The organism is Paenibacillus sp. JDR-2 (assembly GCF_000023585.1).
In the GTDB taxonomy this organism is placed as follows: Bacteria; Bacillota; Bacilli; order Paenibacillales; family Paenibacillaceae; genus Pristimantibacillus.
The window spans coordinates 15,001-72,671 of record NC_012914.1 but is presented as its reverse complement, the minus strand read 5'-3'; the positions used below and the strand labels follow the sequence as shown (position 1 = coordinate 72,671).

The following is a 57,671-nucleotide window of genomic DNA, read 5'->3' as shown; positions in this document are numbered from 1 at the left end:
TCAAAGTCAATGGCCTATTTATGATTCTTTTGTTAAGGTTTAATTTACTCCAGGTGCAGGATGCTGTCAATGTATTTAGACAATAAAAAACCTCTTCTCCGCAGCAAATTTTGCATGAAGTGGAGAAGAGGGCATAAACAACTGCTGCAAAGGGATCCCGGCTACCTTTTCGCCGGATCATACGGCTCGCCAAGCGCGCCTGGCGCCGCCGAGCGTCCCACTGCGCCTGCAAGCACAATTAGCGTTAGCAGGTACGGCAGCATATAGAAAAATTCATTCGGAATATGATGCGACCATTCGAACAGCTGCGCCCAGTTCCGAAGCGCTTGCGCCATCCCGAAGAAGATCGCCGCGCCGGCTACGCCAAGCGGATTCCATTTGCCGAAAATAACGGCAGCAATCGCAATAAAGCCTTGCCCGGAAATCGTATTGTGGGCAAAGTTGCTTGTTGTTGTCAGCGCAATCGTTGCACCGCCAAGTCCGGCCAAAGCACCGCTCAGCATAACGCCGATATAACGGTACTTCGTTACGCTGATGCCAACCGTATCAGCCGAGCTTGGATGCTCGCCCACTGCACGAAGGCGGAGACCAAAGGTTGTACGGTACAGAACGATATAGCTGAGAATAACAACCCCGATCACAATATAAGTGGTTGGGTAAGCGGTGAAGATACCTTTGCCGAGCAAAGGAATATCGGATAGTCCCGGAATAGCGACCGGATTAAATACATATTCCAGCGTTGGTGTTTGTCCGGAGCCTTCATACAAGCTCTTCGTCAGATAAATGGCAAGACCCGCTGCCAAAATATTAATAACGACGCCTACAATGGTCTGGTCGGCTTTAAACGTTATCGTGGCAACCGCATGCAGCAGAGATACCACAAGTCCAAGAACCAGACCGGCAAGTAGTCCAATCCATGGCGCGCCATGCTTCATTCCGCCCTGAATGGCTTGGTCGGCAAATACGGCAGCCCCAAAAGCGCCTGCAATCATTAGTCCCTCAAGACCGATGTTCACGACACCGGATCGCTCCGAGAACACGCCGCCAAGTCCGGTGAAAATCAAAGCGGTTGAGAAGACAAGCGTAATACTAATTAATTGTCCGATTGTATCTAGTGCGTTCACAGGGCACTGCCTCCTTCCGACTTGCCTTTATTCGAACGGCGAGCCATAAACGGCTTCAGGAAGAACTTCACAAGACCATGCGAAGCGACAAAGAAGATGATGGATCCGATAACGATCCGTACAATCTCCGGCGGCACATTCGCTCCGAAGCTCATGCCCGCCGAGCCGTAGCTCAATCCGCCAAACAGCACAGCGCCAAGGAATACACCGATTGGCGTATTGCCGCCAAGAAGAGCAACCGCGATACCGTCAAAGCCATAACCCCATGATGCGGCCATGACCGTCTGATAGCCAAATACGCCAAGAATCTCGAATACGCCGCCAAGTCCGGCGAACACACCGCTAATAAACATCGACGTAATGATCGTACGGTTAACGTTCATCCCCGCATACAGAGCGGCATTCGGATTAAGTCCAACCGCGCGGAGCTCGTAGCCTTTTTTCGTGCGCCACAAGATAACATAAAAAACAATCAAGCCGATGATCGCAAACAGCGTCCCCCAATGCATACGGGCATTCCCCATGCTTTCGGATAGCCATTTGATTGATACAAGCGCCGACTCATGAATCGGCTTGGATTTCTGCTGGCCTTCCATTACGAGATAAGTACCTACGATGTAGTTGGACAGGAATAGGGCTATCCAGTTTAGCATAATGGAGGAGATAACCTCATTAACGCCTCGCGCTGCCTTCAGGTAACCGGCGAGCGCCGCCCACAGGCCGCCAAACAGTCCGCCTACGATAATGGCAAGCGGTGCATGGATGTACCATGGCAGATCCATCGTTACACCGATAATCGTTGCGCCAGTCATCCCCATCAAAAACTGACCGTCAGCACCGATATTGAAAAGGCCCGTACGGAAAGCAAAGGCTACCGAAATACCTGTGAAGATAAGCGGCGTAATCGCACGGATCGCTTCACCGATATCGTAAGGACTGCCGAACAGCTTCTTCACCAAAGCGGTATAAGCCATCCAAGGATCGTATCCGCCAGCAAGCATCGCAAGCGCGCCGCAGATGAGACCTAGAATGATCGCCACCAACGGCACAAGGAAGGAAGACTTGTCGAATATTTTTCTCATCGTGTTCATTTCGTTCTACTTCCCCCCTTCTGCTGTAGCGGCAGCGGATGCATCGCCTGCCATCATCAAACCAAGCTGTTGATCATCGCGATGATCGGCATCCACTTCACCCATCAAACGTCCTTCGTACATAACCGTGATCCGGTCGGACAAGGAATACAGCTCATCCAGCTCAAAGGAAACGAGCAGAATCGCTTTGCCTTCATTGCGTGCTTCAACAAGCCGCTTATGTACGTATTCTATCGCGCCGATATCGAGACCACGCGTTGGCTGAACAGCAATAAGCAAATCCGGGTTCTTCCACAGCTCACGGGCGATAATCGCCTTTTGCTGGTTACCGCCGGAGAGCGAGCGGGCTTTCGCATGAATACCGGAGCCGCGTACATCAAACTCGTTAACCAGCTTATCGGCCAGCGTGTCCATTGCCTTAAAGTCGATAAAGCCGTTCTTGCCGAACTGCGGGTCGAAATAACTGCCGAGAATCATGTTCTCGCTCAGCGTAAAATCAAGGACAAGACCATGCTTGTGCCGGTCCTCCGGAATATGGCTTACACCGGCTAGCGAGACTTCGCGCGGCGTTCGGTTCGTAATATCCTTGCCGTTTAAGTTAACGCTTCCGCCGTTTACGCCTCTCATACCCGTAATCGCGTAGATAAGCTCGCTTTGGCCATTGCCGTCAACCCCTGCGATACCAAGAATCTCACCGGCGCGAACGTCAAAACTGATACCATCGAGAACCTGCTTGCCTTGATCGCCTTTCATACGCAGCGAATCAACGGACAGCACAACATCACCCGGTTCCTTTTTCGATTTCTCGACCTCGAATGTGACGTCTCTGCCGACCATCAGCTCAGCCAAATGCCGTTCGTTTGTTTCCGACGTTGGAAGAGTGCGGATAACCTTACCCCTGCGGATAACCGTTACCGAATCTGCCAGCGCCATAACTTCCTTCAGCTTATGGGTAATCAGAATAATCGACTTGCCCTCCGCCGAGAGGTTGCGCAAAATTTCAATCAGCTCTTCAATTTCCTGAACCGTCAATACCGCTGTCGGCTCATCGAAGATCAGAATATCGGCGCCGCGATATAGGGTTTTTAGAATCTCAACCCGTTGCTGCATGCCGACTGTAATATCTTGAATCCGCATCTGCGGATCTACTTTCAATCCGTAACGTTCGGAGAGCTCCCGAACTCTCTGATTTGCTTGTCTATATTTCAGAAAACCAAATTTCGACGGCTCGTTGCCGAGCACGATATTCTCTGCAACCGTAAATGGCTGCACAAGCTTGAAATGCTGATGGACCATGCCGATCCCAAGTTCAATCGCTTTGCCTGCACCGTCAATGACGGTCTTGTTGCCGTTAACCCAAATCTCGCCTTCTTCAGGCTGATACAAGCCGAACAGAATGTTCATCAGCGTTGATTTGCCCGCCCCGTTTTCTCCGAGCAGTGCGTGAATCTCGCCTTTTTTCAGTTCAAAATTGATGTTGTCATTGGCCACTAACCCTGGAAAACGTTTCGTTATTCCTTTTAGTTCAACAGCCGTTGTGCTCCGGTCCATTCTTTCATCATCCCCCCGGGGTTTCTACCTGTATGGCAAAAAAGGACAAGACCGGCTTACTGCCGGCCTTGCCTTGACACAGCGACACCAAATCATTTTCGCAAGGAAAATTATTTGACTGGTACTGTAATCTCGCCGCTGATGATTTTTTGTTTGTACTCTTCGACTTTCGCAAGAACATCAGCTGGAACGTTCTTCGTCGAAGTCTCAGGCAAACCTACACCATTGTCTTTCAGACCAAGCGTAACAACTTGGCCGCCTTGCCATGTACCGTTGATCAGATCCGTCGAAACTTTATAAACAGCCGCTTCTACACCCTTCATCATCGAAGTCAGTGTAATTGCGTCGCCGAATTCAAGCGATTGGTCTTTGTCTACGCCGATTACCCAAACGTCTTTACCAGCGTCTTTACGGGATTTAGCTTCGTTGAATACGCCGTTACCGGATGCGCCGGAAGCGTGGAAAATGATGTCGACGCCAGCGTCATACATCGTCGCAGCCGCTTGTTTACCAAGGTCAGGCTTGGAGAAGTCGCCTACATAGTTAATTTTCATGCTTTTTGCAGCTTCAGGGTTAACCGCTTCTACACCAGCTTTAAAGCCAGCTTCGAACTTTTTGATAACCGGAATTTCCATGCCGCCTACGAAACCGATTTTGTTTGTTTTCGTCATCAGGCCAGCAACAACGCCAACGAGGAAGGAGCCTTCATTCTCCGCAAAAGATACGGATTCAACGTTAGGCAGATCAACTTCAGCATCGATAAGCGCGAATTTGGAGTTTGGATTCTCTGTTGCGACTTTAGTCATCGCATCCGTAAACAGGAAGCCGATGCCCCAAGTCAGATCATATTTCTCCGATACGAAAGCCTTCAGGTTCGGCTCCATGTCGGCATCGCCTTTGGATTCAAGGTATTTCGTTTCTGCGCCGGTATCAGCCGTTACTTTCTTCAGTGCTTCCCATGCGCTTTGGTTAAAGGATTTGTCGTTAACGCCACCAACGTCTGTTGCCATACCAATCTTAAGTTTGGAGGCTGCTCCAGAAGTTCCCGGGGATGCAGCACCCTCGTTGCTGCCTTTGTTAGAGTTATTGGAGTTGTCATGGCTCTTGCTGCCGCATGCGGACAAGACAAATGTCAACGCCAGGATGATCATAAGCATTAAACCAACTTGTTTCTTCATACCTGTTCTCTCCCCTGCTTTATATTTTTGTTTAGGGCAATTGCACTATCTTTATTATTCTTGATGTCCAGCGCCACTATTCTCCTTAATTATAATTACAATCTAACAGCCGTCAATCACATTATGTCAACTAATTTGACACAGAAATTTTGTTCACCATCTACTGTTCCATTTATGTAACATTTGTGCGGTTAATGTTCGGAATTTTCGAACAAATAGCTTACATACTCCGGATAAGCCTCTTAGTTAATACCCTCAAAACCCGAACGGCAAACAAAAAACAGCTGTCCGATGTTTGCTATCAGGCAAACATCGGACAGCTGCTTTCTAATTAAGATCCTTTGTTTGGATCTTCGTCATCTGGTTTTTGTTCATCCAGTTCAGGAGGCGTAATCTCACCCGCGTCGCGAGTTTGAATGCGGACCTTCACGCCGCCGATCGTATCCACGATTGGCTCGGAAGAGGATTCCGCTGCTCCGCTGCCTTCTCCTGCAGGCTCATCTCCGCCTTCAAGAGCGCCGGATTCAATCAATTTCTTGATTTGCTCAAGCTCGAGCGTTTCTTCTTTAAGAAGCGTTTGAGCGATCAGATGCACTTCTCTGCTCTTCTCTGTAAGCAACTGCTTCGCACGAGTATAGCAATCATTGATAAAGTTTTGCATCTCTTGGTCAATCTCATAAGCAATCTTATCCGAGTAGTTCTGCTCGTGACCAAGATCTCTGCCGAGGAATACTTGGCCTTGCGATTGGCCGAACTGCATCGGGCCAAGCTTATCGCTCATACCGTATTCCATGATCATGCTGCGGACGATACCTGTCGCTTGCTTGAAGTCGCTGTATGCGCCAGTACCAATCTCGCCGATAAACAATTCTTCTGCAACGCGTCCGCCAAGCAGACCCGTTACTTTATCAAGCAGCTCTTGCTTCGTTACGAGCATACGGTCTTCCTTCGGAAGCATAATGACGTAACCGCCGGCACGGCCGCGCGGAATAATCGTTACCTTGTGTACCATGTCCGCATGCTCCAAGAAGTAGCCGACAATGGTATGGCCAGCTTCGTGGTAAGCGACAATACGTTTCTCGCGGTCGCTGATGACACGGCTCTTCTTCTCCGTACCAACGATTACGCGGTCAATCGCCTCGTCAACCTCTTGCATGGCAATGTCTTTCTTGTTGCGGCGGGCTGCTAGGAGCGCTGCTTCGTTCAGCAGGTTCTCGAGATCCGCGCCTGTAAAGCCTGTCGTACGTTTTGCAATCACATCAAGCTTCACATCTTTGTTAAGCGGCTTGTTGCGCGCATGGACTTTCAGTACCGCTTCGCGGCCTTTCACGTCTGGACGGTCAACCGTGATTTGACGGTCAAAGCGTCCCGGACGAAGAAGCGCCGGGTCAAGAATATCCGGACGGTTCGTCGCAGCGACGATAATAATGCCTTCGTTGGCACCAAAGCCGTCCATCTCAACGAGCAATTGGTTGAGCGTTTGCTCGCGTTCGTCGTGTCCGCCGCCAAGTCCGGCGCCGCGCTGACGACCAACCGCATCGATCTCGTCGATAAAGATGATACATGGAGCGTTTTTCTTCGCATTCTCGAACAAGTCGCGGACACGGGATGCGCCGACACCGACGAACATTTCCACGAAGTCCGAACCGGAGATGCTGAAGAATGGCACGCCTGCCTCGCCGGCTACCGCACGGGCAAGGAGCGTTTTACCTGTACCCGGAGGACCCACAAGCAATACGCCCTTCGGAATACGCGCGCCTACCAAGTTGAATTTGCGCGGATCCTTCAGGAAGTCAACGACTTCGACAAGCTCTTGCTTCTCTTCGTCGGCACCTGCCACGTCCTCAAAGGTAATGCGCTTCTTCTCTTCGTTGTACAGCCTTGCGCGGCTTTTGCCAAAGTTCATTACTTTGCCGCCGCCGCCCTGAGCTTGATTCATCAGGAAGAAGAACAAAATAAATATGATCACAAACGGAATTATGGAAGTAAGGAACGTAAGCCAGATGCTGGGTGTATCCATTGGCTTGTAGTTCAGCTTAAATCCGTATTGCTTCTCTGCATCAAGAATATCCTGCCCCGCTTCAAGACCTATACGCGAGGAGAAGTTCTTTTCTCCGTTTTTGGAGTCCGCAGGCGGTTCTTTATATTTACCTGAAACCAAATAAGTATAACCATCGTACTTCACGCTCAGCTCTTCCACGTTATTGGAACTGATCGCTTGGCGAAGCTGATCGTAACGAATTCCGACGGTAGTATTATTTTGGCTGCTGATAAACTGAATAATCCCAACCGTTACTAAAAAGATGATCAAATAAAATCCAGTATTACGGATGATCCGATTCATCCCCTACCTCCTCTCAAGACGCTTTTAATATTTTAACATAGCATGACTTTCCATCTCAATAGAACCAAAAGTGAGGGAAGACATGCCGGTTTAACCGCAAATTCTATTTCTCGTAAACTTCCGGCTTCAGAATGCCGATGAACGGAAGGTTGCGGTATTTCTCTGCGTAATCGAGGCCGTAGCCGACAACAAACTCATCCGGCAGCGAGAACCCGGTGTAGTCTGCCTCGAGATCAACCGAACGGCGTGCAGGCTTATCGAACAGCGTGGCAACCGTTACCGACTTGGCATTGCGGCGCTCCAGCACATCGATCAAATAGCTCAGAGTCAGACCGCTGTCAATAATATCTTCGACGATCAGGACGTCACGCCCTTCTACGGAAGCATCAAGATCTTTAATAATCTTTACGACACCCGACGATTTGGTCGAAGCCCCGTAGCTCGATACCGCCATAAAATCGATCTCAAGTTTAATCGGCATCTCTTTGACCAGGTCGGACATGAAAATAAACGCACCTTTGAGGACGCAAATAACGAGCGGATTACGCCCGTCGAAGTCGCGGCTTAAAGTTTCCCCAAGCTCCTTCACCTTCGCCTTGATTTGCCCTTCGTCGTAGAGTACCTCTTTAATATCGTTCAACAAAATGTAAATCCTCCTATATCTTTCACTTTATAATTATGAATACAGCAGTGCTTCTTATTCGTTCTCCATTCGAATGAACAGGAAGTCCGTTGTCTCATGACCGGTTTGCGCATGGCTTGAACGTCGTATCCCCGGAATCCAGAGCAGGCGGTTATTCGCATCCACCAGCAGCGGATATCGCTCTCGCTCGGATGGCGCGATCTTTTCGTCAACGAACATATCTTGCACTTTTTTGGACCCATTTAATCCTAAAACCTGAATTCGGTCGCCAGGCTGCCGATTACGCACCATAAGCGGAAAAACAAGCCGGTCTGCATCAAAGCATACCTCGCTCCGTCCCGCAGGTTTTACCGCTTCACCCCGCTTTAGCCGCTCAATATGCAGCGCTCTTCCGCCGGCTGTGATAAACGCCGACTTCGAATCCCCGGAAATGGAAAAGGCATAGCTATCTTCGGACGTTCCCGATGCATTCAGCACTCGCACCCATCGGATGCTGCTATACTCGCGGATGCACCGAACACCCGAGCCGGCATCGTATCGCCAGGTACTCGGGGCTGCAGGGGCTGCCGCAAGCCGCATCGTCTCAATCGCGTCAAAGGAGGCAATTTCTGCATCCTTCGAAAGATAATTTAATATTAGTTTAATCAATCTTCTTTGTAAAGCGACATGAAGACCGATCAGTTCACCGGCATTAAGCTTGCATTCATCCGGCGACAACGTTACAAGCGATGTAAAGAGCCGCTGTCCTTCCAGCTCCATCCAGTCATCCTCCGCCCCCGCTACATCGGCGATCCGCCTTAGCGAGTGATTAAGCTGAGGATTAAATTGTGAAAGATAAGGGATAACATCCAGCCGAACGACATTCCTGAAATAATATCGCTCATTGTTGCTGCTGTCGAGGCAATAAGGAACATCCCTCTCGGAGCAGTAGCGCACAATGTCTGACTTGTTCATACGAAGTAATGGTCGAATAAGTTCCACGTTTTTTTCTTTCCGTTTGGGAGCCATTCCCGCAAGGCCTGTCAGGCCCGCTCCGCGAATGACTCGCATCAGCACCGTCTCCGCCTGGTCATCGGCATGATGGGCAAGCGCGATGGCAGATGCGCCATATTTTACAGCGGTCTCATGTAAAAAAGCGTAACGCTTCTCCCGCGCAGCGGATTGCGCGTTTATTCCTGTTTCTTCTATGTATGCGGGCATATCGAGCTCAATCATCTCGAATGGTACGCCCAGCTTCTCCGCATATTGGCGGACAACCTCCGCCTCCTGCCGGGAAGCATCCTTGCGGAAGCCATGATTAACATGTGCCGCAATAACTGTAAGCTGCTCCTGCCGGGCTGCCTGCCAGAGCAGATGCAGCAGAGCCATTGAATCGGGACCGCCGGATACGGCGGCCACGATCCGGTCGCCCTTTGACCATAGCTGTTCGGTTGCTCTGTATTTCATCATGTCGGTCAGCAGCTTATGGTCTCCCGTTTCCATATGCGTATGTATCTCCTCATTCCCCTTAGTATTATGTTTCTTCTATATATCAGCTATATACCACTACGAAGCAGCCAGTAAACCGAAATACCAAGCACAACAGCCGAAACGGCGGCAAGACCTTTCAGCCATCCGGGCGTCTTCGCGCTTTTTACCCGCGTATCCCTGCGGTGCAGCAGTCTCCGCCAGGCCTCTGCGCCTTCAGAAGCGTCAAAGAATTGCCCGCCGAGCGCTTGCTTCAGCCATCCCGCTACAGGAGCAAGTCCCTTGCACTCGCTAATTAAACGTTCCAGTTCTTCAGTTGAACGGATTTGCGGCAACCCTCCCGTCAGCGCGTGAAGCTTCTTCGGTTCATGGAGCATGATGCATAGCACGGCGAAGGAGAATAGATCGTATCTGGCATCCGCCGAGCGCGATCCTGCATTCCAGAAGCCGCGGTCATAGATTTCGGTGAACTGGCGGATCCCTTTGCCCATCGCCGTAACGCCGCCGTAATCGACAAGCTCCACATACCCGTAATCGGCAACCAGCACGTTATCGATCTTCAGATCGCCAAATACCCAGCCCCTACGGTGAAGCTCGGCCAGCTTGCCAAGCAGGTTAAGACCAATAAGCGGGAACCACTCGGGCCCGTTTTTCTCCAGGAATTCGGAAATCGTTACGCCACGCACGTATCTCATAATATAGAAAGGATACTCTTTGCCACCCTCTCCAAGCAGGTCATCCACTTCATAGAGGTAGGTCTGCTTCCGGTCTTGCTTCTCGAGAGTCTGCAGAACATTGATCTCCGACTGCAGATCAATGGCGTCCATCCCTACCTTTAATGCGCACCAGCCGCGGTCAGCATGAACGAGATAAACCTTGCCGTTCGCTCCCTCTCCAAGCAACCGCTCGACTCGATAACGGGATTGCTTCCATTTCCCCGTTACAACGGCACCGCGGCGGAGATTTAACTTAAACGACGTAGTCACTCATCATCCCATCCGTTTCATCGTTTCTGCTCTTCTTACCATAATCCCCCTGCCGGTAAAAATCAATGACTTGCATCATTGCCGGACCCGTTGGCGTTGTTCCGCTCATAGGGAATTTCGTAAATATAGAAGAAATGCCTTTCAGATTATCGGTCCAGTCCAGATCCAGCTTACAGTCCTCGCCGTGCTTGCTGCTTGGAAAATGGAACACGGCAATCTCGCTCTTCCCCTGGCGCGCCTGCAGGCTTAGCATAAGATCATGAATCGCTTCTTCCACCGCGCGAAGCTTCGGCTTCATGCTGGCGCTTGCGTCAATCAGCAGGGCAACCTGCAGCTTGGATGTCTCGCCAAGCTCATCAATAACACGGACGACCTCGCTCCGCTTCTCAGGCGGGAGCGCTTCGATCGAGCCGTTGCCAAGCACCTGCTTCAATTCCTTTTGGACTGCCAGCTGTATCGTTTGAACCGCGGTTTTTCTCGTCATCATTTGAACCGTCTGCGACAGCTGCCGCATATTCACAAGCCTGCTCAGGCCCCCCCCGGCACGAGCAATCTCTTCTATTTCGGATGCACCGAGCTCTCCTACATCGCCATAATCAAGAATACCTACCACGTTGACCGCAATACCCTCCGCCTTCGCATGCGCCGCAGCTACAACCGGACTCATTCCCACGTTGGAGCAGCCATCCGTCACCAGCAATATTTGTTTCATTATTCCTTGCCTCCTCTTCAAAACAAGCATAACCTCTCTATTAGTTTTGCCGTTTGAAGCGAGGGATAAACCGCTAGATTGCCCTATTTCCCGAGAAATTATGCAGCCTTTTCAAAGAAAAGTTTATATTCAGGCTTAAGTCATGCAAATAGGCTCTTGGGCCAAAGCGCAAACTGCCGCGCTTTAGCCTAAGAGCCTGCATCCGCCCATTTGTCATCTGCCTCCTTCAGCTAACCGTCCGCGGCCGCTCCAGCCGGTTAATTCCCGGCCATCGGAATGACGCCCATTCCGGCAAATGCTTATCGATCCTTGCGACAAGCACCGTCATATCGTCTTTAATATCGCCCTCATGATACCTCACCACGGTCTCCAGCAGGGCATCGGCCATTTCCTGCGGCTCATCGGTCTTCAGCTCCTGAATCATCCTCTTCATCCACATCTCCTTATTGACAGCATGGCCCGGCGCATCATAAATTCCGTCGCTCATCATAACGATCGTGTCGCCCGGCTGCAGCGGCATGGAGATCAGGTCAAATTCGATATCCTGCAAAATACCGACAGGCAAGTTATTTGCCGTTACCGGAATCACCTCGTTTCCTCGTTTAATAAAGCTTGGCGTCGAGCCAATCTTCATAAAGGTCGTCCTCGCCGTATATAAATCGATCATTGCCAGATCGATAGTCGCGAACACCTCATCCGGCGATCGCAAGAGAAGAATCGAATTAACCGATTTGATGGCAAGCTTCTCGTCCATCCCGGACTTCAAAAGCTGCTGCAAAATCGACAGGGCTGCGCTGCTCTCCTGGCGCGCGCGTTCTCCATTGCCCATGCCGTCACTAATGGCCACGGCGAATTTGCCATTGCCAAGCTCGAGCATACTGAAGCTGTCTCCCGACAGCAGGTCGCCTCCTTTGGCGGCACCGGCAATGCCTGTCTCTACCTCAAATTCCTTGGCCGAACCAAACACAACAAGGGTTGGTTCGCCATTCTTCTCAGCCGGTCTCTCCGTTTTGACGGCCACATGCTCGCCCAGTATATCCGATAAGAGCGGAGCGATAATTTTGCGGCATTCGTCGTAGCCTCTGGCAAAATGATGGTACAGCTCGATTTCCACATTCCCCTCTTCCAGATTAATAACCTCAATCTCCTGTATGGATAAGCCTAGTCCCTCCAATGCTTCACGAATCTGTTCCTCCTGCAAATGCAGGGTCTGCCCCTCCCTTTTAATCTCGTGCGCCAGGTCCTCCATCACCTGCGATACGCCCGATAATTGATCCGCCACAAGCTGACGGGAATCGAATATTTGTTTTTTCCAGTGCATATCATTCTTATAAAGCTCGTACTCCTGCTCGATAATGCCAAGCACCTGTGCCGGCTTCGCGCAATGGGACGCCCATGTACGCGGCATATTATGCGTTGGAATGCGGTCCTCGTCCACCGCCGAGATCATGTCCTTCATCATTTGATAGGTTTGAAAATACTTGCCCTCCCAGCAAGCCTTATTCCGGTGGCAGTCTGCACAGCTTCGCGCCGATACCGCCTGCATGAAATGATTAAGCTCCTCCTCCTGCTTCACGGCCCCTGCCGTGTTATTGAGCTGGCCAAAGCTCTTCGAGAGCTGGCGGAACACCTCCGAATATTGGGATACCCGCTCCGCTGTTACATCGCGTACACGCTTGGCATACTCATGCTGCGACTTGGCATGCTCGTTTGTACCCGGAACATAGCGGGCGATGGTTCGAATCATAATTTTGGGGGTAAGCATAAGCAGGACAGCTGCGGTGACCGACTCCCATGTCGAGGTCATCACATCCGATCCGCTTCCCACATAGATGGCTAGGATCGAGGTGCCGAGCAGCATGCCGAAGGCAACCGCGGCTTTACCGCCTTCACGCAGAAGGCCGGCCAATAGCCCCGCGAAAGCAAGCAAGCTCATTTGCACAACCGCATTAAAGTCGGCGAGACTAAGAATAAGTCCGGCAACTACGCCGACACAGGCGCCAAGCGGAGCTCCGCCTGCAAGGGCAAACAATAGCAACAGGAAGCGCGACATAATATGTTCGACGGACAGACCGTAAATTTGCCAGCCTACCGCTCCGGTCATAACGGAGGCAAGCAGAATCATTAGGCAGATGATCTCTTCATTCTTGAGAGAGGCGGTTTTCTTTGCCATGGTCAGAACCGGTATGGCCTGAATAAAGACAAGCGTAAGCACAAAGCTGAGCGCTGCCTCCACCACTACCATCATGAACCCATACCAGCTCATCGTATCTCCTATGAAGAGTCCAAATAGCTGCACAAGTAAGGTGGAGATAAAGACGAGTAAGGGAGCAGTCCCGAGCTCCGCCTTCTCGTAAGCCTCCAGGCCTTTAAATAATAAGAATAGAACGGCGAGCTCCATCCCGATCCATAAGGGTGCGGGCGTAACCGCGAACCAGCTCCCGGCCACAAGCGATACGGCTGTCCAGGCGAACGCGTCTTTTCGAAGAAAGTAGACGACCGCAAAGTAAGCCGCAGCAAAGGGCATCAGGGATTCCAGAATCACCGCCCTTCCAAGGAGAAAGCCAAGCCCCACGAGCATGATTGTCCATTTCTTTGCCAGCACCAGCTGGACCAGCCTTCTTGAAGATAACCACCCACGGCTCTTTTCCATCATGGAATGTCCCCATCCCATTTGTTGCTCACCTGCAGGAAACATAATGACATTTTCTTTTTTCATTACGAACACCACCCATTTCGTTTATTGTGTTTCCCATTATAGGAGCATGTCCGTATGAAGTTTGTCAGTTTACCGTGGGCGTACCAAAGTTTTTTCCGACAAAACCCAAATCCATTACCCACAAATTGTCAACGCTTTCAAATCCGCACTGTTACTGGATTTAAACCTGACACGTGACTATTGGCACTACTGCCGCTTCAACAAAAACCGTCGCGCCGCGCCGCGGGCTGTCCGCGAAATCTTTGTTTTCTGCTGTCGGGATTGCAGGGAGTATCGGGGAAACAAGCTAAAACTTTTTTTGAAATGAGGTATATTTTTAGAAAAAAGCGCATAGCGGGGGTTGAAAAACGATAATCAGGCCTCTTTTTCATGCGTTTGGGGCCAATAAAGGCGTAGGGAAACTCCATCAGCAGCTTCATGAAGGCTGTTGGAGTCTTCTTTTATGAGGAAGTTTGTCGCTCTGTACGGGATGATCTTTATTACCCTGCTTGAGATATTTATAAACATAAAGTTTGAGGGGGGCGTGCTGCGGTGAGAAAACCTGATCGATGCAATTCGAAGATGAGCGACCGCGTTTAGCGGTTGGTTTTATCGCCGAATGAATGCGGTGAGAAAACCCTGATCGATGCAATTCGAAGATGAGCGACCGCGTTTAGCGGTTGGTTTTATCGCCGAATGAATGCGGTGAGAAAACCTGATCGATGCAATTCGAGGAGGAGCGACCGCGTTTAGCGGTTGGTTTTATCGCCAAAAAGACCTTATGAATTCCGACTCCCGGAATTTATAAGGTCTTTTGTGGTAAAAAAGGCAGAACCGTTTAGGTTCTGCCCTCATATGATTGTATAAAATCCAGCTTAGACCCGTTTAGCACCGCGGCCGCCGCGTTTGCCTTCGGTATTTTTCTTCAGGGAGGAAATACGTTCTTCGCTATCTTTCAGGAAGCGAGACATTTTATCCTCGAATGACGGTTTGTTGTAAGACGGTCTGCCAGCCGACTGCTTGTTGAAAGGACGTCCACCGCGATCTTGACCGCCGCCTCCACGGTTAAAACCTCCGCCACCGCCTGCGCGTGGTTCACGTTGTGGTGCTGCTTGCTGGCCCTCAGGCCGGTCAACTGCCTGTTTAATGGAAAGTCCGATCTTACCGTCTTTATCAACGTTGATCACTTTGACTTTAACAACATCGTCAATTTTCAGGTGATCCTTCACGTCTTTGACGTAGTTATCGGCAATTTCCGAGATGTGAACGAGCCCTGTGACACCCCCGGACAAATCAACGAATGCTCCGAAATGCGTTATGCCTGTCACTTTGCCTTCTAACTTGGCTCCTACTTCAATTGCCATAAAATAAAATGTTCCTCCCTAAGCTAAATAGCGTTACTATCGTGATTATAACCGAATCGTCAAAGTAAGGTCAACAGACGTTCACCCGTTCTAGCGTCTATTTAATGACCTGAATCTGCTGTTCTCCAGGTGTTACCATTCCTTGTTCCTTCGTTGCAAGTTGTCTGATATATTCCGGATCGTTAAGCCGATCTATCTGTTGTTGAAGCTGCTTGGACTGCAGAGTGGAATCATCTACCTGCTTCTTGATCTCCGTCAATTGCGCTTGTGTGGCACGCGCATCCTTGATTTGACCTATAAAGGTATACGCCGCCCAGCACAAAAATAGAGTGATGCACATGGCCCATATGCGCAGACGGCGTTTGGATCCTGCGTTCCCTGTCGATGGATTGGCTGTGGCAGTCGTCATAAGGTAAACCTCCTAAAATGAATGATCACCCAGATGGCAATTTGCAAGCCATTGTGATGATTCATGCTGCGAAAGCATAAGCTCACTTAAAACAGGCGTTTCCATAATTTTATAACACCTGATAGGATCTTGTCCCATCTTTCTTTGAGCTGCAGGCTGGAAAGCTTTGGTCCAAGCCATCGCCATAGCGGGCGCGTAAGCGGACCGAGCATAAAACGCAGCAAAAGCCAGAACGGACGAACCAATTGTAGCACAATTTTTAACAGGAAAATAGTGAGCGCGGTCCCAAATCCGATTAAGACGCGGATCAACCGGTATAACAGGACGATCGGCTTCACGATTAGAAGGTCAAATGTCCGCAGAGTGAACCGGATGAGGGCTCGTACCGCATCAATCAGCCATTTTACCGTACGGATGACCGGTTTGCTCAGCAGCCAATAGTAACATAACACGCCAATAAGCAAGCCGAGGAATACATACGCCCGCACCTCGCCATAGTTGCTGGCGTACAGCACACGAAATACAAGGAGCGATGCGGCCAGCCAGTACGCCATATCGAGTACAGGCAGCGTCCACCGCGGAAAGCGCAATTCATTCGACACAACCCGGTATCCGTCGAAGATCACGCCCATCCCGATGCCCGACAGCAGCATCATCCCCATTGTGAGAAACTGTAGGCTTAAGGAGGTCACTTAAACAGCTTTCCGAATAAGCCTTTAGTTTTGGTAGAGGTATTGGCGTCCAAATAGGCGAGTGAATGGACATACCCCTCGATGGCAACTAGGTTTTGCTCCAGATTGAGATGCTTGATATGCAGGTTTTGCCCTTTTATCATCAGGAAGCCAAGTTCGGTATCGAGCAGAAACTCTTCGCTGTCGAAACTTTCCACATTTAGTACGCCGGTAATTTCGAGCAGCTTGCGGTTCAGCATTTTGACTTCCTGCCGCTTCTGCCCTTTGCTTTGTTCAACCATTGACCCGTCCCTCCACTTCGAAAGCATAGCTTGAGACTAGCTTATGGGGGTTGGACGAACTTTAGAACATCCGCGCGAGGGCAATTCTACTCTTTCATTTTCGGTTTCGCTAGAGCGCCGGATTGCCTCCGTCCCTTGCGCTTTTTACGCGCTTCAGCTGCGCCACGATAATGACGCTGATGACAACAAGCAGGAACCAGGAGCTGATTTTCCCCAGGTGGACAATACGCCAGGTATGCTCCTGATCCGGATAGGCCCATGCTCCCATAAACGTCGATATATTTTCAGCCAGCCAGATGAAGAAGCCGATAAGAAGGAAGGACAGCACAACATGCATGCGGTATTCCCGGCCCCCCACCTTGTAGGCAAAGGACGTCCGGTAAAAGACGATAATCAACAGAAGCGTCAACAACCACCGCAAATCCCACATATAGTGATGGGTAAAAAAGTTCAGGTAAATAGCCGCGCAGACCATTACGGCATAACGCTGCCGCGGCCATCCGTATACGGAAATCGACAGCCTCCTCCATGCCTGGCAGATGTAGCTCGCTACGCTGGCATACATAAATCCGCTGTAGAGCGGTACCCCAAACAGCTTCGACCACCCTTCGCCCGGATAAGACCAGGAGCCCATATGCACTTTATACAGCTCGAGCATCAGTCCAATAATATGGAACATGCAGATCACTTTTAACTCGTCGATGGTCTCCAGCTTAAATACCACCATCCCAACCTGGGCAAACAGGCAGATCAGCAGAAGCAAATCGTAACGATGAACGTAGGGTACGGATATTACCTTTGTTAAAGCGAGCGACGCGAATATAATAACCGGAAAAATACAGGACATGGCCTGCTGATAACCAAAAATAAAAAGCTGCCAAATTCGGCGGATCCAGACGACATTCAATAAGGGCTGCAATTCCAAAGGTATGCCCCTCCTCTGCATAATGGAAATCACCATTAAGGTAACATAATGATTTATCGTTTTACAATAAATATTTAATGATATCATTGATATGTTTGTTTTCATAGAAACAAAAAGAGCATTTCTCTCTAGAGAGAAATGCTCTTTTCCTTAACCAGTTATGCCGTTACGGCAGCTTCTTCAGCCGCCTGGGCAGCCGCCGCATATTGCTCTGTTCTAATCTTGAGATAGAGCACAAGAGACAGAATAACTCCAATCAGCGATACCCAGTCTATGAACAGGTAATAAAGCGTAACCGTAATCCCGTTGATAACCCCCGACTCTAGCAGCAATTTGCTTGCACCCAAGCCTAGGAGAAAACTAAATAGATTGATGACAACGCCAAGCCCGAGAAAACGCCAGAATTGTCCTTCGGCCATATTGCGGCTGCTCTCGAGCGGATTCGTCACGGAAGTATTCTCGATAGAGACCACTGCGGGAAGCAGCAGAAGCCTTACGTACATGAACAAACCCGGAATGACGAACAGCAGGAGCCCCGCCGAAAAAATGACGCATTGCAGAAAATTATACATGATCATCCGCAGCCACTTGCGGAGCCCCCACCGGTAAGCATCGGTTACGCGGCCCTTGCCGCCCCGAAGTCTCTCAATCAAGTAGTAAACGACAACGGGGGTCAGCAAGGTTAGGAATAGCTGAGAGATAATGATGTCCTTAAGAATATTATCGATAGACAGGTTGGAAAAACCGTAACAGATTATGAGCTCAACCGGCACGATCGTAATTGCCGTTATGAGCATCAGCACTGCCGCATTTTTAATAAAGAGAGAAAAGGTCAGTCCCAATACACCTCCGCCCTTTGATGGACGGATTTCAGGCAAATTCGTCATGGCTGGAATCAAGGCTTGTCTACCTCCCGGGCATCAAGGTGAAACGTTTATGAGAAACGAATATAAACTCTTAGAATTGAAAAAAAGAGCTGCCACTAAAGGTGACAGCTCTTTTTTGTTTACCAGCCGAGGTTATCCTCGCGCGGGCGTTGTTCTTCCTTGATCAAAGTGTAAAGCTCACCGGCTTCATCCTTACGGGTCGTTTCGGCAATTCGTTCGACACGAACGGTCACCGTCTTCTGTCCGTATTGGATCGTAAGCTCATCCCCTGCTTTTACCGTGCTGCTAGCTTTCGCTTCACGGCCGTTGATCCATACGCGTCCTTGCTCGGACACGTCCTTTGCTACCGTACGGCGCTTGATCAACCGGGATACTTTGAGGAATTTATCCAGACGCATGAATTACTTGATAGCGTCTTTCAGTTTGTTGCCTGCTTTGAATGCAGGAACTTTGGATTCTGGGATGGAGATTTCTTTACCCGTTTGCGGGTTGCGGCCAACGCGGCCGGAACGTTTACGAGTTTCGAAAGTACCGAAGCCGATCAGTTGTACTTTATCTCCGCCTGCAAGCGCGTCAGTAACTTCGCCGAGGAAGCCGTTCAATACGGCTTCTACGTCACGTTTAGTCAAACCGCTTTTTGTTGCAATGTTGTTGATCAGATCTGTTTTGTTCATTATTAATATCCTCCTAAATTCAATTCGCCTGTTTTGTTCGGTCAGCGCTGCTACTGGGCGCTGCCGTTTGTTTGGTAATTTTAAGCATAGACACAAACACGTTGATACTTATTCTGCTTGTCAGTAAAAAAATCCTGCTGCACGAGTAAAAAAATTTACCGAAAGATGCAGAAATGTTGCGATTCGTGGCGAATCCGAGGCTCTATTGTCGCTTCGCTTCTTCCCACCAACGATCCATTTCTATTAAATCAGTCTGGTCAAAAGTTTTGCCGTTTATACGAAGCTGCTCCTCAATATAAGAGAATCGGCTCTTAAATTTTGCATTGGTGCGAGAGAGTGCTTCCTCAGGATCCGCGTGGATAAAGCGAGAAGCGTTCACTACAGCAAACAGCAAATCTCCCAGCTCTCCTGCCTGCTCTTCCGAATCCTTCGAATCTATCGCCTCGCGCAGCTCGCGAAGCTCCTCTTCTATTTTGGTCAGAACCGGTCCTAGCTCCTCCCAATCAAAGCCAACCTTCGCCGCTTTCTTCTGAAGCTGGTAGGCCTTCATAAGCGCCGGAAGATCCTTCGGAATGCCGTCCAGCTGCGATTTGCGTGCATCGGCTTCGCCTTTGCGCTTCTTCTCCTCCGCCTTCATCTGCTCCCAGTTGCCAAGCGCTTCGCTGGCATCCCCGGCGCTGCGGTCGCCAAACACATGCGGATGGCGGAAGATCAGCTTCTCGTTTAAGCCCTCGATAACGTCATAGACAGAGAAGGCTCCCGTCTCCTCTTCCATCTGGCTATGCAGCATGACCTGCAGAATCACATCGCCAAATTCCTCCCGCATATTGTCGGGATCATCGTTATCAATGGCTTCAAGCGCTTCATACAGCTCTTCAATGAAATTCTTGCGGATGGACTGATGCGTCTGCTCGCGGTCCCATGGACAGCCTTCAGGACTGCGCAGAATAGCAACGATCTCATGCAGACGGTCGAACGTACGGTTAAGTACAGCATCCTCCTCCGTACGAGGTACCCAGATCAGCGACAAATTGCCGAAGCCAGGCGTCCGGTCAAGCTCATACAGCGGAACCTTAAGGATCTGTTCTTCGCCCGTTACTCCAAGCGCGTGACCAACAACAACCTCATAGTCATCCGGATAACGCTCCATCAGCGCAAGCTTTACATCCGATGCCGTATAAGCATCATAGACCTGCCCAATAATCGTATGTACGCGCGGCTGCACGTGAGCCGCCTTCAGCTCGGCCGCATCAAGCAGCGCAAAGCCTTCGATCGGGTCAATGCCAAGACGGATAAAGGCTTGGTCAAGGAAGCTCTCACCGCCAATAATTTCGAGCCTGATATCAGCCGGCGAACAGCGCTCGCGCAGCAGCTGCACCGTGCGCTCCGCTACCATCGGATGCCCCGGCACGGCATACAGGACTGGCGCGGATGCCTCCTGCGCCTTGCGGACAAGCGTATCCGCTATTGTATCATAAACCTCCGGAAAGGTGTCATGCTGTTCATAAACGCTGTCAAAGGACGTGTAAGCCAGCTGATGCTCCCGCAGCAGTGACATCACCGGATGCTGCTCCGTCCGGACATAAATCGCCTCCGCCTCCTGCAGCCTCCGCCACACGCCAAGCGTTAATTGATCGGGATCGCCCGATCCCAGGCCAACTACCGTTATCGTTTGTGCCATTTTCGCAATGCTCCTCCCTGCCACATGCAGATTCTACACGTAGTATACCATTTCTTGCGCGGGGATTAATAATCGGGTGCCGGATACGGCAATTAGCGCGGCAGGGATGCGGCGCAGCGACCGTGGAATCAGGTATACTAAATGCAATAAGGAACGGAGAAGGAGAGGGCTGATCGTGAAAATCGTTATAGCACCGGATTCTTTCAAAGGCAGTTTGTCCGCTGCTGCAGCGGCTGAGGCCATTGCTCAAGGCATATCGCGGTGCGTGCCGGATGCCGACATCGTCAAGCTTCCAATTGCTGACGGAGGTGAGGGAACGCTCGACAGCCTGCTCGCCGCAGCGAGTGGTGAGCGCATAACCGTAAACGTAACCGGCCCGCTTGGGACAAGCGTTAGCGCTTCTTACGGAATAATCGGACAGACGGCCGTTGTTGAGATGGCGGAAGCCTCCGGCCTGTGCTTACTGACGGAGGAGCAGCGTAACCCAGCCCTGACGACAACCTACGGGACAGGCGAGCTTATTCGCCACGCGCTCGACCATGGGTGCCGGCGGTTTCTGCTCACCGTAGGCGGCAGTTCCACCAATGACGGCGGAACCGGCATGCTGCAGGCATTAGGGATGCGTCTGCTGGATCAGCAGGGCAATTCCGTCCCGCCCGGCGGAAGAGCTTTGGCTGATATAGCGACGATAGACGATAGTCTTTGGCATCCGCGCATTGCGGATTCTTCTTTTGTTATTGCCACTGACGTGCAAAATCCTCTTATCGGGGAACAAGGGGCGTCACGCGTCTTTGGACCGCAAAAAGGCGCGTCTCACGAAATGGTAGACCAGCTTGAGCAAGGGATGACGGTATGGGCTGATCTAATCGAAGCGAAGACGGGAATCCGACTCCACGAATACCCCGGCGCAGGTGCAGCTGGCGGCCTGTGCGGAGCCTATCTGGCCTTCTTCCCCGCTTCCATTCGCCGCGGAATTGATGTGGTTCTGGAGCATGTGCATCTGGAGGAGCATATAGACGGGGCTGATCTCGTTATAACCGGAGAGGGCCGTATCGATCACCAGACGGCCTCCGGCAAAGCGCCGATGGGCGTCGCCCAACTAGCCAAGAAGCACGGAATATCTGCGATTGCGTTGGCGGGATCCGTCGGCTCCGGCATTGATGTCCTGCATGCGGAGGGCATCAGCAGCGTGCATAGCATCATGAATACGCCAATGACCTTGCAGGAAGCGATGGAGCATGCCCCCATCCTGCTTGAGCAGACGGCCGAGCAAGTTTTCCGTACTTTCCTGGCAGGACGCGTAAGCAAACGATAAGGGACCGGAGGTATATTCGAAATGAAATATGAGTGGAAAAAGAACGACAAGTCCCTCTATCTGCCCAAAAATGTCCCAACCGTCATTGAAGTCCCTCCAATGAACTATTTCACGCTTAAAGGCAAAGGCAATCCCAATTACCCGGAATTCGCAGAGGCTGTCGGAGTCCTCTATTCCTTGTCCTACACCGTAAAAATGCTGCCTAAAAAAGGAGCTGCGCCGGAGGGATATTACGATTACGCCGTTTTTCCGCTCGAGGGTATATGGGATCTGGATGAAGAAGCCAGGCAAGCTGCCGTTCTGGATAAAGATAAGCTTATTTACTCCCTTATGATCAGACAGCCCGACTTTATAACGGAGACATTGGCACAAGAAGTCATAGAGACCGTATGCAAGAAGAAGCCCCACCCGCTCCTAAGCAACGTAACGTTCGGGAAGCTGGATGAAGGTCTCTGCGTACAGATGATGCATCACGGTCCTTACGATGATGAACCGGCCAGCTTCGACAAGATGGAGCAATATTGCGAGGAACAGGGGCTCAAGCGACTCTCCAAGCTGCATAAAGAAATTTACATATCCGATGCCAGAAAAACGCAGCCGGAGAAACTAAAAACCGTCCTCCGTTTCCAGGCGGGGCGCAATTGATCTACAGTACGTGACTCTACTGATTGACGCATATGCAATCTCAGTCCAGGATTGTATCTCTTTCGGTTGCTGTTGCCGTCTTAAAGCTTGAACAAGCTCGTAAACGAGGCTTTTAGACGGCAAAGGCAAGCGCTCCGCTCCTTAAAGAGTTACAATCCCTCCCCTCCATCAATTGCTTTATAAACCACAATAGGCTACCCAATAACCCGGGCAGCCACATTATTGTTATGGCGGCCTGAGTCCACCAGGCCTGCAATTAAAAAAATTAGGCCGCCCAATTGGAGTGGGCGGCCTTAATTTGCCTACAAAAACCGCGCTGTGTGCGGTTTTTGATCGCGATGCGATCGATAGATAGGGTAAAGGAAATATACTTACTGGAAGAGCGTAGCGCTTGCCTTTGTACCCATGAAATCTCGCCTGAGCGAGTTAATTCAAAATTTCATGGGTACAACAGCAACTGGAAGAAAGTATATTTTCTGCCCCCGCCCACCATCGATCACCTCGCATCACTTATATGCAGGCAGCCAATCACCATGAGCCTCGATCAAATCGTCGCACAAAGCCACAATATCATCCATGGACAGCTCCGCCGAAGTATGAGGATCCAGCATAGCGGCATGGTAGATATGCTCTTTCTTCTGCGTCAGCGCTGCTTCAATCGTCAACAGCTGCGTATTGATGTTCGTGCGGTTGAGCGCAGCCAGCTGCGGCGGCAGATCGCCGACATACGTCGGATTGATGCCCGAGCGGTCAACAAGGCACGGAACCTCTACGCAAGCTTCCTTCGGCAAGTTGGTAATCAGGCCGGTGTTCATGACGTTGCCGCCGATTTTGAACGTTTTGCCCGTTTCAATCGCTTCCATGATATGCGATGCGTACTCATGGCTGCGCTTATGCTCGATATTGCTGTTCGCGAGCAGCGATTCCCGCATGCTGTTCCAGCCTTTGATCTGCTCGATGCAGCGGCGCGGGTATTCGTCCAGCGGAATGTTGAAGCGGTCAACCAGCTCCGGATAATTGCGTTTAATGAAATACGGATGGTACTCTGCATTATGCTCCGACGATTCCGTAATGTAGTAGCCGAACTTCAGCATCATTTCGAAGCGTACCATGTCATGATGCTTCTCCTTCTGCTTTTCCGCCGCACGGCGCTTGATCTCCGGATACAGATCCACGCCATCCTTCTTCACTTCAAGCAGCCAGGCCATATGGTTGATGCCCGCAATCTTGGATTCCACGCCCGTAGCGTCCATCTCCAGGCTTTTGAACAGATCGGACACGCAGGCCTGTACGCTGTGGCACAAGCCAACCGTTCTAACGCCGCCCGCCGTCGACAGCACATTCGTCAGAACCGCCATCGGATTCGTATAGTTCATGAATAGGGCGTCCGGACAAACCTCGCGCATATCCTTTGCAAAATCAAGCACAACCGGAATCGTGCGCAGGTTACGGAAAATACCGCCGATGCCAACCGTATCGGCAATCGTCTGGCGCAGCCCGTATTTTTTCGGAATTTCAAAATCCGTGATCGTACAAGGATCGTAGCCGCCAACTTGAATAGCGTTGATTACATATTTCGCTCCGCGGAGCGCTTCTTTGCGGTCAGAATAAGCTTTAACCACACAGTTGCTGCCAAGCGATTGTTTCATATTCAACAGCAGCTGCTCGGAATCGCGCAGACGCCCTGCATCAATATCGAATAAGGCAAGCTCAAAGCCTTGCAGCGGCTCCGTTAACATTACGTCACCCAGTACATTTTTCGCGAACACCGTGCTTCCCGCACCTAGAAAAGTAATTTTAGACATCTTAGCTTCCGCCTCCATTTTCGTAAAAGGAATTGACTCCTCCACTATATATCCGAAGCGGATAGGCGAACATGGCAAAGCCTCTTATTTATTTGTCATAATCCCATTTCCTTATGACGAGCAGGCCATCGGGCTTTATAATGATGATATAAGCTGTGTACCATCCAAACTGGAGGGAACCGCCCTATGCCGTTATCCGAAATTTATCTGCCCAGTCCGGCAACAGAGCGTTATATGGACTTAAGCTTGTTATTTTGGGGCAAACAGGATTGCGATCCCGGGCACTATTGGGGTCCCGGTCTGCGCGATATGTATATTATTCATTACGTCCACAGCGGCACCGGCCAATTCCGGCTAGGCGAGCTCAGCTATGAGCTGCATGCCGGACAAGGCTTTCTAATCATTCCGGGTTCGCTTGTGTACTACAAAGCAGATGAGGACAACCCCTGGACTTACTCCTGGGTAGGACTTAAAGGACTTCATGCGAAATCACTGCTGCAGCGTGCCGGGCTTAGCCCTGCAAATCCGATATTTGACGCGACGGAGCAGAAGGACTTTTTCGAATCCGTCTATGAACAATGCCATCAAGCCCTAGAGGATCATCCCGGCAGCGGGGATCTATTCAGTCAAAGTCTTCTGTACCAATACATGGCCCGGCTAGTCGCCTGCAATAAGCAGCCCTCTGCTCCGGCGCATGCCGTGAATACGAAAGAAGCCTACATCAATAAAGCAGTTGCCTTTATCGAGAACAGCTACAGCCTTCCGATCTCCGTTCAGGACATCGCGAATTTCGTGGGACTCGACCGTACTTACCTGTCCGGCTTATTCAAGGCGCAGCTAGGTGTCTCCCTGCAGGCCTTCCTGCTCCGTTTTCGGATGAACCGGGCCGTTGAGCTTCTGCATCATCAAGAGCTTACCATTGGCGACATCGCCCGCTCCGTCGGCTATACCGACCCTTTCCTGTTCTCGAAAATGTTCAAGAGAGTGATCGGCAGCTCCCCCCGGACATCCCGGGATCATATCAACCGCACCGCCACATGAAAAGGCTTGGTTTCCGTTACGATGCAACCTGCAGTCGGTTAACGGGAACCAAGCCTTTAATTTTCGCCCTTATTATTGTTCCATTTGTTTCGCCAGGAAGCCTGCCGCCGTCTCCACCATTTTGGTTTCCATCTGCGACATTTTAACCGCATCGTCTTTGCTGAGCAGGACTACGGTACCGATTGGATCTCCTCCTGCAACGATTGGTGCTGCTACATAAGCGGAGTATGTGTCATGCAAATCCTTAACGATCTCGTATGTGCCGGAAGCGCCTTCAGTCGTCTTGCGGTTATCCATACATCCTTCCAGAATGGAGCCGATCTGCTTCTCCAGCAGTTCTTTTTTCGAAGCGCCGGCTACGGCAATAACCGTATCGCGGTCTGTAATAAGGGTAACGTGGTTGGTGCTCTCGAATAAGGATTCGGCATACTCTTTGGCAAAGTCGCCAAGTTCACCGATTGGAGAGTATTTCTTCAGGATCACTTCACCATCGCGGTCAACAAATATTTCGAGCGGATCTCCTTCACGGATACGTAAAGTACGGCGGATCTCCTTCGGAATCACCACACGCCCGAGATCATCGATGCGACGTACAATTCCAGTTGCTTTCATTTCTTGTTGCCCCACTTTCCTAGAGGATTTTAAGTCACTGGATACGATTAGCCTTCATAACAAGCGATTGCCGCCCTCCTCTTTATAAACCAAGGATTAAAGCGTTCTCGCGGAAAGAATGATTCAGCTAGCGGAGCGCCTATTCTAAAGCTGCCGTTATGCTGGTTGTGATTCGGCGGCTCTTATGTCTAGCGCGTTCGATAACGAATTCTTTTGTGAATCTGACCATAGTATTCATCGGCTCCCAATTTCTTATGCACGGCTATCCGCCGCTTCCTGCGGGTTTCCTGCTGAAGCCAGGCAATCTCGGACAGATGTGGTAAGACAATCCGTAAAGCACCATTTAAAGCATTCCCTTCTATGCCAAAAACCTTGCTTCATTTCCTTCTTTTTAATAATTAACCCCGCTAATTGTTCCACGTGAAAAAATCCATTCAAAAAAAATCCGCCGTTCCACCCCTTAAAGGATGGAACGGCGGCTGTCAAACATCACTCATTATTAACCGGATTATTGGGCGCTGGTTTAGGCAGCCTTCCGGCTTTGCCAAGCGCCTCCCGGAGCAAAAACTCGATATGCCCGTTTACGCTGCGGAACTCATCATTCGCCCATTGCTCGATGGCACGGTGTAAATCTGGATCGAGCCGGAGCGCAAAAGCTTTCTTTTCTTTCCCCATTGGACTGTCCTCTTAGGAGTACAGCGTGCCCGTATTAATAACCGGCGTTGCTCCCCGGTCGGATACAATGGCAACCATCAGATTGTTGACCATTGCCGCGCGACGCTCCTCATCCAACTCGATTCCGTTCTCCGCCAGCTGCTTCAAAGCGGAATCCACCATGCCAACCGCGCCTTCTACAATTCTTTGACGAGCCGATACGATTGCAATCGCCTGCTGGCGCTGCAGCATCGCATTTGCGATCTCCGGAGCGTAAGCCAAATGCGTCAGGCGGGTCTCCAGAACTTCTACGCCGGCTACGGCCAGACGATTCTGCAGCTCATTCATCATCTCCGCCGCTACTTCATCCGCATTGCCGCGCAGCGACTGTTGGACGGTATCGGAGAAGGTATCGTAAGGATATTGGGCAGCGATATGGCGCACAGCCGTCTCGCTCTGAATTTCCACGAAGCGTTCGTAGTTATCCACGTCAAAGGAGGCCTTAGCTGTCTCCGTCACTTTAAACACAACAACGGCGCCAATCTCAACCGGATTGCCTTCCGCGTCATTCACCTTCAGGGTCTGGCTGTTGAAGTTGCGGACCTTCATCGATACCCTCTTCTTGTTCGTGAACGGTACGACAATCCACAAGCCGCTCAAGCGGACAGTACCTACATACGTACCGAAGAATGTAATAACCTTCGCTTCATTCGGCTGAACGATTGTAAGCGAGGATACCGCTACGATAAAGACTACCTCAAGCAATATCCCAAGAACAATCAGAAACACATTCGGATCCAGCTGATCGGAGCCAAATATAATAAGTGCGATACCTCCGGCAAAAGAAACAATCGCGGCGAGCAATGCGAGGAATCCGTTTACGTGCCAAGCTTTATATTCCTTCATAAGAACACCCCTCATATTGTTTTGATATAATTATGATATCACTTTTTACAAAAACAAGAAAGTCTTTCATAAAAAAAAGCTGATCCATCATTTGCATGATGAGATCAGCTTCCTTTAAAGGCTTTTATTTAGCTGCCGGAGATTCCGATGCAGCCGGGGATTCGGACGCCGCTGGCGACTCCGAGGCACCTGGCGATGCAGATGCGTCTGGCGAAGTGGATGCTTCAGGAAGCGTGATTTTCACGTCTTGCTTCGGCATTTCATCCGTCATGAACGTATTCATGTGGTTGTAAGCCACCACGCTTTGTACTTCTTGCTTCTGCTCGTCCGTAATTTTGTCATAAGTCACTTGGTCGCGTTTCTCGACCAGGATCACGTGATAGCCGTATTCGGTCTCAACCGGATCACCGATTTTGCCTACAGGTTGAGTCAGGGCCGCATTTTTGAAGCCCTCTACCCAATCCGAAGCTTTCGCGTCTTTGTATTCGCCGCCGCTATCCTTCGAACCTGTATCGTCGGAATACTCTTTAGCAAGGGCTGTCCAGTCGCCGCCTGCATCAAGCTTCGCTTTCGCTTCTTTTGCACGGGCCAGAGCTTCCTCTTTCGTGCGAAGCGTCTTCGTCGAATCGGCAGGATCCGTTGTTGCTACGAGAATATGACGAACGGTTACCGGGTTGTAGTTGCCGATGTTTTTCTCGTACTCGGCTTTCATCTCGTCGTCCGTTACTTTCGAATTCATATGCTCAACCACAACCAGCATCAGGTTGAGGTAGGTTCTTACGTCAGCTGTAGATACTTTTTTGTCGTCCAGCGTCTTTTTCACGTCGGCATTCGTTTTGAGCGTATCTTCAAAGCTCTTCATCTGGTCATTCGTTTCATCGTCCGCTTTTTTGAGCGTTGCTTCCGTAGCTTGTTTAGCCAGGATCTTATACGAAACGAATTGCTGGAGCAATTGCTCTTTGAACTGCGGGATTGCAATCACTTGCTCGTAGCCCGGCTGCATGATGTTGAAGATATCCAGGTACTTGTTGAACTCCGCTTCTGTGACGGTGCCGTCTTTGTAGGTTGCAACGACAGTACCTTTGCCCGCCCCTGCGAAAGTGAGGCCCGTGGAGCCGCCCTCATTCTCTTTCTTGCCACCGCAAGCCGCCATGATCGTCATGACCAGCACTGCCGCGATTACGAGCAGTGCGCTTCTGCGCCATGTCGATTTGCGTTTTGTGTGCAACATGTTGAATCCCCTTTCAATTTGAGAAGTTTATTGTATTGTAACAGAAAACGACAAGGCTTGACCACAAGCTTGTAACAGCTGCCCCTTGCAAGGAGGAGCAGCCTGTTATTTTTATAAGCGGCGCAAGCTCGTTATATGGAAAATCATACGTTCACCTATCCTTAGCCTTTTGCGTCCTGCAGCGCTTCCTCGCCTTTTCTTGCATCCTTGAATTTCTTCAGGAAGCCTTCAAGAAGCTGGACTTTCTGATCCATCTCAAGCCCTTTGCCCCGCAGCAGAAGCGTTGGATATTCATCTTGAATCGCACCTTGGCGGAACCGGTTCTCGTACTGCACGCACAGCTGATCCACAAGCTTGCGGTCGATTCGTTTCTTCTCGCGTTCGCCGAAGCGGACAATAAGATCATCGCTCTTCTGGCTGATCTGTTCAATGCCGTATTGCGTGCCGTATACCTTAAGCCGCGCAACCGACAGCAGATTGTCCACGGCCTGCGGCAAGTTGCCGAAACGGTCGATCAGCTCCTCGGCCAGATCCTCCGCTTCGTCAATAGACGTGACGGTGGCTACTTTCTTGTAGATCTCGATCTTCTGGATGCTGTCGTAAATATAATCGGAAGGCAAGTAAGCGTCGATGCTGACATCGATCAGCGTGCTGACGCGGCGCTCTTCCTTCACTTCCACGCCTTCCATTTCCGCCTTGCGTTTCGCAATCTCGTCAGCCAGCATCTGCGAATACAGATCGAAGCCAACGGAAGCAATAAAGCCATGCTGCTCCGCCCCAAGCAGATTACCCGCTCCGCGGATGGAAAGGTCTCGCATCGCAATCTTGAAGCCGGAGCCCAGCTCCGTAAATTCCTTGATCGACTGCAGTCGCTTCTCCGCTACCTCGGTCAGAACCTTGTCCCGTTGGTAGGTGAAGTAGGCGTAAGCAATCCGGTTCGAACGGCCAACCCTCCCCCGCAGCTGGTACAGCTGGGAAAGGCCCATTTTGTCCGCATCGTGCACGATTAGCGTATTTACGTTCGGAATATCGACGCCGGTCTCGATAATGCTCGTGCTGACAAGCACATCGGACTCGCCGTCCAGGAAGTCCAGAATCGTCTTCTCAAGTTCCTGCTCCGACATTTGGCCATGACCGACCGCAACCTTGGCATCCGGCACAAGCGCATTGATCTGCTCGGCCATTTGATAAATCCCCTGCACACGGTTGTACAGGTAATAAACCTGCCCGCCGCGCGCAAGCTCCCGCTCAATCGCTTCGCGCACGAGCGAGGTGCTGTATTCGACGACGTAAGTCTGCACCGGGAAACGGTTCTCCGGCGGCGTCTCGATGACCGACAAATCGCGAACGCCCAGCATAGACATATGCAAGGTCCGCGGAATAGGCGTTGCGGTCAGCGTCAGCACGTCGACATTGGTCTTCAGCTTCTTGAGCTTTTCCTTATGCGATACGCCAAACCGCTGCTCTTCGTCGACGATAAGCAGACCCAGGTCTTTAAAGATAACATCCTGCGACAGTAAGCGGTGCGTGCCGATCACTACATCGACCGTCCCCGCCTTCAGGCCTTTCATCGTATCATTCTGCTCCTTGCGGGAACGGAACCGGCTTAATACCTGAATGTTGAACGGATATCCGGAGAATCGTTCCCGGAAGGTTTCGTAATGCTGCTGGGCAAGAATGGTCGTTGGCACTAGAATAGCTACCTGCTTCCCTTCGATCGCAGCCTTGAAAGCGGCGCGAACCGCCACTTCGGTCTTGCCGTAGCCTACATCGCCGCACAGGAGACGATCCATCGGCTGCGGCTTCTGCATATCCTTCTTGATCTCTTCGATCGCCCGCAGCTGATCGCGCGTCTCATCATAAGGGAATATTGCTTCGAATTCGTTCTGATAGGCCGTATCCTGACCAAAAGCAAATCCGGGCGCTGATTGACGTTCCGCATACAGCTTGATCAGGTCATCGGCAATGTCCTGGACAGATGCGCGAACTTTATTTTTCGCCCGTATCCATTCGCTGCCGCCCAGCTTATTAATCTTCGGCTCCTTCTCTTCGGAACCGACATACTTCTGAATCATGTCGACCTGCTCGACCGGTACGGACAGCTTATCGCCGCCGGCATACAAGATATGCAGGTAGTCCTTGTGAATGCCGCCGATCTCCAGCGTGCCGATACCGACGTATTTACCGATACCGTGATTCTGGTGAACGACATAATCGCCGACTTTCAGCTCGGTATAGCTCTTGATTCGCTCGGCGTTGTCGATCTTCTTATCCATCCGGCGCGCCTTGCGCTGCTTCTGCGAGAACATCTCGCCTTCCGTAATAATGACAAGATGGGAGGAAGGCAGCTCAAAGCCGGATTGAAGATTGCCTTCAATCAAGATAGGAGGCTCAATATGATAATCCTGCAGCACGCGGCGGATCCGGTCGAGCCGCTCGGCGTTGCCGCCCAGCATCATCACCTTCGCGCCTGTCTTTTTCCACCGCTCCATCTCCGCCTTGAGCACATTCATCTGCCCATGGAAGTTCTGCATCGCGCGGCTCGTCATATTTAGGATGTTTTGAGGCTGCGAATGCGGAATTTGGCGCAGGAAGAGCGACATAAACAGCGTTTGGAACTTCCGGTGATGCAGGATCTCATCCGATTCCCGGGCAAGCATAAAGCTTGGCAGCGATTTGCCGTTGGAGAGCAGATGGGTCGACCATTCCGCTTCATCCCGCTCCAGCTGGCGCCCCGTCTCGATCAGCCTTGTCGGCTCATCCAGGATAAGAACCGTATCGTCTGGCATATAGTCCAGAATGGTCTGTCTTTCCGGGTACAGCAAGGATATATATTTATAGATTTCAGGAAAATAGACATGCTCCCGCAGCTTCTCGATCTCACCGCCGATTTCCTGGCGGAGACGGTCCTTCGCCATTCGGTCCGTCATCTTGTCGAGCTGCTGGGCAAGGAGTGTTGCTGCATGCTCCGCTGCAGCGCTAAAGCGCCGCTGATCGGCAACAATCTCCTGACAAGGCGTTACGGTAAACGTCTGCAGGTTATCAAGCGAACGCTGGTCGGAAGGGTCGAAGGTACGGATCGAATCCACCTCGTCCCCAAACCATTCAATCCGGTACGCAAGCTCCGCCGTGAGCGGATAAAAGTCCACGATACCGCCCCGTACGCTCATCTCTCCTTTGGACTCCACGCGGTCCGCGCGGATGTAGCCAAGACCGGTCATTTGGCGCAGGAAACCATCCAGCTCGATCGTGTCGCCAACTTTAATCAAGATCTTCGCATCCGACATAACCCCTTTAATCGGCTGATAGCGCCGAATACCGGAGAACGGAACGACAACAATCCCGCGGAAGCCTTCGGACAGCTTGATCAGCACATCCATGCGCTGCGCCAGCGTCTCAGGACTTGAGATCGCCGCTTCGGCAGCTACCAGCTCGTTCGCGGGATATAACAATACATCATCGGCAGAGATGCATTCCTGCAAATCCTCTGCAATTTTCTGTGCGGCATACATATTATGCGTGACAACAAGCAGCGGACGGTCTAAATCATCCTTCACCGCCGCAACGAGTACTTGCCTGGAAGAGCCCGCAAGTCCCGATATCATCTGTTCGCGCATTCCTTTGCGGACGCCGGCTATAATCGATTGTACATCCGGATCCGCGGCAAAAGCCTGTACTAACGCTTTCAATCGTGAAGGCACCCCGTTTCTATACACAAGACAAAAGGCAAAGAAATAGAAGCATTATTTTACAATAAGAATCATCGAAAAGAAGCCTCAGCCAGATGCCAAGGCTACGAACACTATTGTGTTACGCTACTGCAGCGGATTTACGACGAGCAATAGCTCCGGGTTTGCTTCCAGCGCCTCGCGGCAGTAATCGCAAACAACCTTAACCGTAATATCGCCGTTCGAGTTATACGCTATTATATCGCTGCGCTCTTCGGGGGTCAAGAAATGGAAACCGAGCCTTGACTCGGAAATTTCCTTCTCCTCTATCGTCCCCATCGGCGTCCGGCAGTGCCGGCAAATATAGTTCACAGCCATATGTATGCCTCCTGAAGAATAGTTATACCCTTCAGTATGCCCGTTTTACCCGAGCTTAGGCGGTTACTTGTTAAACTTGGCCATCGTATTATCGAAGCTCGCCTTCAGACTATACTCCACCGCGTCGCAAGCCTGCTCAATCATGCTCTTCAAAGCTTCCTGCTCGCTCTTCGGGAAGTTATCCAGCACGTAGTCTGCAATGTTGCGGCCCGGCTGCGGGCGCGAGACGCCCATTCGAATCCGGTTGAACTGCTGCGTGCCCAAATGCTGAATAAGCGACTTGATGCCGTTATGGCCTCCTGCGCTTCCTTGATAACGAAGCCGGACTTTACCGACCTCCGTATCCATATCATCGTAAACAATAAGTCCGTCTTCCAGATCAGCCTTGAAGTAATCCATGAAGCCCCGGACAGATTCCCCGGACAGATTCATATAAGTCATCGGTTTGATAAGAACAACTTTCGTGCCCTGTACATTTCCTTCGCCAATCAAGGCCTTGCACTTGCTCTGCGTCACTTGAATGTTCCAGCGCCGAGCCAATTCGTCAATGACCATAAAGCCTACATTATGCCTCGTGCTTTGATAGGTTGTGCCGGGATTCCCCAGCCCTACAATCCACTTCATGCTATCCTGCTCTCCAATCTCATTTTGCGTATGTCTATATTCATTCTACACGATGGGCAATATTCCCTGCACGAAAGGAAGAAACGGTATCTTCCCGCGAAGGGCAGATACCGTTTATCCGTTGCTTTATTTTGCAAAATCGACTTCGTGCATTTGCGCTTCCGTGGAACGCGATACCGCTTCCTTCGCTTCTATTTCCTGCGCCTCTGCTTCCTCCGCCGTCAGGTCCTTCTGAGGTACCAGGACCGTCACAAGCACAGCCGAAGGATCGGTTACGATCGTTACGCCAGCCGGTGCCTGAACATCGCCAACCAGATAGCTGCTTCCCATCAGAAGGCCCGTTACGTCAACCGGAATCGAATCCGGAATGCTGCCCGGCAGACAACGCACCTCCAGTTCATGCAGCAAAGCCTGCACGATGCCGCCCTCACGCTCGCCCTGCGAGTCCCCGACCAGATCGATACGGACATGCGTCGTTACTTCCTCATTCATATTGATTTGCTGGAAATCAACATGTATCAGCTTACGCGACAGCTTCTCGCGCTGTATTTCCGCAATCATGACCGACTGTTTGCCCGCGCCCGGAATATCAAGATCGATAACCGCATTCGGGTGAGTGCGCAGCAGAGCGAGCAGCTCCTTCTCCTGAATGGCAACGGAAGCCGGGGAAGCAAGCTGTTTGCCGTAGACAATGCCAGGCACTCTGCCGCTTTCCCTCAAGCTGCGGAGCTCGCTTTTCATGGTTGTTGTTCTTTGTTCTGCCATCATCGGTATGGACATCGGGATAGGAACCTCCTAAAAGTCAATTTCCATATCACTTTGCCCAACCATTGGAAAACCTATTCTTTCTTGCTTCTTTCTTTCTTCGCTTTCGCGCGGGCGCGGATCTTATCCGCATAGCCGGCTTTGTTCTCCTGACGCTGGCGCGCAATCGCCAGATCCCCGGAAGGAACGTCATGAGTGATGGTCGATCCGGCTACGACATAAGCGCCCTCGCCAAGCTTCACCGGCGCGATCAGATTGACGTTGCTGCCTACAAAAGCGTTGTCGCCGATTTCCGTAATCGCTTTGTTGAAGCCGTCGTAATTGACCGTAATCGCTCCGCAGCCGATGTTAACGTCTTTACCGACTACGGCATCGCCCACATAGCTCAAGTGCGATACTTTGCTGCCGTCGCCGAGCGTAGCGTTTTTCAGTTCGACGAAATCGCCGACTTTACAGCCTTCGCCAAGCTTCGAACCCGGACGCAGGTTCGCGTAAGGACCAACCGTGCTATCCTTGCCCACAACGGAATCGGCAATCGTCGAATATTTAACGGCAGCGCCATTCTGAATCTCGGAATCGGTAATATCGGCCTGAGGCCCGATAACGCAGTCCTCTCCGATAACCGTTTTGCCGCGCAGAACGGTACCCGGATATATAATCGTATCTGCTCCAATGCGCACATCGGCTTCAATGTACGTATTCGCAGGATCAATAATCGTTACTCCTTCGATTAGATGCTTGCGGTTGATGCGTTCACGCATGAATCGTTCAGCATCCGCCAGCGCTACGCGATCATTTACCCCAATCGCTTCCGCCAAGTCCGGCGTGCAGTAGGCTTGAACCGTATCGCCCGCACCACGGAAAATACCAATGACATCGGTCAAATAGTACTCGCCTTGCGCGTTCTCATTCTTCACTTCTGCCAGGGCAGCAAACAGCTTCTTGTTGTCGAAGCAATACGTACCCGTGTTGATCTCCTTCACGGCCGCTTCTTCAGCCGAGCAGTCCTTCTGCTCGACAATGCGCAGTACAGCGCCGTCCGCGCCGCGAATAACGCGACCATAACCGGCAGGGTTATCGAAAGATGCCGTCAGAACCGTTGCAGCCGCGCCGCTGGATGTATGAAGAGCCAGCATCGATTGGATTGTCTCCGCACGTACAAGCGGTGTATCGCCGCAAATGACGATCGTTGTGCCTTCCTCCGAACCGAGAAGCGCCTCTGCCTGGCGGACAGCATGGCCGGTGCCAAGCTGCTGCTCCTGCAGCACGTATTCCGCGCGGTCGCCGAGGAAGCCTTTTACCATCTCCGCCCCGTGGCCAACGATAACAACCGTCCGCTCGCTCTTTGCTTCATTAACCGTATCGAGCACATGGCCAACCATCGGTTTGCCGCTTACTTGATGAAGAACCTTATATAGTTTCGATTTCATCCGCTTGCCTTGACCGGCAGCCAATACAATCGTCATAACCTTCAATTGTAATTCCTCCTACACTACCTATTTTAGATGATTGATATTTATAAGTTTTGTTGTCCTATGAATAAAATACGCAAAAATACGCATCCCGCCACCAAAGGGCGGCAACCGCCGTCCTACCTGACGCGACCGTTTCACCTTGAATTCTAAGCGTATATAGGCTGTGCCATATAAAAAATGGGCTTTGAATTCTCCGGATTGAAACGCGTCCAGCTACCTGATTGACGTGACCGTTTCACCTTGTTAAAGATAATATCCCATTATACAAAAAAAGAAAAGAGAGCCTCACGGCCCTCTTTTCTATTATCCCTTTGCTGGAACGGCCTCTGCCGTCCCGACAAAGGGACGCAATTCCGTTACTTAAAGGATAGGCTTAAGCTCCTTCTTCAATTGCCACTTCTTCCACTGCCGCACGCTCGTATTCAGCGAGTACAGCAGCTTGGATTTTCTCCCGGGTCGTCGAAGAAATTGGGTGAGCGATATCCCGGAATTCTCCATCTGGCGTACGTTTGCTAGGCATAGCCACAAACATGCCATTGTTACCATCGATGACGCGAATATCGTGAACAACGAATTCATTGTCAATGGTGATGGAAGCAATAGCTTTCATACGCCCTTCCGAATTTACACGGCGGAGTCTGACATCAGTAATTTGCACTTGTGTTCACCACCTTTGCCTATCTGAGACTTGGTGTATACTTCCACATTTTTGTGCAAATTCCTTCTATTTTTTTGGAAAAATATGCGATATTTAAAATATTTTTTTACAGATAATTTTTTTTCGTTTCTATTCGACAACAGTCGATGCAATGAGCTCGATTTCGACAAGTACATCCTTCGGAAGCCGCGCCACTTCAACCGCGGAGCGTGCTGGCTTATGTTCGCCAAAGTAGGAAGAATAGATGCCGTTAACAATTGCAAATTGATTCATATCTTTCATAAATACTGTTGCTTTTACAACATTATTTAATGTTACTCCTGCTTCTTCTAATACTGCCTGTAAATTACGGAAAACCTGGTGAGTTTGTTCTTCAATTCCGCCCTCTACCAATTGACCCGAAGCATCCAGCGGAATTTGACCGGAGGTGAACAGCAGGTCCCCTACCTTAATAGCCTGCGAATACGGCCCGATTGCAGCAGGCGCTTTATCTGTAGCAATTACTTGCAGCTTCTTGTCTGTCATTTCCAATTCCAACCTTTCTATTCATGTAATTCCAGCATATACGGATGCGCCGTAACGCTTTCTTATTTGAAATAGTTGCCCGGAATAACTTTCGTCTGCTTCGTCTTCAGATCAACGGCCGTCAATGTCGCAAGCGATACGTAATCCTCAAGCAGGCGCTCTTCATGCTCCACCTCGCCTGATTCTACAAATACCCCAACGCCCGCTACGGTCGCCTTGAATTCATAAAGCAAATCCATCATCCCTTGAATCGTACCGCCGGCTTTCATGAAGTCATCAATAATAAGGACGCGGGACTGCTCCTTGAGGGCGCGTCTGGCAAGGGACATCGTCTGGATCCGCTTGTTGGAGCCGGAAACGTAGTTAATGCTTACCGCCGAACCTTCCGTCACTTTATTATCTCGTCTAACAATCACAACCGGCAGGTTGAGGCAGGCCGCGGTTGCATAAGCAAGCGGAATCCCTTTGGTCTCAACCGTCATAATCACGTCAATATTTCGGTCGGCAAAAGCTGTCGCAAACATTCGTCCAACATCGGCCAGCAGCTCCGGTTGCCCCAGCATATCGGTCATATACAAATAACCGCCCGGAAGTACCCTCTCAGGCTGTTCCAGTTGGCGGCAAATGTTGTCCATAATCGATAAAGCTGTAGAGGTATGCATCTTAGGCGTGTATTTCACGCCTCCTGCAGCACCGGCAAGCGTATTTAATTCGCCGAAGCCTTCTTCTTCGAAGACCTCTTTTATAATGGCCAAATCTTCGCTGATGGAAGATTTTGCAGACTGATAGCGATCAGCAAATGCTGTGAGCGAAATTAACGTGTGGGGACGACTCAGCAAATATTGCGTCATCTCTACCAGTCTTGCACTTCGCTTCAATTTTTTCAAAGCCATTCCCCCCACTAAATCCGAATAATATAAAGTCAATATAACATTTTTATACGGATTTAATCAAGAAAAACGTCAGCATTATGTCAGCATTCTTACCACGTAGACTTCTTTGCAAAATCCTCGAAGCCCATTATAGATACGTGGAAGCTTGGCTTCCTTCGAGACTAGACCAAACACCGTTGGTCCGCTGCCCGACATTAGGACGCCATCAGCACCTAGCTTTTGCATGCTTTCTTTCAGCTGCAGCACTTCCGGATATAAATCCAAGGTTACATTCTCCAGTACATTGCCAAGTCCGGCGCAGATATCCGAGAACGAGCCGCGTTCAATGGCCGATACCATATCCTTCGTTGAAGGATGGTTCTTCAGCTCATTGGCGCGCAGTTTGCCGTATACATCGGCCGTTGATACGTTAATCGGAGGCTTGGCCAATACGACCCAGCATTGCGGCGGATTACTGATCCGCTCCAGCTTCTCCCCGCGTCCGCGGGCAATCGCGGTACCGCCCGTTACGCAGAACGGTACGTCGGAGCCAAGCTCCGCGCCAAGGCGGCACAGCTCGTCCTCCGAAATATTCAGCTGCCACAGGCGGTTCAGCCCGCGCAGCGCAGCTGCAGCGTCGCTGCTGCCTCCGGCTAGCCCCGCGGCTACCGGTATCTTTTTGTCCAAATGTATATAAACGCCCTTACGGACGTCGTAACGCTCTTTGATCAAACGCGCAGCCTGAAAGGCGAGGTTCTTCTCGTCAAGCGGTATGTATCCAGCCTGGCTCGATATAATAATCGTATCCCTCGGCAGCTCCTCCAACTCTAGACGGTCAGCCAGATCGACCATCGTCATGATCATCTCGACTTCATGGAATCCGTCCTCCCGCTTCCGCAGGACATCAAGCAGCAGATTGATTTTCGCCGGAGCTTTTTCGTAAATTTTCATGGCAAGCTCTCCCGTTCGTTGTTAGCTAAGCAACATTATAACAAACGGGCACAAGAAAAGCTAAGAGGTCAACGCCGGCCTTAAACGCCCCGCTCTCTTAGCTTTTCCAACGGCTGAATTTCCTGTTTATTGCTGTCCGTGGTTTCTGGCTGCGGCTTGCTCTGCAAGCTGAATCGCGCGCTTCACCATGTTTCCGGCATCCTTTGTGCTAATACCGCCCCAGCCTTCTTGTTCCACCTTGTTGATGAAACCCAGATCCTTCGCCAGTTCGTATTTCAGCTGCTCGGACATGACACTTCTTCTGCGGCCCATATTCCGTGCACCTCCTGTCCTTAGAAAGGTATGTGATTGCGGTTTATTATGCGCTATGCAGACGGTCGCTTATACAGCCTCCTGACATTATGTAAAACCGAATATGAAAAAAAACGCGAATCCGTTTGATCCGCGTTTAAAGCATGCTGCATGCATCTATTGTTGAATATGGGTGATTCGGACTTGACCTTCATCATTGCACACGGTCACTTCAACCGACTCTGTCAGTATATCCGCATAACTGTAGGAAACGCGCTTAAACGCGTGAGACTCCTGGTCCAGTTTGACAATGAAAACAGAAGGGTAGATTTCTTCTAACGTGCCGGTGCGTTCGATGGTCTTTCGCCGGCCACCGTTAGCTCGAAGACGGATTTTGGAGCCTACGTGAGCTTCCAAATTGCGTTTAATTTCCAATAGCGCGTTTTTTGCCATTGTCCACTACCACCTCTTTCCTTGTCCATTATAACCAGAAAGAGGGGGTTTGTCAAATGAAGCAAAATATTATATCAGCGTTTTTATTTTCTTGTCAACGGTTTTTTCGCCCATTTTTTCGAATTTGATGCATATTCGCAAAAATATTGTACATATTAAGACGTTATCTTCATACTTGCCGTGGAATGAGTCACTTTTTTGGGCTTCGGCAGCCCCATCCGGTGCCGTCCCATCGTCTCAATTCCGCCTACCCCGTCAATCCCGCTGATGGTCCCGTGAATCACGTCCGAGAGGTTGATCGACTCCCTGACAGAGGTATAGCTTGCTTTAATTGCAATATAAACAGGATCCAGCGCGTGGATCAATATTCTTCCTGGGGAGCTCGCAAAGTTAGAGCCCGATTGCAGCAGCGCTTCGAAATGCGATTGGCATGCTCCGGCCACCACGACAAGCCCATCCATGTTTTTCTCGTATTGGCGCGCTACGCGTACGGCATTTACGAAATGCTGCGAATTCTTGTAGCTGCTTAGACTATACAAATCTTCACCCTCGCGATTCTTGAGGACCCCGTCATGACCGGTGATCACAACGATATCCGGCTTAACCTGCGGCAGCAAACGATACAGCAGCTGTGCCATTTGCGATTCATGAGCATGCACGCCATGTGCGGGAACCTTCATCGTTTGGTACAACTGCATGCTTTTCCGTAAGTAGTTGCCGTCCCCGTCCAGATGAAGCACCTTGCCCGGCAATTCAAAATAAGACTGGCTTTGCTGTTGCAAAGCAGCCCGGTCGGGGCTCGATAACACCGTAAGATGCGCTTTTTCTTGTCGCATCCGTTTAAGAGAGTCGTTTACTTTAATCTTCACTTGTTGCCGCGCGCTTGTCGATTCCGGGTCACGAACAACCGACAAGTCGGGAATTGGCGCATCCGCAAGCAATCGGTAATCCGTGCCTTTTAATAATGCTTGATCGGATCGCATCTCTTCAACTCGGAACAGCACGTCACCGCCATAGGAATTGCGGACGACCAGGTCCCCTTGTTTCATGGGTAAATCACCTCTTCGTCTATCGTATGGGTGGAGGGGGCGGAATGTGCGGAGAAAATTGTGCGGATGGGCTTGGGCAAGGACACATGGACTCCGGCTGCCGCATTGAGGGACGGGGTAACTCCCAACGGCCACTGTTGCCTGTACATTGCTTGAACTTATGCCACATGGGTGGCAATGTACAGACAACGGCGGACGTTCCGCTCCTTATGGGAGTTACCCCTTACCCTCTTTGCGGGTAGCCTGTGCCTCCCAATTGCCTCTCCACATTCCTTGTGGGAGGCCGTGGCTGCCGCGCTGCTGCGCCTGGCGCGGCGTAATGGTGGGCGGGCAGCGTTGCCTGCCCACTGTTGTATAACGCACGTGTGATGCCACAAATCCCTTGTGACACACACCGCTGCTCCACGCGCCTGCGATGGTAGCCTGCAGGTATCTCAAATGCGTGAATGACCCCAGCCGCCGCGTCTGTGGCCGTTAGGCAAGTTCCACACTTAAAGGACGATTATCTGGCTCTACAGCACTCTGTGCCGCCTTTGCGGCTCTTTGTACGAACTTCGCCCACCGAATTAGCCCACTGGTCGGTTGCTTCACTTCATATGAACGTCCTGAGGAACACAGATTGTTCCCCTAAAAGTAACGATTTGCGTTATTCGCTGCTCAAGCTACATACCCTTATTCCGTCTCTTATGTATTGCCCGGGTAATCATCAACGTCATTATTTCAATCAATGTTAGATAGTGAAATATAAATTGAGTTATTCGATGGTGGGTGGAGCGAAGGTGCTGCTAATGTAAGTCGGTTTTTCCGTGTTAGAAGAGCATCAAATAAGGTGTAGAGTGTTCTTTGCGGGCTGCAAGAGGAATTTTCCATGTTACAGAGGTAGTCGTAGGTGAATGAGATGCGAGTAAAGCCACATAAGTCGGTTTTTCCATGTTACAAGAGCATCAGATGGTTCACTTCGTGTTCTTGGTGGACTTTAAGAGGAAAATTGCGTGTTATAGAGGTGATGGCGGATGGAGACAGCGCGAGTGGAGCCGTGTAAGTCGGTTTTTCCGTGTTACAAGAGTATCAGGTAGTCAACGGAGTGCATTGGGGTGGTCTGAGGCGATGAGTGGGTTGTTTAGGGCTGCAAGGGGCGCTATAAGCGCCCGAGGACCCGCACGGCGCTTCGCAGCCGTGCCATAGCCCTCCCCGCCCGCCACTCCGGCGGCGGGCGGAGCCACAACAAAACCGGCGGCGCTAACCGCTCGCCGCCGGCTCAAACAAGGCTCGGCCGCCTTAGCAGGCCGAGCTAACCCCGCCAGCCCGCCGCCAGAAAGGCGCGGCTGATGCGGGCGAACTCGTCGAGGGACAAGGTCTCTCCTCGACGGACAGGATCAATCTCGCAGCTGATAAGCAGCTGCGTCATTTCCTCGCGGCGTTCCTTGCCCACGAACGCCGTCAGATTGTTCGCCAGCGTCTTGCGGCGCTGGGCGAAGCTCGCCTGGACGATGCGGAAGAAATGCGCCTCGTCCTCTACCTCCACCGGCGGCTTCTCGCGCACCGCCAGCTTGATGACAGCCGAGTCGACATTCGGCTGCGGGATAAACACCGTATGCGGCACGATGCAGACAAGCTGCGGCTCGCAGTAATACTGCACGGCCACGCTTAAGCTGCCGTATTCCTTGCCGCCCGGCTTCGCCGCCATGCGCTCCGCGACTTCCTTCTGAATCATAACGACGATGTTCTCGAGCGGCAGACGCTCTTCGAGCAGCTTCATCAGAATCGGAGTCGTCACGTAGTACGGCAGGTTCGCCACCACGCTCACGCCAGCCACGTCGGCGAAACGTTCTTCGAACAGTTTTTTCAGATCCAGCTTTAACACGTCGCCGTGTACAACCTTCACATGCTCTTCGCCCGCCAGAATGTCGCCTAGAATCGGAATCAGCCTATTGTCGATCTCGATAGCCGTTACCGTACCCGCCGCCGCAGCAAGATGCTGCGTGAGCGCGCCGATGCCCGGACCGATCTCAAGAGCACCCTTCGTTTTATCAAGTCCGGCCGCACTTACGATCTTGTGCAAAATATTTTGATCAATCAAGAAGTTCTGGCCCAAGCTTTTCTTAAACGAGAAGCCATACTTCGCGATAATTTCCTTGGTGCGTTTGGGCGTTGCCACTTCAATCGCCTTCATATCGTTTCCGCTCACATCGTTCACTCCTGTCCCTGTTCCATCGTGCGCAGAGCCTCCGCGAACTCTTCTCGGGAGATACGGAAGCTTGTACACCGTTTGAAGAACTGCTTGCCGTTCGCATACCCGATCCCAAGCAGCTTACCCATCTGAAGACGGCGGTTCGCCGCGTCCGGATGGACGATAAGTCCCGCCTCCATCAGATCCTCCCAGGTAATATCCCCTTCTCCGGCCACCATCTCCGTCCGAAGCTCGGAGAGCGCCTGACGAATCGCTTCAGGGCTTGCGTTCTCAATGCCGATATCGCCTTTGTACATCGCCTTCTCCTGCGGCAGAAAAGCATGCTTGCAGCCAGGCACGCGCCGCGCGACAATTTTGCGGATTCTTTCGCCCGCATGATCAGGGTCCGTAAATATAATAACGCCTCTGCGTTCCATCGCCAGCTCGATCCGGCGCAGCACTTCCTCGCCAACCGCAGAACCGTTTGTTTCAATCGTATCCGCTTCAACGGCCCGCTTCACGGCAACCGTATCGTCTTTGCCTTCCACCACAATAATTTCCTTAATCACAAGCGAACATTCCTTTCTACAGCAGCAACTTTCGCTCTTCTTTCACCGTCAATAATTATGCAGCCTGCTTAGCATCTCCATGCACACAAAAAGAAGAGGCAGCGCCTCTTCTTATAATGGCATATTTAACAATGAAATACGATAGCAGAAAACCATTAGCTTGCGGTTGGCTTGGTTGGCCCAAGCACGTATACGGTATACCCTTTTTTCCGGCCGAACTTATTGGCATAGCTTGTGCTGTCAAAGTAAACGTCGATCTTGTTGCCATTGATCGCACTGCCTGTATCCTCCGCTCTGCGGAAGCCGATACCTTCAATGTACACCCACCAGCCGATTGGAATAACATCCGGATCCACCGCGATCGTACGGCCTTCCTTCACTTTTGCGCCGGAAGCCGTAATGCCGTATCCTGGATGACTTTCATCCTTGCCCGTAGATTCTATACCTGCCGAATAGGCGGTTAAAGTTACATTCTTGAGAACCTTCTTCGGCTTAAACGTTACGCCGCTCTTTGTATACGAGGCCGTGCTCGTAGCCGAGAGCGTATGTACGTCCTTCTTGGAGCCGATCGCTACGACCTGACTGACCGTATGCTTCTGAACGACCTTGTCGACCAGCTTGGAGGAGACAAGAACACCATTTTCGTACTTTTTCTCCACGCGCTCGATAACGAGACCGTTTTTTCCGGATTGCACCAGCTTCTCCTTCCCTTTCTCAAGGGTTGGATCTTGTTTCTTCACGATCGAGAACGGCAAAGTCCGTTCGTTCTCTGCTACCTTGGTATCGATTCGGGTAACGGTAACCGTCAATGCCTTCGAAATCTGAGAATCGAGAGACGGGGTAACCTTATCTTGATCGCGAACAGGAATATTTAATTTCCCGATCGCCGCCTGTACTGTTTTCTCTGTCGTGTACACCGTCGATGTTTTGCCATCTGCTTTTACGGTAACCGGAACCGCGTATTTGATTTCGATGCGGTCTCCGTCTTTGATGGACGCATTCAGAGGATGAGATACCTCGTCATAGGGTCCAACCGTTATAGCTTGTTCATCCAGTAGGCGTTGCAGGACCCATTGTTTTGTCTTTACAACAGTTTCTTGTCCATTCACTACTACGGATACGCTCTTATCAGCCGATCCGTACAACAACACCAAAAACATGAAAGTCATAGCGATTGAGATAATTGCACTCAGAACAATTAAACGCAAATTTTCATGCTTCCATCGCATTGCGAAAGTCATGCTGGATGATCGCTTCCCATGGGTCCCCTTAGCCTGGATCATGCCCACTTCTATCGGTCCTCCTTCATAGCCCCGCCGCCAATCTGTTACGCATGATACTATTGACGCGACTATTAAGTATATTGGCGTGACAAGCACGCTCCAGTGTTACGGCCTCCCACCTCCAAGATTTACCCTGTAAAGACTATTTCCGAATAATCAAAATCGAAAATAAAAAGAAGCCTTCGACAGAGGATCTGATCGTGGCTTCCTGGGTAATCAAACATTCAGGAAAAGGTGAATACACGAGGTTGATCGCTCTCTATATTCGCTTACGAGGTTAGCTGACGGGTTCGGGCGAGAGAGCTGCCCTATCCGCGGAACGAATGCTCATGGCAATCGCCGCAAAATTCACCCCTGAAGAATTCATACGCAGCACGATACTTCATGACGTCTTAAGCATGCATCGGCTGGCGTTGGTTCCCCCGCTCTCCGGCTTTCGGAGATTAAGCGCAAACTGGAAATCCAATACAAAAGTTAAAGCTCTGAGAAAAATCATACATTCCTGACCACGGAATTGTAAAGATGCGTTAAAAGACGATTTTAACGAAATTTTAGGATTCTGGAGGCAAATATGGTCGATTCCAACAAGTAAAAAGAGTTTTATCGCCGCTATAGTCTTTATTTCAGCGGTTTTAGACCATTTTTAAACAATACCAAAACATTTTTTACCGTTTGCGCTTGTAATAACTGCAATTTCCTCCTTGGATTTTCCTGTTATTTCCGCTGCTGCCTCTGCAACCAAAGACACATAAGCGCTCTCATTTCTCTTTCCTCTAAATGGATGAGGAGACAGATACGGGGAGTCCGTTTCGATGAGAAGACGGTCAAGCGGAACCTTCGCAAGCACCTCTTTCGGTACCCTTGCATTTTTGAAAGTGACCGGTCCGCCGAACGAAATATAAAAGTTCATATCGAGGCACATTTTGGCCGTTTCCCAGCTGCCCGAGTAGCAGTGCATAACTCCTCCAACTTCAGATGCTTTTTCTTCTCTCAAAATACGGACAATGTCCTCATGCGCATCCCGATTATGAATGACAATCGGCTTACCCAGCTTCCGGGCAAGGCGGATCTGCTCCCGGAATACCCGGTGCTGCACATCCTTTGGGGAATTGTCCCAGTGGTAATCAAGACCGATTTCACCAATGGCTACAACCTTCGGATGTGAGCAAAGCTGCTCGATCCATTCCAGGTCACCCGGCTCCATAAAAACGCTGTCAACCGGATGCCAGCCAACCGCTGCATAAATAAAATCGTATTTTTCCGCGAGCTCCATCGTCGTTGGGATTGTCTCGCGATTGAAGCCGATATTGATCATTAAATCGACACCGGCAGCACGCGCCCTTTCGATAACTTCGGCACGGTCATTGTCGAATTGCGGAGAGTCCAGGTGGGTATGTGTGTCGAATAAAGATATCATCTTAGCTGCAAGCTCCTTCTATATAAAAAGTTAAATTTTAAACAACTTCCGGACTGCCGGGCTTAACCGGTCAGCAGCGGCAAGGAGTGGCTCAATCGGATAATAGACATGATACTGACCTTGGTGCAGACCGCTGATAGAACGGACAATGTCGGATTTCACCGATATTTCGCTTAAGCTGTTATCATCGCTTAGCAGCAGAATCGGCGCTTTATCCTCTTTCCCGCCTTTTTTCGCGTCCGGGCGATAAATGTCGTAAGGCTGGTCAAACGGGAAATCGATTTCCATATGGTAGTCCGGGTTGAGACCGATCGCGATGAACTCCAGAGCCGCCTCTTCCAATAAAGAATCCCCCGGATCATCAAGCGTAATGTATTTGTAGAGCTGGCGATTGAGGAACCGGTCGCACAACTCGGCGAGCAAAGCATCCTTCTCCTCGGTCCATAAAGAGAAGATTGTCTGCATGTAAGCCTCATCCAGCTTCAAATAGTCCGGCACCGTAATGTTGCCGTCGAGCAGCCTGTTAATTGGCCCCGGCATCCATGAGAAGGCGTAGCCGCTGTCGTACAGCTCCTTGGCACGGCGCGTAATCTGTCTCAAAATAATTTCCGAGCTCCGGGTAACCGGATGGAAATATATTTGCCAATACATCTGGTAACGGGACATCAAATAATGCTCAATGGCGTGCATCCCGCTATCTTTTACGACAATTTTGCCCTGAACAGGGCGCAGGACGCGCAAAATCCGTTCCAGGTCGAAGTTGCCGTAGTTGACCCCTGTAAAATAAGCATCACGCAGCAGATAGTCCATTCGGTCCGCATCCATCTGGCTGGAGATCAGGCTTACAACGATCGGGTTCGGGTACGTCTTGCTGATTACCGAGGCTACCTTCTCCGGAAAATCCTCCGAGACGCGGCGCAGCACGCGGTTAACTTCCGTATCCTCCAGCAGAATCGCGCAGGTCCACTGCTCATGATGAGTATCGAATACCTGCTCGAGCGAATGAGAAAAAGGCCCGTGGCCAACATCGTGAAGGAGTGCGGCGCAGAGAGCCAGCAGTCTTTCCTCCATTGGCCAGCCCGGGTATTCGTTGCGCTCGAATTGAGAGATGATTTTCCTCGTTATTTCATAAACCCCAAGGGAGTGGGAGAAACGGCTGTGTTCTGCGCCATGAAACGTCAAATAAGAGGTTCCGAGCTGGCGAATTCGTCTAAGCCTCTGAAACTCCTTCGTATTGATCAAATCCCACACCGTCTGATCCTGCACGTAAATATATTTGTGCACCGGATCCTTAAAAACTTTCTCTTCGGTCAGCTGCTGATTCATTCGCCCTTTCAACTCCTTTGTTCATGGTTTCGACACAAAACTTTGATAGAATGTCGAATACTGTCGTAATATAGTTTCCAAATTGTCGAAGCTGTTGTATTCTATAGTAAGATTAATATGACCTTGCTATAGAGTCAAATTCCCGCAAATAACGGTCTAGTAAGGTCTATCAAAGACTTTCTCGGTTGACTATTATGGGAATCGTTGGTATTATAGTAGCCATAAAAAGAAAAACTATGTCGAATAGTGACGAAATGTGATTTCCTGAGAGGAGAAACAAAATCATGATGAAATCTACTGGTATTGTACGTAAAGTCGACGAATTGGGTCGCGTTGTTATTCCAATTGAATTGCGCCGTACGCTTGGTATTGGCGAGAAGGACGCTTTGGAGATCTATGTAGACGGCGAGCGTATTATGCTTAAAAAATACGAGCCTGCATGTATCTTCTGCGGCAATGCAGAGAACGTATCTTACTTCAAAGGCAAAATTGTTTGCCATATTTGTTTATCTGAAATGCCTTCTCCTGTGACAAAATAAGAAATATAGGTTATAATAGAAATACACCAACTTGTTAATTCTAACCTTTTTATACTCCTTGATGCCTTCCTGTGCTAGAACCCGGCCAGGAAGGTCTTTTTTTTGCCCAAATAACGCAGTAATCTATCGATTAACTGCGTTATAGACTTCCCTCTTTGGTAAACCCCGATCCTGAGCCGCTTTTTTTATTGCTTCTTTGCGATCGATACCTTCGTTCTCATAATGGGCTACATGCTCTTCAAGTTCAAGCGATGCCCACCAGGTCTCTCCGTTATCTCCTGAATCTCCAGCTCCTGCAGCCGCCCCTTCAATAATGAGGCAATACTCTCCTAGGGGGGGATTCTCCTCGAGAAAAGCAAGGCATTCGGATATGCTACCGCGTGCGGCCTCTTCATGGCGCTTAGTAAGCTCTCTAACCATTGCAATCCTCCGGTCGCCCCAGTGCTCCAGCATGGCATCCAGCGTCTTCTTCAGACGATGGGGAGATTCGTACATCATAAGCGTCCCTTCTTGACGGACAAGACGAGTCAGCCATTCGGCAAGCGGTTTTTTATCCCGTGGGGGAAATCCCGTGAACACGAATCGGTCGGTCGGAAGTCCCGATATGATCAGGGCCGATAATGCCGCATTTGCTCCTGGTATAGGTACTACCTTAATACCCGCTTCTACGGCATCCTTAACAAGGTCAGCTCCTGGATCGCTGACGGCAGGCAAGCCTGCATCACTGACAAGCGCAATAGACTGCCCTTCTATTAATAGACGGATAAGCTCGCTTCCGCTAGCCTGCTTATTATGCTCGTGATAGCTTACCAATCTTGTGGAGATTTCGAAATGCGTAAGCAGCTTGCGGGTCTGCCTCGTATCTTCAGCCGCAATAAGCTGCACTTCCTTTAACGTCCGGATTGCCCGGTAAGTCATATCTTCCAGATTGCCGATTGGAGTACCTACCAAATATAGGATACCATAATCATTATTCGCTTGATCTTTAAAGCTTTTTTGAATTTGTATCATTGCCTTGCTCTCTCCCGTCCGCAAAGTTGTTTATTCATATACAAAGACCGGCGGCAGCAGCCTAAGCTCCGGCTTGCCGTCGCGTATTGCTTCTATTAATACCATATTGGCCTCTCCTTGCGCATTGGGATGGATGAATTGCACGCGCTTTGGCTCAAGCCGGTATTTTCGCATCGTCTCCATAATATCGATAAACCGCGAAGGACGGTGAACCATAGCCACCTTTCCTCCCGAACGGACAAGCCTTGCACAGGCATGAACGACATCATCCAACGTGCAATGTATTTCATGACGGGCGATTGCATAATGATCATTCTCGTTGGAATCGCCTGCTTTTACCGCCATGTATGGAGGATTGACCGTTACGGCGTCATAAATACCATTGCCCGCTTCTTTCATGAATATTTTCAGGTCCCCCTCAATAATAGAGACCTGCTCCGACAGGTTATTCATAGCTACGCTGCGCCTTGCCATATCGGCCAGTCTTGGCTGGATTTCAACCGCATCAATTCGTGCATCGGTTCTGGTTGTCAGCAGCATCGGGATTACTCCGTTTCCTGTGCAAAGATCAAGAATCCGTCCACGCTTTGGAATGGTTGCGAACTTCGACAACAGCACCGCATCCAGAGAGAAGCTGAATACTTCCCGGCTTTGAATGATATGGAGCCCCGTCTCCGTCATCAAATCATCAATTCGTTCATTTGGTTCCAGCTTTACTTCCTGCACCTTTGACCTAACTCCCCTGACATAAAGATACCGCCCTTCATAGACAAGGACGGCATACATACAATGTTCTATTATTTATTGAGGAAGGATAAGCAGAACAAGCAATCTCCTTCTGTCCTCAAATGCCCGTAATATACGTTGCAAATGTGGAATCCTTCATGATACAGCCTAGCCAAATTATCATGCGCCTCACCGACGAGACCGGCTTGCTGCGATGTATCGTTAACCGTATCTTCCTCCGCATGTACTGCAACCTCCCGACGGGCAGGCTGGACGGCTTGTCCCCCCTGGCGGTTTGCAGCTGTCTTTGGCTTCGGCGATGTCTCACGTTTCAATATTTTGCGCAGCTGTTCATTTTCCATGCTTAGCTGCTGATTTTCCTCCAGCAGTTCTTTGACCCGCTGCTTCAGAACGCCAAGATGAACGTGGAAATCACCCATCCGGCTTTCTAATTCATCCATTTGATTAAAGATTTCTTTGTTCTCCAAGCTTTCACCCCAGAGCTTTCAAACGTAGTCGTTCAAATTTCCTTCACAACCACATCGTCGAGCGGCAGCTCCTTCGGTTTACCCGACACATCGAACAACTGCACGTACACAGACTTCGTGGAAGCGTTGATGCCCGTTACTTTGCCTTCGCCATAAGACGTGACGACGATTTTGCCAACGGAAGGAAGCTCCTCCCGCACGCTTTCGTAATTGTCATGCTCATATTTCAAGCAGCACATAAGACGGCCGCATAACCCCGAGATCTTCGTAGGATTGAGCGATAAGTTCTGATCCTTGGCCATCTTGATCGATACCGGTTCAAAATCACCAAGCCAAGAGGAGCAGCATAATACACGCCCGCATGGCCCGATGCCTCCCAGCATCTTCGCTTCATCGCGTACACCGATTTGCCTAAGCTCAATACGTGTACGGAACACACTGGCCAAATCTTTTACTAACTCCCGGAAGTCGACCCTTCCTTCAGCCGTAAAGTAGAAAATGATTTTGTTCCGGTCGAACGTGAATTCCACATCAACCAGCTTCATCTTAAGCTGATGATCTCTTATCTTGTCCAAGCAGGTGGCAAAAGCGTTCTTCGCGGCCGCGCGGTTCTCCTCCACGACCTTCGCATCTACCTCGCTTGCAATCCGGATCACTTTCTTCAGCGGAAGGACAACGTCTTCTTCACCGACTTCTTTCTGTCCGACCACGACTTTACCATATTCGATCCCCCTGGCCGTTTCGACAATAACATGCTGGTCCTTGTCCACGGGGTGCAGGGCTGGATCAAAGTAATAAATCTTGCCCGCCTTCTTAAAGCGGACACCGACAACGTTATACAAGGATTTAGCCCTCCTGTAGGTTTACCAATAGTTGCTCGACAGCAAGCTGCGGAGATACGTTGGAACGTATTTTCTTACCCGCTTCAAGCGTGTGCTCGATACAAGCAATCCAGCTCTCGATCGGGCGGTTAAACGCATGCTTGCTAATCCAGTCCAACTGATCTATATAAACAATACTTTCCTGCCTTCCGGCCTGAAATTGAATCATATCTTTGAACCATAATACAAGTAACGACAGCATGAGCTGCGCTTCACCCGCAAGGTCCGTTTTAAAAAATTGCTGCTGGGCGGTGAGCATTCCCGCGGTGAATCGGGTCAGACTCTCCTTCCCTAATTGTATCACTACGTTTCTGATTTCTGCAAACTGATTCTGTTGGATAATCTCTCTAGCGCCATCCAGTCCGGAGCTTAGTTGAACAGCTGCACGGGCCAGAGTAGGCGATGCTCCTTCATCAACCAGAGACTGGAGCATTTCGCTTGCCGAGAAGGGCAGAAACGGCACCCACTGCGCTCTTGATCGAATGGTTGGGAGCACAGCTTGTCCATTATCCGTAATTAGTATGGCAACAATAGGAGAAAGCGGCTCTTCCAGAAATTTAAGCAGACTATTAGCTGCCTGAAGGGTCATTGTCTCCGCACGCTCGACAATATATACCTTCCGTGAAGCACCGCTTCCCCGGTATGCAAGCTCGCGCTGGAGCTCGCGTATTTGATCGATCTTGATGGATTGCCCATCCGGCGTAATGGTCAGCAGATCCGGCTGATTCCCGTTCTCGAATTTACGGCATTCCAAGCAATGATCACAGGCATCATCCCCGCCAGACGTGCAAAATAGTGCCTTGGCGAAGGCTCTGGCCATAGCCTTTCTTCCTGTACCGGAAGGACCGTAGAACAAATAAGCATGCGACACCTTGCCGCTCTGCAGCGCATGCTTTAATATTCGCTTTGCTTTCCATTGGCCGGCTACTTGTTCCATGCTCATTGCTGCTTACCCTTCCTAAAACAATAAATTAATGAGAAGTCCGCGAATTTCTCCGATCCGGCCAAGCAGCTCGATCCTGCCTTGTTCCGTCTCCAGCAGTTCTTCTGCCATGGATACCAGCGCCGAATCAATCTCATCGAGCAGCTTGTATCGCTTGGTCCGGCCTCTTCGATCAAAACCGCGCAGCTCCTTCAGCCCGATGCCGCGTTTGACGGTATCCTCCAGGAACCGCTTCACCATCTGCCGGTACATCTTCAGCTCACGGACCGTCATCGTTCTGGCCAGGCGCTCGCCTTGATTATGAATTTCCGTAAGCTTCTGCTGCAGCTGTTCCTGTGTCCGCAGAGCATCCTGCTGTACCAGGGCGTCAGAGAAGCTTCTGGCAGGAGCCGGCTTTGTCGCCGTATCTCCGCCTGCGCGGTTCTGGCCCAACGGACGCCAGCTTTGATCGATTTTCATCGCTATTCACGTCCAATCAGAAATGTTCGAAACGCTCAACCGGTACGACGAATACCGCCGCTCCCCCTACTTGCACCTCTACAGGGAACGGAATATAAGAATCGGTCGAGCCGCCAATCGGAGATACAGGCGTAACCAATTGATCTCTCACCTTGCAGTTCGAGCTGATTACTTGCAGAACCTCATGAACACGCTCATCTTCTATACCAATCATAAACGTTGTGTTTCCTGCGCGAAGGAATCCCCCTGTACTTGCAAGCTTGGTAGCGCGGAAGCCATCCTTCACAAGAGCATTCGACAAACGATTGCTGTCCTTATCTTGCACAATCGCAATGACTAATTTCATCCTCATTCCTCCCAATTGGTTAGGTTAATAGAACAGGTACGAAGTCATTCCTACGTTGTTTATTGCACATCGGCTGCGAAAAATCCTTTAAATCTGTGGTCAATCGTCAAAATAACTTCTTCCAGTACAGCATTTGCCGCATTTCCCGCATCAATCTGCACAATCCGCTCAGGAAACTGCTCTAGCAGCTTCTGGTAGCCTTCCCGCACAAGCTGGTGAAAAGCAAGAGACTCCAGGTCCAGGCGGTTGACTTCGCGTTCGCCTGCGGCTCTGATCCGGGCTAATCCAACCTCCGGATCAATATCCATGTAAATCGTAAGCTGAGGCATTGCTCCATCCACCGCAAAGCGGTTGATCGACCATACCTCCTCCATGCCAAGTCCTCTGGCATGGCCCTGATAAGCGAGGCTGCTGTCCACGAAACGGTCGCAGATGACAATCTGACCGTCTGCAAGCGCCGGCATAACCTTCTCGACCAAATGCTGGCGTCTTGATGCTGCATACAGCAAGGCTTCCGTACGTGCATCCATTCCCGTATGGTTACGGTCCAGGATGACGGAACGAATCTGCTCCGCAATCGGGATGCCGCCCGGCTCGCGGGTCGTAATTACGGTTTTGCCCCGCTGCTGCATCGTATGCGCGAGCTGCTCAATCAGTGTTGTTTTGCCGGCACCTTCGCCGCCTTCTATGGTAATAAAGATTCCCTTATTCAACCTCGTATGGCTCCTAACCTAAGCTAGTGGTAAGTATATCTGTGTATTATTTCTATTCTAACAAAGCGACTACCCTTGTACAATTAATTTTAGCTAATTAGCGGGGATATACGGCAATTGTCTGCATCATGCTGTCGACTGCTCCCTGAAACTTGGCTCCGGTCTCAGCTAATGTCGAAATATACCCGATCATCTCTTTGGTCAGCACTTCCCCTGGGTACAGAATCGGTATACCCGGAGGATAAGGTACAACCATCTCAGCGGCCTCATAGCCCTCTGACTCTACCAACGGCAATCTTTGATGCTCCCTCTTCTTCCGGCTCCATTCTACCGGCTTCAGTGGATTTGGAGAACCATTACCCGGATAATAGCTTGTTGAAACACTGCCTCTCTTAGAGGAGTTGGCCTTGATGATATATTCGATCTGTTTGCAAGCAGCCTGAAGCTCTAACCTCGCATCCTCTCCTGTCCTGCATCCCCACACCAACACCACATGCTTAATATCCGCCATCTCCGCCCAGCAGCCCTGCTCCTCCATTAGCTTCTGCAGCTCAAAGCCGGTAAATGTCCCTGTACGATCCCATAAAACAACTCTTAGCGGATCCAAGCTATCGTAAGCTGTTGAACCTTGATCGGCCTGAAGCACCTTCAGAGCGCCGTCTTCTTTAACTATCCAAGTCCGGAATGCCTGTACGGAAGCAACCCCTAGTTCAAACCATTCAGCCCCATAGCGGTCCACCATCACACGCGCAACATCAAGGGATGCCATAATCGGGAAGGAAGGGCTTGAGCTTTGAATCGCGGCAAGCACTTCTTTTATCGATGCCCTTGGAATCCGGTCTCCCTTCAAATGAAGCATAGCCCCCATTGTTAAGGCGGACAGCGTCTTATGGGTAGACTGTACAACGGCATCCGCGCCGGCCTGAATGGCCGATTCCGGGAACGCAGGGTTCAATCCGTAATGCGCGCCGTGTGCTTCATCTACAAGCAGCAGACTATTATAGGTGTGCACGAGTTCCGCATAGCTTGTCAGATTCGTAGTCATGCCGTAATAATTGGGATTAGTTAAAAAGACAGCTTTAGCTTCCGGATACAGCTCAAGCGCCTGTTCAATGCACTCTAATGAGGGAGTCGTTGGCAGCCCCGTTTCCTCATCCATTCTAGGTGTAACGAATATCGCTCTCACCCCTGCCAGCTTTAATCCATTAATGACTGATTTATGGACGTTCCGCTGGACAATCATGAGATTACCAGGCTCACATACACCGAGAATCATTGACAGATTCCCGGAAGTACTCCCCCCTACAAGAAAGCAAGTCTCGTCAGCCCCGAAGCATTGCGCTGCAAGCTTTTGTGCTTCCGCAATAGATGCTTCCGGATGATGCAGATCATCGGTAGAGGACAGCTCCGTTACATCCAGCCTCATCACGCGGGACAACCATTTCATTGCTTTAGATTGTTCATTCTCATATATATGTCCATATCCGTGCCCGGGTACGTGAAAACCAGCCGGTTCCGTCTCATAATGTTGTACCAGTGCCTCGAACAAAGGGGCTTGTAATCGATTCATGTTTTAAAAGCTTCCCTTCTATCTATTATTCGTCTATTGTATCGGATTTAGGCACAAAAAAAGAGCGGTATCCTATTAAAGGGATTCCGCTCAGGCGTTTTTCTCGATAAAAATCTGTTTCATTTGATGAATAAAGAAAGGGTACTTAGCGTCCTTAACGTCTGTCCGAACCATTTCGGATTCACATGACTCGCAAATAAACCCAGACACGATGCGGATCCCTTCACCCTCTGCTTTATGCTCCCCGCATATACTGCAATGAAGCTCGCGTTCTTCCGACATACCCATCCCGCCTTTCTGTCATCCTATATAGCTATTATTATGGCATATATTCTAGCGGTTTATACTTGTTTCATAGCCCATTTCAAATATTTCTATATCGTATGCAGCATCCGCCTAATTGGTGAATCCAAAAGTGCCGATATAGTACCTGAGTAATTACGAAGGGAAGTACAATATGCGTCAATCCTTATTGGACCAGCAAGCAGCCACGATTTATCAATACAAGCTTATCCGGAGGAAAGTCATCCGCCCTGAGCTTGTCCAAAGCCATATCCTCATTGCAGTCATCCTGTTGGCCTTCCAACTGCTGATGTACCGAATGGACGGCTTATTCAGTTGGCTTATTGGATTTGCTATCGTTCAAGTCATTCATCTTGTTATTCTGCTGCTTGCCTTTATACGCGTAGACGATGCCGTAGACCGGCGCTGGGTCTGGGGGATTACACCGCCATGGTTCGGCTTTAAGCCTGCCAACGATATTCGTCTTGCCCTATACCGCCGCGTACATCGCCATCTCTTCTGGATTGGCCTCTGCGCAGTTGCGGTTATGTATCCATGGATCCAGCCATCCCTCTTGATTAGCATCCTCTGCTGGCATTTATGGCTTATCATCCCCCGGATGCTCCTATCTCTTGCCTTTCGCAAACAGCACAAGGACGGCATTCTCCGCCTACAAAAAAACGAGGCCTCTTATTATCATCAGTAAATACCGGAACAAAACAAAAAACCTGCCGCATAATGCGGCAGGTCCTTCATTGCTTGGCGACGTCCTACTCTCCCAGGACCCTGCGGTCCAAGTACCATCGGCGCTGGAGGGCTTAACGGTCGTGTTCGGTATGGGAACGCGTGGTTCCCCTCCGCCATCGCCACCAAACGTAAGCTCTTGGCTTATTCAAAGCTTGCGCCTTGAAAACTGGATGCGAAAATTTGAATTCCTTAAGTCTTTAGGATAAGCCCTCGACCGATTAGTATTCGTCAGCTCCACACATTGCTGTGCTTCCACCCCGAACCTATCAACCTCGTCGTCTTCAAGGGGTCTTACTAATTGGGAAATCTCATCTTGAGGGGGGCTTCACGCTTAGATGCTTTCAGCGCTTATCCCGTCCGTACTTGGCTACCCAGCGGTGCTCCTGGCGGAACAACTGGTACACCAGCGGTACGTCCATCCCGGTCCTCTCGTACTAAGGACAGCTCCTCTCAAATTTCCTGCGCCCGCGACAGATAGGGACCGAACTGTCTCACGACGTTCTGAACCCAGCTCGCGTACCGCTTTAATGGGCGAACAGCCCAACCCTTGGGACCTACTTCAGCCCCAGGATGCGATGAGCCGACATCGAGGTGCCAAACCTCCCCGTCGATGTGGACTCTTGGGGGAGATAAGCCTGTTATCCCCAGGGTAGCTTTTATCCGTTGAGCGATGGCCCTTCCATTCGGTACCACCGGATCACTAAGCCCGACTTTCGTCCCTGCTCGACTTGTTGGTCTCGCAGTCAAGCTCCCTTATGCCTTTGCACTCTCCGAATGATTTCCAACCATTCTGAGGGAACCTTTGGGCGCCTCCGTTACATTTTAGGAGGCGACCGCCCCAGTCAAACTGCCCACCTGACACGGTCCCCGAACCAGTTTCATGGTTCCAGGTTAGAACTCCGATACGATCAGGGTGGTATCCCAACGTCGCCTCCACACAAGCTGGCGCTCATGCTTCTCAGGCTCCCACCTATCCTGTACAGATCGTACCAAAGTCCAATATCAAGCTGCAGTAAAGCTCCATGGGGTCTTTCCGTCTTGTCGCGGGTAACCTGCATCTTCACAGGTATTAAAATTTCACCGGATCTCTCGTTGAGACAGCGCCCAAGTCGTTACGCCATTCGTGCGGGTCAGAATTTACCTGACAAGGAATTTCGCTACCTTAGGACCGTTATAGTTACGGCCGCCGTTTACTGGGGCTTCGGTTCACAGCTTCGGATTGCTCCTAACCGCTCCCCTTAACCTTCCAGCACCGGGCAGGCGTCAGCCCGTATACTTCGCCTTACGGCTTCGCACAGACCTGTGTTTTTGCTAAACAGTCGCTTGGGCCTTTTCACTGCGGCCCCCTCGGGCTATTCACCCTACCGAGGCACCCCTTCTCCCGAAGTTACGGGGTCATTTTGCCGAGTTCCTTAACGAGAGTTCTTCCGCGCGCCTTAGCATGCTCTGCTCGCCTACCTGTGTCGGTTTGCGGTACGGGCACCTAGATCTAACTAGAGGCTTTTCTCGACAGCCGGAGTACATGACCTTCGCTACTGCAATTTTCGCTCCCCATCACAGCCTAGCTTACGCGAGT

57 protein-coding genes, 2 rRNA genes and 1 riboswitch (1 of these 60 running past the window's edge) are annotated in these 57,671 nt (G+C 50.6%); of the genes, 5 read left to right on the top strand and 54 right to left on the bottom strand.

Translation table 11 applies throughout. The features are described from left to right. Window positions 1-161: 161 nt before the first annotated feature. The 20 genes from PJDR2_RS00350 to mazG all read right to left on the bottom strand — a co-directional run bounded on the left by PJDR2_RS00350 (window position 162) and on the right by mazG (window position 20,707). Window positions 162-1,124: an ABC transporter permease gene (locus PJDR2_RS00350; protein ID WP_012772069.1), complete on the bottom strand. Its 963-nt coding sequence runs from the start codon at window positions 1,122-1,124 to the stop codon at window positions 162-164. Continuing rightward, entirely contained in the window at window positions 1,121-2,215 is a 1,095-nt protein-coding gene (locus PJDR2_RS00345; RefSeq protein WP_012772068.1) for an ABC transporter permease, read from the bottom strand. Before PJDR2_RS00345 ends, PJDR2_RS00350 begins: the two co-directional genes overlap by 4 nt. Before the next feature lie 6 nt (window positions 2,216-2,221). After that, window positions 2,222-3,766, bottom strand: coding sequence for an ABC transporter ATP-binding protein (locus PJDR2_RS00340; RefSeq protein ID WP_012772067.1), 1,545 nt, complete (start codon window positions 3,764-3,766; stop codon window positions 2,222-2,224). Between the two features lie 110 nt (window positions 3,767-3,876). Next, window positions 3,877-4,944: a BMP family lipoprotein gene (locus PJDR2_RS00335; protein ID WP_012772066.1), complete on the bottom strand. Its 1,068-nt coding sequence runs from the start codon at window positions 4,942-4,944 to the stop codon at window positions 3,877-3,879. Between the two features lie 331 nt (window positions 4,945-5,275). Beyond that, a complete protein-coding gene (ftsH, locus tag PJDR2_RS00330; RefSeq protein WP_012772065.1) occupies window positions 5,276-7,288 on the bottom strand; it encodes an ATP-dependent zinc metalloprotease FtsH in 2,013 nt (670 codons plus the stop codon). Window positions 7,289-7,391: 103 nt separating this feature from the next. Beyond that, a complete protein-coding gene (gene hpt / locus PJDR2_RS00325; protein WP_012772064.1) occupies window positions 7,392-7,931 on the bottom strand; it encodes a hypoxanthine phosphoribosyltransferase in 540 nt (179 codons plus the stop codon). Between the two features lie 54 nt (window positions 7,932-7,985). Beyond that, the gene (gene tilS / locus PJDR2_RS00320) at window positions 7,986-9,413 is read right to left on the bottom strand and encodes a tRNA lysidine(34) synthetase TilS (protein WP_012772063.1); all 1,428 of its coding nucleotides are present in this window, start codon (window positions 9,411-9,413) and stop codon (window positions 7,986-7,988) included. A 53-nt stretch (window positions 9,414-9,466) separates the two neighbouring features. After that, window positions 9,467-10,384 carry a serine/threonine protein kinase gene (locus PJDR2_RS00315; protein ID WP_012772062.1) on the bottom strand — a complete coding sequence of 306 codons (918 nt, stop codon included), beginning with the start codon at window positions 10,382-10,384 and terminating at the stop codon, window positions 9,467-9,469. Beyond that, window positions 10,368-11,096: a vWA domain-containing protein gene (locus tag PJDR2_RS00310; RefSeq protein WP_012772061.1), complete on the bottom strand. Its 729-nt coding sequence runs from the start codon at window positions 11,094-11,096 to the stop codon at window positions 10,368-10,370. Before PJDR2_RS00310 ends, PJDR2_RS00315 begins: the two co-directional genes overlap by 17 nt. Before the next feature lie 226 nt (window positions 11,097-11,322). Further along, the gene (spoIIE, locus tag PJDR2_RS00305) at window positions 11,323-13,815 is read right to left on the bottom strand and encodes a stage II sporulation protein E (RefSeq protein ID WP_012772060.1); all 2,493 of its coding nucleotides are present in this window, start codon (window positions 13,813-13,815) and stop codon (window positions 11,323-11,325) included. A gap of 197 nt (window positions 13,816-14,012) precedes the next feature. Then, a complete protein-coding gene (locus PJDR2_RS32795) occupies window positions 14,013-14,234 on the bottom strand; it encodes a hypothetical protein (RefSeq protein ID WP_150106402.1) in 222 nt (73 codons plus the stop codon). A 435-nt stretch (window positions 14,235-14,669) separates the two neighbouring features. After that, complete coding sequence (locus tag PJDR2_RS00300; protein ID WP_012772058.1) at window positions 14,670-15,158, bottom strand: S1 domain-containing RNA-binding protein; 489 nt, start codon at window positions 15,156-15,158, stop codon at window positions 14,670-14,672. 97 nt (window positions 15,159-15,255) lie between these two features. Further along, window positions 15,256-15,567, bottom strand: coding sequence for an FtsB family cell division protein (locus tag PJDR2_RS00295; protein WP_012772057.1), 312 nt, complete (start codon window positions 15,565-15,567; stop codon window positions 15,256-15,258). Window positions 15,568-15,653: 86 nt separating this feature from the next. After that, window positions 15,654-16,259 (bottom strand): spore cortex biosynthesis protein YabQ, encoded by a 606-nt coding sequence (gene yabQ, locus PJDR2_RS00290; RefSeq protein ID WP_012772056.1) that lies wholly within the window; start codon window positions 16,257-16,259, stop codon window positions 15,654-15,656. Continuing rightward, window positions 16,256-16,540, bottom strand: coding sequence for a sporulation protein YabP (gene yabP, locus PJDR2_RS00285; RefSeq protein ID WP_012772055.1), 285 nt, complete (start codon window positions 16,538-16,540; stop codon window positions 16,256-16,258). Before yabP ends, yabQ begins: the two co-directional genes overlap by 4 nt. Before the next feature lie 109 nt (window positions 16,541-16,649). Continuing rightward, window positions 16,650-17,486: a DUF817 domain-containing protein gene (locus PJDR2_RS00280; protein ID WP_083777986.1), complete on the bottom strand. Its 837-nt coding sequence runs from the start codon at window positions 17,484-17,486 to the stop codon at window positions 16,650-16,652. Between the two features lie 137 nt (window positions 17,487-17,623). Next, window positions 17,624-18,364 (bottom strand): hypothetical protein, encoded by a 741-nt coding sequence (locus tag PJDR2_RS00275; RefSeq protein WP_012772053.1) that lies wholly within the window; start codon window positions 18,362-18,364, stop codon window positions 17,624-17,626. Window positions 18,365-18,471: 107 nt separating this feature from the next. Beyond that, window positions 18,472-18,750, bottom strand: a complete 279-nt coding sequence (locus PJDR2_RS00270) for an RNA-binding S4 domain-containing protein (protein WP_012772052.1) — start codon at window positions 18,748-18,750, stop codon at window positions 18,472-18,474. Window positions 18,751-18,753: 3 nt separating this feature from the next. Next, window positions 18,754-19,026 carry an HU family DNA-binding protein gene (locus tag PJDR2_RS00265; protein WP_012772051.1) on the bottom strand — a complete coding sequence of 91 codons (273 nt, stop codon included), beginning with the start codon at window positions 19,024-19,026 and terminating at the stop codon, window positions 18,754-18,756. Window positions 19,027-19,228: 202 nt separating this feature from the next. Next, window positions 19,229-20,707, bottom strand: a complete 1,479-nt coding sequence (mazG, locus tag PJDR2_RS00260; protein WP_012772050.1) for a nucleoside triphosphate pyrophosphohydrolase — start codon at window positions 20,705-20,707, stop codon at window positions 19,229-19,231. 175 nt (window positions 20,708-20,882) lie between these two features. Here mazG and PJDR2_RS00255 point away from each other — a divergent pair, with 175 nt between their 5' ends. Both PJDR2_RS00255 and PJDR2_RS00250 read left to right on the top strand, forming a co-directional pair. Continuing rightward, window positions 20,883-22,022: a glycerate kinase gene (locus PJDR2_RS00255; protein ID WP_012772049.1), complete on the top strand. Its 1,140-nt coding sequence runs from the start codon at window positions 20,883-20,885 to the stop codon at window positions 22,020-22,022. Window positions 22,023-22,043: 21 nt separating this feature from the next. Beyond that, window positions 22,044-22,667 (top strand): GyrI-like domain-containing protein, encoded by a 624-nt coding sequence (locus PJDR2_RS00250; protein ID WP_012772048.1) that lies wholly within the window; start codon window positions 22,044-22,046, stop codon window positions 22,665-22,667. Window positions 22,668-23,173: 506 nt separating this feature from the next. On the opposite strand, the gene PJDR2_RS00245 is transcribed toward PJDR2_RS00250, so the two are convergent. Beyond that, window positions 23,174-24,472: an alpha-glucosidase/alpha-galactosidase gene (locus tag PJDR2_RS00245; RefSeq protein WP_012772047.1), complete on the bottom strand. Its 1,299-nt coding sequence runs from the start codon at window positions 24,470-24,472 to the stop codon at window positions 23,174-23,176. Window positions 24,473-24,658: 186 nt separating this feature from the next. Here PJDR2_RS00245 and PJDR2_RS00240 point away from each other — a divergent pair, with 186 nt between their 5' ends. Then, window positions 24,659-25,513, top strand: a complete 855-nt coding sequence (locus PJDR2_RS00240; protein ID WP_012772046.1) for an AraC family transcriptional regulator — start codon at window positions 24,659-24,661, stop codon at window positions 25,511-25,513. A gap of 72 nt (window positions 25,514-25,585) precedes the next feature. Here PJDR2_RS00240 and spoVT read toward each other — a convergent pair whose 3' ends face one another. The 21 genes from spoVT to PJDR2_RS00135 all read right to left on the bottom strand — a co-directional run bounded on the left by spoVT (window position 25,586) and on the right by PJDR2_RS00135 (window position 47,390). After that, window positions 25,586-26,125 (bottom strand): stage V sporulation protein T, encoded by a 540-nt coding sequence (spoVT, locus tag PJDR2_RS00235; RefSeq protein WP_012772045.1) that lies wholly within the window; start codon window positions 26,123-26,125, stop codon window positions 25,586-25,588. 489 nt (window positions 26,126-26,614) lie between these two features. Beyond that, complete coding sequence (locus PJDR2_RS00230; protein ID WP_012772044.1) at window positions 26,615-26,800, bottom strand: hypothetical protein; 186 nt, start codon at window positions 26,798-26,800, stop codon at window positions 26,615-26,617. A 12-nt stretch (window positions 26,801-26,812) separates the two neighbouring features. After that, entirely contained in the window at window positions 26,813-27,685 is an 873-nt protein-coding gene (locus PJDR2_RS00225; protein ID WP_012772043.1) for an SPFH domain-containing protein, read from the bottom strand. A gap of 124 nt (window positions 27,686-27,809) precedes the next feature. Then, on the bottom strand, window positions 27,810-28,916 hold the full coding sequence (locus PJDR2_RS00220; RefSeq protein WP_012772042.1) for a peptidylprolyl isomerase: 1,107 nt from the start codon (window positions 28,914-28,916) through the stop codon (window positions 27,810-27,812). A 161-nt stretch (window positions 28,917-29,077) separates the two neighbouring features. Beyond that, window positions 29,078-32,605, bottom strand: a complete 3,528-nt coding sequence (gene mfd / locus PJDR2_RS00215) for a transcription-repair coupling factor (protein WP_012772041.1) — start codon at window positions 32,603-32,605, stop codon at window positions 29,078-29,080. A gap of 126 nt (window positions 32,606-32,731) precedes the next feature. Beyond that, window positions 32,732-32,962, bottom strand: a complete 231-nt coding sequence (locus tag PJDR2_RS00210; RefSeq protein WP_012772040.1) for an anti-sigma-F factor Fin family protein — start codon at window positions 32,960-32,962, stop codon at window positions 32,732-32,734. Between the two features lie 63 nt (window positions 32,963-33,025). Then, window positions 33,026-33,586, bottom strand: coding sequence for an aminoacyl-tRNA hydrolase (pth, locus tag PJDR2_RS00205; protein WP_012772039.1), 561 nt, complete (start codon window positions 33,584-33,586; stop codon window positions 33,026-33,028). A 126-nt stretch (window positions 33,587-33,712) separates the two neighbouring features. Next, window positions 33,713-34,366: a 50S ribosomal protein L25 gene (locus PJDR2_RS00200; RefSeq protein WP_012772038.1), complete on the bottom strand. Its 654-nt coding sequence runs from the start codon at window positions 34,364-34,366 to the stop codon at window positions 33,713-33,715. Window positions 34,367-34,425: 59 nt separating this feature from the next. Continuing rightward, the gene (gene glmU, locus PJDR2_RS00195; RefSeq protein WP_012772037.1) at window positions 34,426-35,826 is read right to left on the bottom strand and encodes a bifunctional UDP-N-acetylglucosamine diphosphorylase/glucosamine-1-phosphate N-acetyltransferase GlmU; all 1,401 of its coding nucleotides are present in this window, start codon (window positions 35,824-35,826) and stop codon (window positions 34,426-34,428) included. Between the two features lie 373 nt (window positions 35,827-36,199). Then, the gene (gene spoVG / locus PJDR2_RS00190) at window positions 36,200-36,484 is read right to left on the bottom strand and encodes a septation regulator SpoVG (protein ID WP_012772036.1); all 285 of its coding nucleotides are present in this window, start codon (window positions 36,482-36,484) and stop codon (window positions 36,200-36,202) included. Window positions 36,485-36,613: 129 nt separating this feature from the next. Then, window positions 36,614-37,009, bottom strand: coding sequence for a RidA family protein (locus PJDR2_RS00185; protein WP_012772035.1), 396 nt, complete (start codon window positions 37,007-37,009; stop codon window positions 36,614-36,616). Between the two features lie 62 nt (window positions 37,010-37,071). After that, entirely contained in the window at window positions 37,072-37,896 is an 825-nt protein-coding gene (gene purR, locus PJDR2_RS00180; RefSeq protein WP_012772034.1) for a pur operon repressor, read from the bottom strand. A gap of 81 nt (window positions 37,897-37,977) precedes the next feature. Continuing rightward, the gene (ispE, locus tag PJDR2_RS00175) at window positions 37,978-38,832 is read right to left on the bottom strand and encodes a 4-(cytidine 5'-diphospho)-2-C-methyl-D-erythritol kinase (protein WP_012772033.1); all 855 of its coding nucleotides are present in this window, start codon (window positions 38,830-38,832) and stop codon (window positions 37,978-37,980) included. Between the two features lie 126 nt (window positions 38,833-38,958). Then, entirely contained in the window at window positions 38,959-39,144 is a 186-nt protein-coding gene (locus tag PJDR2_RS00170) for a small, acid-soluble spore protein, alpha/beta type (RefSeq protein WP_012772032.1), read from the bottom strand. A 156-nt stretch (window positions 39,145-39,300) separates the two neighbouring features. Further along, the gene (gene veg, locus PJDR2_RS00165; protein WP_012772031.1) at window positions 39,301-39,576 is read right to left on the bottom strand and encodes a biofilm formation stimulator Veg; all 276 of its coding nucleotides are present in this window, start codon (window positions 39,574-39,576) and stop codon (window positions 39,301-39,303) included. Window positions 39,577-39,731: 155 nt separating this feature from the next. Then, on the bottom strand, window positions 39,732-40,625 hold the full coding sequence (gene yabG / locus PJDR2_RS00160; RefSeq protein WP_012772030.1) for a sporulation peptidase YabG: 894 nt from the start codon (window positions 40,623-40,625) through the stop codon (window positions 39,732-39,734). 1,291 nt (window positions 40,626-41,916) lie between these two features. Further along, a complete protein-coding gene (gene rsmA, locus PJDR2_RS00155; RefSeq protein WP_041613736.1) occupies window positions 41,917-42,798 on the bottom strand; it encodes a 16S rRNA (adenine(1518)-N(6)/adenine(1519)-N(6))-dimethyltransferase RsmA in 882 nt (293 codons plus the stop codon). Window positions 42,799-42,818: 20 nt separating this feature from the next. Then, window positions 42,819-43,364 (bottom strand): ribonuclease M5, encoded by a 546-nt coding sequence (gene rnmV / locus PJDR2_RS00150; protein ID WP_012772027.1) that lies wholly within the window; start codon window positions 43,362-43,364, stop codon window positions 42,819-42,821. Window positions 43,365-43,519: 155 nt separating this feature from the next. Beyond that, the gene (locus PJDR2_RS00145) at window positions 43,520-44,653 is read right to left on the bottom strand and encodes a 3D domain-containing protein (protein ID WP_012772026.1); all 1,134 of its coding nucleotides are present in this window, start codon (window positions 44,651-44,653) and stop codon (window positions 43,520-43,522) included. 244 nt (window positions 44,654-44,897) lie between these two features. Next, window positions 44,898-45,107: riboswitch (cyclic di-AMP (ydaO/yuaA leader) on the bottom strand. 183 nt (window positions 45,108-45,290) lie between these two features. After that, window positions 45,291-46,064: a TatD family hydrolase gene (locus PJDR2_RS00140; protein ID WP_012772025.1), complete on the bottom strand. Its 774-nt coding sequence runs from the start codon at window positions 46,062-46,064 to the stop codon at window positions 45,291-45,293. 30 nt (window positions 46,065-46,094) lie between these two features. Continuing rightward, the gene (locus PJDR2_RS00135; RefSeq protein WP_012772024.1) at window positions 46,095-47,390 is read right to left on the bottom strand and encodes an HD domain-containing protein; all 1,296 of its coding nucleotides are present in this window, start codon (window positions 47,388-47,390) and stop codon (window positions 46,095-46,097) included. A 284-nt stretch (window positions 47,391-47,674) separates the two neighbouring features. Between PJDR2_RS00135 and PJDR2_RS00130 the strand changes: the two genes are divergently transcribed. Further along, a complete protein-coding gene (locus tag PJDR2_RS00130) occupies window positions 47,675-47,929 on the top strand; it encodes an AbrB/MazE/SpoVT family DNA-binding domain-containing protein (RefSeq protein ID WP_012772023.1) in 255 nt (84 codons plus the stop codon). 123 nt (window positions 47,930-48,052) lie between these two features. Here PJDR2_RS00130 and rsmI read toward each other — a convergent pair whose 3' ends face one another. From rsmI to PJDR2_RS00080, 10 genes are all read right to left on the bottom strand, one after another. Then, window positions 48,053-48,940: a 16S rRNA (cytidine(1402)-2'-O)-methyltransferase gene (gene rsmI, locus PJDR2_RS00125; RefSeq protein WP_012772022.1), complete on the bottom strand. Its 888-nt coding sequence runs from the start codon at window positions 48,938-48,940 to the stop codon at window positions 48,053-48,055. A 30-nt stretch (window positions 48,941-48,970) separates the two neighbouring features. Further along, window positions 48,971-49,621, bottom strand: coding sequence for a tRNA1(Val) (adenine(37)-N6)-methyltransferase (locus PJDR2_RS00120; RefSeq protein WP_265525140.1), 651 nt, complete (start codon window positions 49,619-49,621; stop codon window positions 48,971-48,973). Window positions 49,622-49,737: 116 nt separating this feature from the next. After that, the gene (locus PJDR2_RS00115) at window positions 49,738-50,154 is read right to left on the bottom strand and encodes an initiation-control protein YabA (protein ID WP_012772020.1); all 417 of its coding nucleotides are present in this window, start codon (window positions 50,152-50,154) and stop codon (window positions 49,738-49,740) included. Between the two features lie 32 nt (window positions 50,155-50,186). Then, on the bottom strand, window positions 50,187-50,996 hold the full coding sequence (locus PJDR2_RS00110; RefSeq protein WP_012772019.1) for a PSP1 domain-containing protein: 810 nt from the start codon (window positions 50,994-50,996) through the stop codon (window positions 50,187-50,189). 4 nt (window positions 50,997-51,000) lie between these two features. Then, window positions 51,001-51,978 (bottom strand): DNA polymerase III subunit delta', encoded by a 978-nt coding sequence (holB, locus tag PJDR2_RS00105; RefSeq protein ID WP_012772018.1) that lies wholly within the window; start codon window positions 51,976-51,978, stop codon window positions 51,001-51,003. A 15-nt stretch (window positions 51,979-51,993) separates the two neighbouring features. Further along, the gene (locus tag PJDR2_RS00100; RefSeq protein WP_012772017.1) at window positions 51,994-52,437 is read right to left on the bottom strand and encodes a YaaR family protein; all 444 of its coding nucleotides are present in this window, start codon (window positions 52,435-52,437) and stop codon (window positions 51,994-51,996) included. Between the two features lie 16 nt (window positions 52,438-52,453). Beyond that, a complete protein-coding gene (locus tag PJDR2_RS00095) occupies window positions 52,454-52,783 on the bottom strand; it encodes a cyclic-di-AMP receptor (RefSeq protein WP_012772016.1) in 330 nt (109 codons plus the stop codon). A gap of 59 nt (window positions 52,784-52,842) precedes the next feature. Beyond that, entirely contained in the window at window positions 52,843-53,496 is a 654-nt protein-coding gene (tmk, locus tag PJDR2_RS00090; protein ID WP_012772015.1) for a dTMP kinase, read from the bottom strand. Window positions 53,497-53,593: 97 nt separating this feature from the next. After that, window positions 53,594-55,066, bottom strand: a complete 1,473-nt coding sequence (locus tag PJDR2_RS00085; RefSeq protein WP_012772014.1) for an aminotransferase class I/II-fold pyridoxal phosphate-dependent enzyme — start codon at window positions 55,064-55,066, stop codon at window positions 53,594-53,596. A 90-nt stretch (window positions 55,067-55,156) separates the two neighbouring features. Continuing rightward, entirely contained in the window at window positions 55,157-55,348 is a 192-nt protein-coding gene (locus tag PJDR2_RS00080) for a sigma factor G inhibitor Gin (RefSeq protein WP_012772013.1), read from the bottom strand. Window positions 55,349-55,523: 175 nt separating this feature from the next. On the opposite strand from PJDR2_RS00080, the gene PJDR2_RS00075 reads away from it, so the two are divergent. Further along, window positions 55,524-56,054 carry a hypothetical protein gene (locus PJDR2_RS00075; RefSeq protein WP_012772012.1) on the top strand — a complete coding sequence of 177 codons (531 nt, stop codon included), beginning with the start codon at window positions 55,524-55,526 and terminating at the stop codon, window positions 56,052-56,054. Between the two features lie 51 nt (window positions 56,055-56,105). On the opposite strand, the gene rrf is transcribed toward PJDR2_RS00075, so the two are convergent. Together rrf and PJDR2_RS00065 are read right to left on the bottom strand one after the other, a co-directional pair. After that, window positions 56,106-56,222: ribosomal RNA gene (gene rrf, locus PJDR2_RS00070) — 5S ribosomal RNA — on the bottom strand. Window positions 56,223-56,293: 71 nt separating this feature from the next. After that, window positions 56,294-57,671, bottom strand: a 23S ribosomal RNA gene (locus PJDR2_RS00065); it runs 1,555 nt beyond the window's last position.

What these genes read in the sequence shown, in the direction of transcription:
- PJDR2_RS00170 (WP_012772032.1), bottom strand. Translation starts at nt 39,144, where the DNA reads ATGGGCCGCAGAAGAAGTGTCATGTCCGAGCAGCTGAAATACGAACTG.
- PJDR2_RS00345 (WP_012772068.1), bottom strand. Translation starts at nt 2,215, where the DNA reads ATGAACACGATGAGAAAAATATTCGACAAGTCTTCCTTCCTTGTGCCG.
- PJDR2_RS00130 (WP_012772023.1), top strand. Translation starts at nt 47,675, where the DNA reads ATGATGAAATCTACTGGTATTGTACGTAAAGTCGACGAATTGGGTCGC.
- PJDR2_RS00100 (WP_012772017.1), bottom strand. Translation starts at nt 52,437, where the DNA reads ATGAAAATCGATCAAAGCTGGCGTCCGTTGGGCCAGAACCGCGCAGGC.
- ispE (WP_012772033.1), bottom strand. Translation starts at nt 38,832, where the DNA reads ATGAAAATTTACGAAAAAGCTCCGGCGAAAATCAATCTGCTGCTTGAT.
- veg (WP_012772031.1), bottom strand. Translation starts at nt 39,576, where the DNA reads ATGGCAAAAAACGCGCTATTGGAAATTAAACGCAATTTGGAAGCTCAC.
- PJDR2_RS00210 (WP_012772040.1), bottom strand. Translation starts at nt 32,962, where the DNA reads ATGGCTGTGAACTATATTTGCCGGCACTGCCGGACGCCGATGGGGACG.
- spoVT (WP_012772045.1), bottom strand. Translation starts at nt 26,125, where the DNA reads ATGAAAGCAACTGGAATTGTACGTCGCATCGATGATCTCGGGCGTGTG.
- PJDR2_RS00080 (WP_012772013.1), bottom strand. Translation starts at nt 55,348, where the DNA reads ATGTCGGAAGAACGCGAGCTTCATTGCAGTATATGCGGGGAGCATAAA.
- pth (WP_012772039.1), bottom strand. Translation starts at nt 33,586, where the DNA reads ATGAAGTGGATTGTAGGGCTGGGGAATCCCGGCACAACCTATCAAAGC.
- PJDR2_RS00295 (WP_012772057.1), bottom strand. Translation starts at nt 15,567, where the DNA reads ATGACGACTGCCACAGCCAATCCATCGACAGGGAACGCAGGATCCAAA.
- ftsH (WP_012772065.1), bottom strand. Translation starts at nt 7,288, where the DNA reads ATGAATCGGATCATCCGTAATACTGGATTTTATTTGATCATCTTTTTA.
- PJDR2_RS00135 (WP_012772024.1), bottom strand. Translation starts at nt 47,390, where the DNA reads ATGAATCAGCAGCTGACCGAAGAGAAAGTTTTTAAGGATCCGGTGCAC.
- PJDR2_RS00220 (WP_012772042.1), bottom strand. Translation starts at nt 28,916, where the DNA reads ATGTTGCACACAAAACGCAAATCGACATGGCGCAGAAGCGCACTGCTC.
- PJDR2_RS00075 (WP_012772012.1), top strand. Translation starts at nt 55,524, where the DNA reads ATGCGTCAATCCTTATTGGACCAGCAAGCAGCCACGATTTATCAATAC.
- PJDR2_RS00095 (WP_012772016.1), bottom strand. Translation starts at nt 52,783, where the DNA reads ATGAAATTAGTCATTGCGATTGTGCAAGATAAGGACAGCAATCGTTTG.
- PJDR2_RS00140 (WP_012772025.1), bottom strand. Translation starts at nt 46,064, where the DNA reads ATGATATCTTTATTCGACACACATACCCACCTGGACTCTCCGCAATTC.
- PJDR2_RS00245 (WP_012772047.1), bottom strand. Translation starts at nt 24,472, where the DNA reads ATGTCTAAAATTACTTTTCTAGGTGCGGGAAGCACGGTGTTCGCGAAA.
- holB (WP_012772018.1), bottom strand. Translation starts at nt 51,978, where the DNA reads ATGAGCATGGAACAAGTAGCCGGCCAATGGAAAGCAAAGCGAATATTA.
- rsmA (WP_041613736.1), bottom strand. Translation starts at nt 42,798, where the DNA reads ATGAAGGCGATTGAAGTGGCAACGCCCAAACGCACCAAGGAAATTATC.
- PJDR2_RS00270 (WP_012772052.1), bottom strand. Translation starts at nt 18,750, where the DNA reads ATGCGTCTGGATAAATTCCTCAAAGTATCCCGGTTGATCAAGCGCCGT.
- PJDR2_RS00335 (WP_012772066.1), bottom strand. Translation starts at nt 4,944, where the DNA reads ATGAAGAAACAAGTTGGTTTAATGCTTATGATCATCCTGGCGTTGACA.
- PJDR2_RS00230 (WP_012772044.1), bottom strand. Translation starts at nt 26,800, where the DNA reads ATGGGGAAAGAAAAGAAAGCTTTTGCGCTCCGGCTCGATCCAGATTTA.
- tilS (WP_012772063.1), bottom strand. Translation starts at nt 9,413, where the DNA reads ATGGAAACGGGAGACCATAAGCTGCTGACCGACATGATGAAATACAGA.
- yabG (WP_012772030.1), bottom strand. Translation starts at nt 40,625, where the DNA reads ATGAAACAAGGGGACCTGGTCGTCCGCAATTCCTATGGCGGTGACGTG.
- PJDR2_RS32795 (WP_150106402.1), bottom strand. Translation starts at nt 14,234, where the DNA reads ATGAAGCTGCTGATGGAGTTTCCCTACGCCTTTATTGGCCCCAAACGC.
- PJDR2_RS00300 (WP_012772058.1), bottom strand. Translation starts at nt 15,158, where the DNA reads ATGGCAATTGAAGTAGGAGCCAAGTTAGAAGGCAAAGTGACAGGCATA.
- PJDR2_RS00280 (WP_083777986.1), bottom strand. Translation starts at nt 17,486, where the DNA reads ATGCAGAGGAGGGGCATACCTTTGGAATTGCAGCCCTTATTGAATGTC.
- PJDR2_RS00185 (WP_012772035.1), bottom strand. Translation starts at nt 37,009, where the DNA reads ATGACAGACAAGAAGCTGCAAGTAATTGCTACAGATAAAGCGCCTGCT.
- PJDR2_RS00120 (WP_265525140.1), bottom strand. Translation starts at nt 49,621, where the DNA reads ATGACGGAGACGGGGCTCCATATCATTCAAAGCCGGGAAGTATTCAGC.
- PJDR2_RS00240 (WP_012772046.1), top strand. Translation starts at nt 24,659, where the DNA reads ATGCCGTTATCCGAAATTTATCTGCCCAGTCCGGCAACAGAGCGTTAT.
- PJDR2_RS00085 (WP_012772014.1), bottom strand. Translation starts at nt 55,066, where the DNA reads ATGAATCGATTACAAGCCCCTTTGTTCGAGGCACTGGTACAACATTAT.
- spoIIE (WP_012772060.1), bottom strand. Translation starts at nt 13,815, where the DNA reads ATGAAAAAAGAAAATGTCATTATGTTTCCTGCAGGTGAGCAACAAATG.
- PJDR2_RS00340 (WP_012772067.1), bottom strand. Translation starts at nt 3,766, where the DNA reads ATGGACCGGAGCACAACGGCTGTTGAACTAAAAGGAATAACGAAACGT.
- PJDR2_RS00200 (WP_012772038.1), bottom strand. Translation starts at nt 34,366, where the DNA reads ATGTCCATACCGATGATGGCAGAACAAAGAACAACAACCATGAAAAGC.
- PJDR2_RS00250 (WP_012772048.1), top strand. Translation starts at nt 22,044, where the DNA reads ATGAAATATGAGTGGAAAAAGAACGACAAGTCCCTCTATCTGCCCAAA.
- yabP (WP_012772055.1), bottom strand. Translation starts at nt 16,540, where the DNA reads ATGGTTGAACAAAGCAAAGGGCAGAAGCGGCAGGAAGTCAAAATGCTG.
- rsmI (WP_012772022.1), bottom strand. Translation starts at nt 48,940, where the DNA reads ATGATACAAATTCAAAAAAGCTTTAAAGATCAAGCGAATAATGATTAT.
- PJDR2_RS00265 (WP_012772051.1), bottom strand. Translation starts at nt 19,026, where the DNA reads ATGAACAAAACAGATCTGATCAACAACATTGCAACAAAAAGCGGTTTG.
- PJDR2_RS00225 (WP_012772043.1), bottom strand. Translation starts at nt 27,685, where the DNA reads ATGAAGGAATATAAAGCTTGGCACGTAAACGGATTCCTCGCATTGCTC.
- mazG (WP_012772050.1), bottom strand. Translation starts at nt 20,707, where the DNA reads ATGGCACAAACGATAACGGTAGTTGGCCTGGGATCGGGCGATCCCGAT.
- PJDR2_RS00310 (WP_012772061.1), bottom strand. Translation starts at nt 11,096, where the DNA reads ATGAAACAAATATTGCTGGTGACGGATGGCTGCTCCAACGTGGGAATG.